52 protein-coding genes, 1 pseudogene and 1 riboswitch (1 of these 54 running past the window's edge) are annotated in these 56,975 nt (G+C 71.6%); of the genes and pseudogenes, 15 read left to right on the top strand and 38 right to left on the bottom strand.

Annotation, left to right across the window (positions count from 1 at the left end; all coding sequences use genetic code 11):
• Both AB0D29_RS29855 and AB0D29_RS29850 read right to left on the bottom strand, forming a co-directional pair.
• Positions 1–984: the 5' portion of a spermidine/putrescine ABC transporter substrate-binding protein gene (locus AB0D29_RS29855; RefSeq protein ID WP_362858467.1), read on the bottom strand. Its footprint begins 195 nt before the window's first position; only the first 984 of its 1,179 coding nucleotides appear in the window; its start codon is at positions 982–984; its stop codon lies beyond the left edge, outside the window.
• A 92-nt stretch (positions 985–1,076) separates the two neighbouring features.
• Complete coding sequence (locus tag AB0D29_RS29850) at positions 1,077–2,516, bottom strand: gamma-aminobutyraldehyde dehydrogenase (RefSeq protein ID WP_362858465.1); 1,440 nt, start codon at positions 2,514–2,516, stop codon at positions 1,077–1,079.
• A gap of 168 nt (positions 2,517–2,684) precedes the next feature.
• Here AB0D29_RS29850 and AB0D29_RS29845 point away from each other — a divergent pair, with 168 nt between their 5' ends.
• The 10 genes from AB0D29_RS29845 to AB0D29_RS29800 all read left to right on the top strand — a co-directional run bounded on the left by AB0D29_RS29845 (position 2,685) and on the right by AB0D29_RS29800 (position 12,510).
• Positions 2,685–3,188 (top strand): Lrp/AsnC family transcriptional regulator, encoded by a 504-nt coding sequence (locus AB0D29_RS29845; protein ID WP_007266859.1) that lies wholly within the window; start codon positions 2,685–2,687, stop codon positions 3,186–3,188.
• Complete coding sequence (locus AB0D29_RS29840; protein ID WP_362858464.1) at positions 3,173–4,552, top strand: aspartate aminotransferase family protein; 1,380 nt, start codon at positions 3,173–3,175, stop codon at positions 4,550–4,552. Before AB0D29_RS29845 ends, AB0D29_RS29840 begins: the two co-directional genes overlap by 16 nt.
• A 203-nt stretch (positions 4,553–4,755) precedes the next feature.
• A complete protein-coding gene (locus AB0D29_RS29835) occupies positions 4,756–5,514 on the top strand; it encodes an ATP-binding cassette domain-containing protein (protein WP_362858463.1) in 759 nt (252 codons plus the stop codon).
• The gene (locus AB0D29_RS29830) at positions 5,496–6,569 is read left to right on the top strand and encodes a hypothetical protein (RefSeq protein ID WP_362858461.1); all 1,074 of its coding nucleotides are present in this window, start codon (positions 5,496–5,498) and stop codon (positions 6,567–6,569) included. Before AB0D29_RS29835 ends, AB0D29_RS29830 begins: the two co-directional genes overlap by 19 nt.
• Before the next feature lie 26 nt (positions 6,570–6,595).
• Entirely contained in the window at positions 6,596–7,687 is a 1,092-nt protein-coding gene (locus AB0D29_RS29825) for an LOG family protein (RefSeq protein ID WP_362858460.1), read from the top strand.
• Between the two features lie 80 nt (positions 7,688–7,767).
• Positions 7,768–8,673: a hypothetical protein gene (locus AB0D29_RS29820; protein WP_362858459.1), complete on the top strand. Its 906-nt coding sequence runs from the start codon at positions 7,768–7,770 to the stop codon at positions 8,671–8,673.
• Between the two features lie 98 nt (positions 8,674–8,771).
• The gene (locus AB0D29_RS29815) at positions 8,772–9,404 is read left to right on the top strand and encodes a hypothetical protein (RefSeq protein ID WP_362858457.1); all 633 of its coding nucleotides are present in this window, start codon (positions 8,772–8,774) and stop codon (positions 9,402–9,404) included.
• Between the two features lie 128 nt (positions 9,405–9,532).
• Positions 9,533–9,796, top strand: coding sequence for a ferredoxin (locus AB0D29_RS29810; RefSeq protein ID WP_362804349.1), 264 nt, complete (start codon positions 9,533–9,535; stop codon positions 9,794–9,796).
• A complete protein-coding gene (locus AB0D29_RS29805) occupies positions 9,793–11,199 on the top strand; it encodes an FAD-dependent oxidoreductase (protein ID WP_362858455.1) in 1,407 nt (468 codons plus the stop codon). Before AB0D29_RS29810 ends, AB0D29_RS29805 begins: the two co-directional genes overlap by 4 nt.
• Before the next feature lie 60 nt (positions 11,200–11,259).
• Complete coding sequence (locus AB0D29_RS29800) at positions 11,260–12,510, top strand: cytochrome P450 (RefSeq protein WP_362858454.1); 1,251 nt, start codon at positions 11,260–11,262, stop codon at positions 12,508–12,510.
• Between the two features lie 11 nt (positions 12,511–12,521).
• On the opposite strand, the gene AB0D29_RS29795 is transcribed toward AB0D29_RS29800, so the two are convergent.
• The 9 genes from AB0D29_RS29795 to rpsB form a co-directional block, all read right to left on the bottom strand.
• Positions 12,522–13,550, bottom strand: a complete 1,029-nt coding sequence (locus AB0D29_RS29795) for an ABC transporter ATP-binding protein (RefSeq protein ID WP_362858453.1) — start codon at positions 13,548–13,550, stop codon at positions 12,522–12,524.
• On the bottom strand, positions 13,550–15,166 hold the full coding sequence (locus AB0D29_RS29790) for an iron ABC transporter permease (RefSeq protein WP_362858511.1): 1,617 nt from the start codon (positions 15,164–15,166) through the stop codon (positions 13,550–13,552). The genes AB0D29_RS29795 and AB0D29_RS29790 overlap by 1 nt, the downstream gene beginning before the upstream one ends.
• A 95-nt stretch (positions 15,167–15,261) precedes the next feature.
• Positions 15,262–16,344, bottom strand: coding sequence for a thiamine ABC transporter substrate-binding protein (locus AB0D29_RS29785; RefSeq protein ID WP_362858452.1), 1,083 nt, complete (start codon positions 16,342–16,344; stop codon positions 15,262–15,264).
• 85 nt (positions 16,345–16,429) lie between these two features.
• A riboswitch (TPP riboswitch) is annotated at positions 16,430–16,539 on the bottom strand.
• A gap of 58 nt (positions 16,540–16,597) precedes the next feature.
• Positions 16,598–17,710: a 23S rRNA (adenine(2503)-C(2))-methyltransferase RlmN gene (rlmN, locus tag AB0D29_RS29780; protein WP_073911009.1), complete on the bottom strand. Its 1,113-nt coding sequence runs from the start codon at positions 17,708–17,710 to the stop codon at positions 16,598–16,600.
• A gap of 93 nt (positions 17,711–17,803) precedes the next feature.
• Positions 17,804–18,880: a phosphatidate cytidylyltransferase gene (locus AB0D29_RS29775; RefSeq protein WP_362858450.1), complete on the bottom strand. Its 1,077-nt coding sequence runs from the start codon at positions 18,878–18,880 to the stop codon at positions 17,804–17,806.
• Positions 18,880–19,437: a ribosome recycling factor gene (gene frr, locus AB0D29_RS29770; RefSeq protein ID WP_362858448.1), complete on the bottom strand. Its 558-nt coding sequence runs from the start codon at positions 19,435–19,437 to the stop codon at positions 18,880–18,882. Before frr ends, AB0D29_RS29775 begins: the two co-directional genes overlap by 1 nt.
• Positions 19,438–19,522: 85 nt before the next feature.
• The gene (gene pyrH, locus AB0D29_RS29765; protein ID WP_030016384.1) at positions 19,523–20,302 is read right to left on the bottom strand and encodes a UMP kinase; all 780 of its coding nucleotides are present in this window, start codon (positions 20,300–20,302) and stop codon (positions 19,523–19,525) included.
• Between the two features lie 162 nt (positions 20,303–20,464).
• Complete coding sequence (gene tsf / locus AB0D29_RS29760; RefSeq protein WP_030708563.1) at positions 20,465–21,301, bottom strand: translation elongation factor Ts; 837 nt, start codon at positions 21,299–21,301, stop codon at positions 20,465–20,467.
• 135 nt (positions 21,302–21,436) lie between these two features.
• Positions 21,437–22,324, bottom strand: a complete 888-nt coding sequence (gene rpsB / locus AB0D29_RS29755; protein WP_362858445.1) for a 30S ribosomal protein S2 — start codon at positions 22,322–22,324, stop codon at positions 21,437–21,439.
• Between the two features lie 250 nt (positions 22,325–22,574).
• Here rpsB and AB0D29_RS29750 point away from each other — a divergent pair, with 250 nt between their 5' ends.
• Positions 22,575–23,120, top strand: coding sequence for a M23 family metallopeptidase (locus AB0D29_RS29750; RefSeq protein ID WP_362858444.1), 546 nt, complete (start codon positions 22,575–22,577; stop codon positions 23,118–23,120).
• 31 nt (positions 23,121–23,151) lie between these two features.
• Here the strand turns inward: AB0D29_RS29750 and AB0D29_RS29745 are convergent, their stop codons facing one another.
• From AB0D29_RS29745 to proS, 18 genes and pseudogenes are all read right to left on the bottom strand, one after another.
• A complete protein-coding gene (locus AB0D29_RS29745; protein WP_362858510.1) occupies positions 23,152–23,709 on the bottom strand; it encodes a helix-turn-helix domain-containing protein in 558 nt (185 codons plus the stop codon).
• Between the two features lie 52 nt (positions 23,710–23,761).
• Positions 23,762–24,598 carry an RNA polymerase sigma factor WhiG gene (gene whiG / locus AB0D29_RS29740; RefSeq protein ID WP_362858442.1) on the bottom strand — a complete coding sequence of 279 codons (837 nt, stop codon included), beginning with the start codon at positions 24,596–24,598 and terminating at the stop codon, positions 23,762–23,764.
• A gap of 209 nt (positions 24,599–24,807) precedes the next feature.
• Positions 24,808–25,995: a DNA-processing protein DprA gene (gene dprA, locus AB0D29_RS29735; protein ID WP_362858440.1), complete on the bottom strand. Its 1,188-nt coding sequence runs from the start codon at positions 25,993–25,995 to the stop codon at positions 24,808–24,810.
• Entirely contained in the window at positions 25,992–27,626 is a 1,635-nt protein-coding gene (locus tag AB0D29_RS29730; RefSeq protein ID WP_362858438.1) for an ATP-binding protein, read from the bottom strand. The genes dprA and AB0D29_RS29730 overlap by 4 nt, the downstream gene beginning before the upstream one ends.
• Positions 27,626–27,997 (bottom strand): YraN family protein, encoded by a 372-nt coding sequence (locus tag AB0D29_RS29725; protein ID WP_319730868.1) that lies wholly within the window; start codon positions 27,995–27,997, stop codon positions 27,626–27,628. Before AB0D29_RS29725 ends, AB0D29_RS29730 begins: the two co-directional genes overlap by 1 nt.
• Before the next feature lie 109 nt (positions 27,998–28,106).
• On the bottom strand, positions 28,107–28,415 hold the full coding sequence (locus tag AB0D29_RS29720) for a DUF2469 domain-containing protein (RefSeq protein WP_005311352.1): 309 nt from the start codon (positions 28,413–28,415) through the stop codon (positions 28,107–28,109).
• A 55-nt stretch (positions 28,416–28,470) separates the two neighbouring features.
• On the bottom strand, positions 28,471–28,974 hold the full coding sequence (locus AB0D29_RS29715; RefSeq protein ID WP_362858437.1) for an NUDIX hydrolase: 504 nt from the start codon (positions 28,972–28,974) through the stop codon (positions 28,471–28,473).
• Entirely contained in the window at positions 28,964–29,746 is a 783-nt protein-coding gene (gene lepB / locus AB0D29_RS29710; protein ID WP_362858436.1) for a signal peptidase I, read from the bottom strand. The genes AB0D29_RS29715 and lepB (AB0D29_RS29710) overlap by 11 nt, the downstream gene beginning before the upstream one ends.
• Positions 29,747–29,789: 43 nt before the next feature.
• Positions 29,790–30,686, bottom strand: coding sequence for a signal peptidase I (gene lepB / locus AB0D29_RS29705; RefSeq protein ID WP_362858435.1), 897 nt, complete (start codon positions 30,684–30,686; stop codon positions 29,790–29,792).
• A pseudogene (gene lepB / locus AB0D29_RS29700) lies at positions 30,637–31,656 on the bottom strand (signal peptidase I); the annotation flags it as partial. The gene lepB (AB0D29_RS29705) and the pseudogene lepB (AB0D29_RS29700), both read right to left, overlap by 50 nt.
• Positions 31,649–32,386: a signal peptidase I gene (gene lepB / locus AB0D29_RS29695; RefSeq protein WP_362858433.1), complete on the bottom strand. Its 738-nt coding sequence runs from the start codon at positions 32,384–32,386 to the stop codon at positions 31,649–31,651. The gene lepB (AB0D29_RS29695) and the pseudogene lepB (AB0D29_RS29700), both read right to left, overlap by 8 nt.
• Positions 32,387–32,430: 44 nt before the next feature.
• Positions 32,431–32,781 (bottom strand): 50S ribosomal protein L19, encoded by a 351-nt coding sequence (rplS, locus tag AB0D29_RS29690; protein WP_030823745.1) that lies wholly within the window; start codon positions 32,779–32,781, stop codon positions 32,431–32,433.
• Positions 32,782–32,913: 132 nt separating this feature from the next.
• On the bottom strand, positions 32,914–33,735 hold the full coding sequence (trmD, locus tag AB0D29_RS29685) for a tRNA (guanosine(37)-N1)-methyltransferase TrmD (RefSeq protein ID WP_362858431.1): 822 nt from the start codon (positions 33,733–33,735) through the stop codon (positions 32,914–32,916).
• Entirely contained in the window at positions 33,735–34,313 is a 579-nt protein-coding gene (gene rimM, locus AB0D29_RS29680) for a ribosome maturation factor RimM (protein WP_362858430.1), read from the bottom strand. Before rimM ends, trmD begins: the two co-directional genes overlap by 1 nt.
• A gap of 81 nt (positions 34,314–34,394) precedes the next feature.
• The gene (locus tag AB0D29_RS29675; RefSeq protein WP_030011889.1) at positions 34,395–34,634 is read right to left on the bottom strand and encodes an RNA-binding protein; all 240 of its coding nucleotides are present in this window, start codon (positions 34,632–34,634) and stop codon (positions 34,395–34,397) included.
• A 2-nt stretch (positions 34,635–34,636) separates the two neighbouring features.
• Entirely contained in the window at positions 34,637–35,077 is a 441-nt protein-coding gene (gene rpsP, locus AB0D29_RS29670; protein WP_030386406.1) for a 30S ribosomal protein S16, read from the bottom strand.
• A gap of 381 nt (positions 35,078–35,458) precedes the next feature.
• Positions 35,459–36,055 carry a hypothetical protein gene (locus AB0D29_RS29665; RefSeq protein ID WP_030708534.1) on the bottom strand — a complete coding sequence of 199 codons (597 nt, stop codon included), beginning with the start codon at positions 36,053–36,055 and terminating at the stop codon, positions 35,459–35,461.
• Between the two features lie 210 nt (positions 36,056–36,265).
• A complete protein-coding gene (proS, locus tag AB0D29_RS29660) occupies positions 36,266–37,678 on the bottom strand; it encodes a proline--tRNA ligase (RefSeq protein ID WP_362858429.1) in 1,413 nt (470 codons plus the stop codon).
• 131 nt (positions 37,679–37,809) lie between these two features.
• Here proS and AB0D29_RS29655 point away from each other — a divergent pair, with 131 nt between their 5' ends.
• A complete protein-coding gene (locus AB0D29_RS29655; protein ID WP_362858428.1) occupies positions 37,810–38,487 on the top strand; it encodes a methyltransferase type 11 in 678 nt (225 codons plus the stop codon).
• Between the two features lie 22 nt (positions 38,488–38,509).
• Here AB0D29_RS29655 and ftsH read toward each other — a convergent pair whose 3' ends face one another.
• From ftsH to AB0D29_RS29625, 6 genes are all read right to left on the bottom strand, one after another.
• The gene (gene ftsH, locus AB0D29_RS29650) at positions 38,510–40,447 is read right to left on the bottom strand and encodes an ATP-dependent zinc metalloprotease FtsH (RefSeq protein WP_362858427.1); all 1,938 of its coding nucleotides are present in this window, start codon (positions 40,445–40,447) and stop codon (positions 38,510–38,512) included.
• Between the two features lie 128 nt (positions 40,448–40,575).
• The gene (gene ffh / locus AB0D29_RS29645) at positions 40,576–42,150 is read right to left on the bottom strand and encodes a signal recognition particle protein (RefSeq protein WP_362858426.1); all 1,575 of its coding nucleotides are present in this window, start codon (positions 42,148–42,150) and stop codon (positions 40,576–40,578) included.
• A gap of 168 nt (positions 42,151–42,318) precedes the next feature.
• The gene (locus AB0D29_RS29640; protein ID WP_362858424.1) at positions 42,319–44,748 is read right to left on the bottom strand and encodes a [protein-PII] uridylyltransferase; all 2,430 of its coding nucleotides are present in this window, start codon (positions 44,746–44,748) and stop codon (positions 42,319–42,321) included.
• 17 nt (positions 44,749–44,765) lie between these two features.
• On the bottom strand, positions 44,766–45,104 hold the full coding sequence (locus AB0D29_RS29635) for a P-II family nitrogen regulator (RefSeq protein ID WP_030708521.1): 339 nt from the start codon (positions 45,102–45,104) through the stop codon (positions 44,766–44,768).
• Complete coding sequence (locus AB0D29_RS29630; protein WP_362858422.1) at positions 45,101–46,444, bottom strand: ammonium transporter; 1,344 nt, start codon at positions 46,442–46,444, stop codon at positions 45,101–45,103. The genes AB0D29_RS29635 and AB0D29_RS29630 overlap by 4 nt, the downstream gene beginning before the upstream one ends.
• 292 nt (positions 46,445–46,736) lie before the next feature.
• On the bottom strand, positions 46,737–48,170 hold the full coding sequence (locus AB0D29_RS29625) for a hypothetical protein (protein ID WP_362858509.1): 1,434 nt from the start codon (positions 48,168–48,170) through the stop codon (positions 46,737–46,739).
• A gap of 489 nt (positions 48,171–48,659) precedes the next feature.
• On the opposite strand from AB0D29_RS29625, the gene AB0D29_RS29620 reads away from it, so the two are divergent.
• Complete coding sequence (locus AB0D29_RS29620) at positions 48,660–49,328, top strand: bifunctional DNA primase/polymerase (protein WP_362858421.1); 669 nt, start codon at positions 48,660–48,662, stop codon at positions 49,326–49,328.
• Positions 49,329–49,416: 88 nt separating this feature from the next.
• Here the strand turns inward: AB0D29_RS29620 and ftsY are convergent, their stop codons facing one another.
• Positions 49,417–50,631 (bottom strand): signal recognition particle-docking protein FtsY, encoded by a 1,215-nt coding sequence (ftsY, locus tag AB0D29_RS29615; protein WP_362858419.1) that lies wholly within the window; start codon positions 50,629–50,631, stop codon positions 49,417–49,419.
• A gap of 142 nt (positions 50,632–50,773) precedes the next feature.
• Between ftsY and AB0D29_RS29610 the strand changes: the two genes are divergently transcribed.
• Together AB0D29_RS29610 and AB0D29_RS29605 are read left to right on the top strand one after the other, a co-directional pair.
• The gene (locus AB0D29_RS29610; RefSeq protein WP_362858418.1) at positions 50,774–52,240 is read left to right on the top strand and encodes a cytosine permease; all 1,467 of its coding nucleotides are present in this window, start codon (positions 50,774–50,776) and stop codon (positions 52,238–52,240) included.
• A gap of 63 nt (positions 52,241–52,303) precedes the next feature.
• On the top strand, positions 52,304–53,290 hold the full coding sequence (locus AB0D29_RS29605) for an LLM class flavin-dependent oxidoreductase (RefSeq protein WP_362858417.1): 987 nt from the start codon (positions 52,304–52,306) through the stop codon (positions 53,288–53,290).
• A gap of 40 nt (positions 53,291–53,330) precedes the next feature.
• Here AB0D29_RS29605 and AB0D29_RS29600 read toward each other — a convergent pair whose 3' ends face one another.
• Both AB0D29_RS29600 and AB0D29_RS29595 read right to left on the bottom strand, forming a co-directional pair.
• Positions 53,331–54,761 carry a sugar porter family MFS transporter gene (locus AB0D29_RS29600; protein ID WP_362858416.1) on the bottom strand — a complete coding sequence of 477 codons (1,431 nt, stop codon included), beginning with the start codon at positions 54,759–54,761 and terminating at the stop codon, positions 53,331–53,333.
• A gap of 218 nt (positions 54,762–54,979) precedes the next feature.
• A partial coding sequence (locus tag AB0D29_RS29595; RefSeq protein WP_362858415.1) for an AAA family ATPase occupies positions 54,980–56,975 on the bottom strand: 1,996 nt, incomplete at its 5' end.

Here is a 56,975-nt window from a genome sequence, read left to right as displayed (position 1 = left end):
GACGGAGGCGGCCAGTGACGCGGCCACCGCCGGGTCGTAGTAGTAGTCGATCAGGGCCTCGGCATTGGCCTTGTGGCGGGCCAGGTTGGGGACGAGCAGGCTCTCCGCCCAGAGTTCGGCCCCCTCCTCGGGGACCACGAACTCGATGTCCGGGTTGTCGGCCTGGAGCTGGATGGCATCACCGGAGTAGGCCTGGCAGGCGAGGACATCGCCCTTGCTCAGATCGGAGGTGTAGTCGTTGCCGGTGAAGCGGCGGATGTGCTTCTTCTTCACCATGCTCTCGACCTGGTCGCACATCCGGTGGAAGTCGGACTCGGTCCAGCGGGTGACGTCCACGCCGTTGCCCTGCATCAGCAGGGAGAAGGACTCGTCGAGGCCGGAGAAGAGGGTGACGCGGCCCGCCAGGTCCGGGTGCCAGAGGTCCTTGACCGACTTGATCTCCCGGCCCAGGGCCTTGCGGTTGTACGCGATGCCGGTGATCCCCGACTGCCAGGGCACGGTGTGCAGCCGGCCCTCGTCGAAGGCGGGGGAACGCAGTTGCGGGTCGAGGTGCCGGGAGACGTTGGGCTGCGCCGAGCGGTCCAGCTTCTGGGCCCAGCCCAGGTGGACGAAGCGGGCGGCCATCCAGTCGCTGACCACGACCAGGTCGTGGCCGGTCTCCTGGTGGTTCATCAGGGCCGGGCTGACCTTGCCGAAGAACTCGTCGTTGTCGTTGATCTCCTCGGTGTACCGGACCTCGATGCCGGTCTGCTCCGAGAAGGCCTCCAGCGTCGGCCGGCGCTCCTCGTCCTCCTCGTCGGTGTCGATGTAGAGCGGCCAGTTGGAGAAGGCGACGCTCCGGTCCCGCTCGGACCGGTCCGGTCCCGTACGCCGTTCCTCGGATACGTAGGCGGCCGGCACACCACAGCCGACGAGGGCGGCCGACAGGCCCGCGGCACCGAGGCCGTACAGCGCCGCACGGCGGGAGAAGGCGAGTTCAGGCATGGGCACAGCCTCGGGGAACGCGGAAGGGCGGGCAATAGACATGTTGTCTACTGCCCGCCCCATCAACGCTGTGCTGTGATCGATGCGGCCGATCAGCCGTCGAGCGAGGTCATCACGTGCTTGATGCGCGTGTAGTCCTCGAAGCCGTAGGCGGAGAGGTCCTTGCCGTAGCCGGACTTCTTGAAGCCGCCGTGCGGCATCTCGGCGACGAGCGGGATGTGGGTGTTGATCCACACGCAGCCGAAGTCGAGGTTCTTGGACATCCGCATCGCGCGGCCGTGGTTCTTGGTCCACACCGAGGAGGCGAGGGCGAACTCGACGCCGTTCGCGTACTCCAGGGCCTGGGCCTCGTCCGTGAAGGACTGGACGGTGATGACGGGGCCGAAGACCTCGTTCTGGATGATCTCGTCGTCCTGCTTGAGGCCGGAGACCACGGTCGGGGCGTAGAAGAAGCCCTTGTCGCCGACCCGGTGGCCACCCGCCTCGACCTTGGCGTGGGCGGGGAGGCGCTCGATGAAGCCCGCGACCTGCTTGAGCTGGTTCGGGTTGTTCAGCGGGCCGTACAGCACGTCCTCGTCGTCCGGCTGGCCGGTCTTCGTGTCCGTGGCGGCCTTGGCGAGCGCGGCCACGAACTCGTCGTGGATCGACTCGTGCACGAGCACGCGGGTGGCGGCGGTGCAGTCCTGGCCGGCGTTGAAGTAGCCGGCGACCGCGATGTCCTCGACGGCCTTCGGGATGTCGGCGTCCTCGAAGACCACGACCGGGGCCTTGCCGCCGAGCTCCAGGTGGACGCGCTTGACGTCCTTGGAGGCGCTCTCGGCGACCTGCATGCCGGCGCGCACCGAGCCGGTGATGGAGGCCATCGCCGGGGTGGAGTGCTCGACCATGGCCTTGCCGGTCTCGCGGTCGCCGCAGACGACGTTGAAGACGCCCTTGGGCAGGACCGAGTCGATGATCTCCGCCATCAGGACGGTGGAGGCCGGGGTGGTGTCCGAGGGCTTGAGCACGACGGTGTTGCCCGCGGCGATGGCCGGGGCGAACTTCCACACGGCCATCATCATCGGGTAGTTCCACGGCGCGACCTGGGCGCAGACGCCGACCGGCTCACGGCGGACGATCGAGGTCATCCCCTCCATGTACTCGCCGGCCGAGCGGCCCTCCAGCAGACGGGCGGCGCCGGCGAAGAAGCGGATCTGGTCCACCATCGGCGGCAGCTCCTCGCTGGCCGTGAGGCCCAGCGGCTTGCCGGTGTTCTCCGACTCCGCGGCGACGAGCTCGTCCGCGCGCGCCTCGAAGGCGTCCGCGATCTTCAGCAGCGCCTTCTGACGCTCGGCGGGGGTGGTGTCGCGCCAGCCCGGGAAGGCCGCCGCGGCGGCGGCCATGGCGGCGTCGACGTCGGCCTGGCCCGAGAGCGGGGCCGTGGCGTACGCCTCGCCGGTGGCCGGGTTGACCACCTCGGTGGTCCGCCCGTCGGCGGCGTCCTTGAACTCCCCGCCGATGTAGTTGCGCAGACGACGCAGTTCGGTGGTCACTACAGCCACACTCCTGATCACATGTCCAACGATTGAGACAAAAGCCAAGCCTAGCCCCTAGGCGGAGGCTTTCGACAGACCCAGAGGCCACCAACTACGAAATCAGTGAGATCCGAGTGTCCAAACAACGGATTTCATCGATTCCGTCTTGCGGAACAGACGACCCTCGTGCACAGTGAGGTCGTGGTCAGTCGAAGCGCAGATTCCAGGAACAGACAACCGTCCCCTTCGGTCGATGCTGTGTCCCTGGCGATCATCGAGCAACTGCAGGAGGACGGCCGCCGTCCCTACGCATCGATCGGCAAGGCCGTCGGCCTCTCCGAAGCTGCCGTGCGCCAGCGCGTGCAGAAGCTGCTCGACCAGGGCGTCATGCAGATCGTCGCCGTCACCGACCCGCTCACCGTGGGTCTGCGACGCCAGGCCATGGTCGGCATCAACGTCGAGGGCGACCTCGACCCGGTGGCCGATGCGCTGACCGCCATGGCCGAGTGCGAGTACGTGGTGATGACCGCCGGGTCGTTCGACCTGATGGTGGAGATCGTCTGCGAGGACGACGACCACCTGCTCGAAACGATCAACAAGAAGATCCGCACGCTCCCCGGCGTGCGATCAACCGAAAGCTTCGTTTACCTGAAGCTGAAGAAGCAGACCTACATGTGGGGAACCCGATAACCGTGAGCCAGGACCTCTCCAAGACCGCGTACGACCACCTGTGGATGCACTTCACCCGCATGTCGTCCTACGAGAACTCCCCCGTCCCCACCATCGTCCGGGGCGAGGGCACCTACATCTGGGACGACAAGGGCAAGCGCTACCTCGACGGCCTCGCCGGCCTGTTCGTGGTCAACGCCGGTCACGGCCGCAAGGAACTGGCCGAGGTCGCGTACAAGCAGGCCCAGGAACTCGCGTTCTTCCCCATCTGGTCGTACGCGCACCCCAAGGCCGTCGAGCTCGCCGAGCGCCTCGCCCACTACGCCCCCGGCGACCTGAACAAGGTCTTCTTCACCACCGGTGGCGGCGAGGCCGTCGAGACCGCCTGGAAGCTCGCCAAGCAGTACTTCAAGCTGCAGGGCAAGCACACCAAGTACAAGGTCATCTCGCGTGCGGTCGCCTACCACGGCACCCCGCAGGGCGCCCTGTCCATCACCGGCCTGCCGGCCCTGAAGGCCCCCTTCGAGCCGCTGGTCCCCGGCGCGCACAAGGTGCCGAACACCAACATCTACCGCGCCCCGATCTTCGGCGACGACCCGGAGGCCTACGGCCGCTGGTGCGCCGACCAAATCGAGCAGGAGATCCTCTTCGAGGGCGCCGACACCGTCGCCGCCGTCTTCCTGGAGCCGGTGCAGAACGCCGGCGGCTGCTTCCCGCCGCCGCCCGGGTACTTCCAGCGGGTCCGCGAGATCTGCGACGAGTACGACGTCCTGCTCGTCTCCGACGAGACGATCTGCGCGTTCGGCCGTCTGGGCACGATGTTCGCCTGTGACAAGTTCGACTACGTGCCGGACATGATCACCTGTGCCAAGGGCATGACCTCGGGCTACTCCCCGATCGGCGCCTGCATCATCTCCGACCGCCTCGCGGAGCCGTTCTACAAGGGCGACAACACCTTCCTGCACGGCTACACCTTCGGCGGCCACCCGGTCTCCTCGGCGGTCGCGCTGGCCAACCTCGACATCTTCGACAAGGAAGGCCTCAACCAGCACGTGCTGGACAACGAGGGCGCCTTCTTCTCGACGCTGAAGAAGCTGCACGACCTGCCGATCGTCGGCGACGTCCGCGGCAACGGCTACTTCTACGGCATCGAGCTCGTCAAGGACAAGGAGACCAAGGAGTCCTTCACGGACGAGGAGACGGAGCGCGTGCTCTACGGCTTCCTCTCCAAGGCGCTCTTCGAGAACGGCCTCTACTGCCGGGCCGACGACCGCGGTGACCCGGTCATCCAGCTCGCGCCGCCGCTGATCGCGGACCAGGGCACCTTCGACGAGATCGAGGGCATCCTGCGCTCGGTGCTCACCGAGGCGTGGACGAAGCTGTAAACAGGCCCGCCCGGCCGGCCCGGATGTGAATCGTCCGAGGCCGCAATAGTCCGATCACATGGCCCGGATCCCCCGTTCGAGTGAGAACGCGGGGGTTCGGGCCGTGTGCTGTCACCATCCAAGACGTTCATCTCTTTACATCTCAGTGCGGCGCCAGTGACCGAACCGGCTCCGCTTCGTTCCCCCGGACGGAGGTGTACGCCATGGTGGCTCCACCGGACAATGCCCCGCCTGACAACGACGTCCTCTGGGCGCGGTCCCTTCAGTACTCCCACGACGCGGACCCCGCCCTCGTCGGGGTCTCCGTGGGAGTCCGCCAGGGCGAGATCCTGGCCCTGACCGGTCCCCGCGGCAGCGGCAAGACCACCCTGCTCCGCTGCCTGTCCGGGCAGCTGCGGCCCGAGCAGGGCGAGGTCTGGTTCAACAGCGTCCCCGTGCACACCATGGGCGCGCTGGCCCGCGAACGGCTGCGCCGCGACCGCTTCGGCTGGATCGGCCCCGAGCCGCAGCTGCTGCCCGAGCTGAAGGTCTGGGAGAACGCCGCCCTGCCTCTGCTCCTCGCCGGCACCTCCCACCGCGCCGCCAAGCACGCCGCCTGCGAATGGCTGGACCGCCTCGACATCGGCGGTTTCGCCCGCAAGCGCCCCGCTTCCCTCACCCGGGCCGAGTGCCAGCGGGTCGCCCTGGCCCGCGCCCTGGTCAACGAGCCCGCGGTGATCTTCGCCGACGAGCCCACGGCCCCGCTGCACCGCGCCGAGCGGGCCCTGCTGCTCCGGACCCTCACCACCGCGGCCCGCTCCCACGAGGTCACCGTGCTGCTGGCCACCCACGACGAGGCCACCGCGGCCGTCGCGGACCGCCGGCTGGCCCTGATCGACGGCCGTCTCGCGGGGGCCGCGGCCGTCTCCTCCCCCGCCGACGACACCCCGGAGGGCCAGGCCGCGTGCTCGCTCTCCGCCTAGCCCGCGGTTCCCGGCCGCTCGTCCAGCTGCGGCGGCTCCTCGTCGCCGCCGCCTCGGCCGGGACCGGGTTCCTGCTGCTCTCCGTACTCGCCGGGGCCGTGGCCCGGCCCGCCGGATCGTTCCCTCGCCTGCTGTGGGCCCTGATCCCTGTGGCCGTCACCGTCCACTTCGCCGTGGCCGTGGCCCGCGCCGACCCGGCGAACCGCCCCCGCGCGGGCCTCGACGCGGTCGGGCCGGGACCCGTACGGCTCGTCCTCGTCTCCGCGATCTCCACCGCCGTCGCCTGCACCCTGGGCAGCGCCCTGGCCCTGGCCGCCTTCCTGCACCTGCGCGGGGACCTGGCCGGACTGCCGTTCGACGGAGCCGGGGCCACGCTGCTCCACGCCGACCAGCCGCTGCCCGTGGCGGCCGCCCTCACCCTGCTGGCGCTGGTCCCGCTGGCCGCCGCGGCCGCCACCGCCCTCGCCCTGCGCCCGCACCGGCCGCTCGCCCCGCAGACCGGCCTGCCCTGGGGGATCGCGCTGACCGCCTGCGGGTTCGCCGCCGAGGCCTACGCGGGCCGGAGCGGCCCCGGGATGCTCGCCGGCTGGTCACTGACCGCGATCGGCCTCGCCCTCGCCGGGCCCGGGTTCGCCTACGCCTCCGGGAGCCTGGTCCAGGCCGTGCGCCCGGGTGCGCTGCGGCTGCTGGCCGGGCGGGTCCTCCAGGAGGAGGCCCCCCGGATCGGCCCGCCGCTCGGCGTGCTGTGCTCGGTCGGCGCCGGCGCCCTCACCGCCGTGGCCCTGCGCGGGCAGGGCGGGCCGCTCGTCCCGCTGGGCCCGCTGACCGGGCCGGCCGCCGCGCTGGTGACCCTGTGCGCGGCCGCGACCCTTCTCACATCCGCGGTGGAGGCGCGCCGCAGCCGGGGCGCCGCGCGGGAGGCCCTGCTCGACCTGGGCGCACCCGCCAAGGCCCTGCGTACGGCGGCGAGTCTGCGGGCCGGCGCGCTCGTGGCGGTGTGCGTTCCGCTCAGCTGGGGTGTGGCGCAGCTGACGTCGCTGGCACTGACCCGCTGACGCGAGCAGCCCTTAGGGTGGGCCGAATGGTCAACGCAGACATCGAGATCGAGACGCTCGCCGAATTCGACCAGGTCGTGGCACGCGGCTCGCTCAGCGGCTACCGGATCCAGTCGGTCAACCTGCTGGAGCGGACCTTCGCGCTGCTCTCCGCCGACACCTCGGCAGCCGTGTTCCTGGGCTGCGCGATGGAGCCCGATGCGTCGGTGAAGGTCCGCGCCGACGGCGCGCTGGTCTTCCCGCCCGTCCCGGACCTGCCGTTCAACCCGTACCGGGGGCTGCTCTACACGCCCGAGGAGCTCTTCGCCGGACTGCCCGACGGGTACGAGGCCACCCCGGACGCCCTGGCCTACGCCTGGTTCCAGGAGACCAAGACCGACGGCGACGTCTTCTCCTCCATGCTCCGTTCCATCCACGACGACGCCGTCTCCGACGCCCTCGACGAGCACCTCGCCGGCGCCCGGGTCGTCGGCGTGATGGGCGGCCACGCCATGTCCCGCGGCGGTGCGGACTACCGCGGCGCGGCGGAGCTGGGCCGCGCCCTGACCCGGTCCGGGCTGACCGTGGCCACCGGTGGCGGCCCCGGCGCGATGGAGGCCGCCAACCTCGGCGCCTACCTGGCCCCGGCCCCCGACGAGGCGCTCGCGGAGGCCCTGGAGATGCTGGCGAAGGCCCCGTCCTTCACGCCGTCGGTGTCCGACTGGGCGCGCGCGGCCTTCGCCGTACGGGAGCGCTGGCCCGCCGGCGGCGACTCGGTGGGCATCCCGACCTGGTTCTACGGGCACGAGCCGCCGAACGCCTTCGCGGGGCACGTCGCGAAGTACTTCGCGAACGCCACCCGCGAGGACGGGCTGCTGGCCCGCTCCACCGCGGGCGTGGTCTTCCTGCCCGGCGCGGCGGGCACGGTCCAGGAGGTCTTCGACAACGCCACGCCGAACTACTACGAGTCCCGGGGCGAGCCCGCGCCGATGGTCCTGGTCGGCCACGACCACTGGACCGAGCACCTCCCGGTCTGGCCGCTGCTGCGGGCGCTCGCCCGCGGCCGTGCCATGGAGTCCCGGATCGCGCTGGTCGACTCGGTGGACGAGGTCCCCGGCGTCCTCGCGTCAATGAGCTGAGCTCCGGAAGCAACTTCGCGGCCCGTTCGCACGTCTGGCAGAGGTACCGCAAAACCTGCCAGACGTGAACGGAGCCCTTGGTGCTCATAGGCCTGCTGACCGCTGTTGCGGCATCCATCTGCTACGGCACGGGATCCGTGCTGCAAGCCGTCGGATCGCGCCGCGCCGCCCGGATGTCGCCCACCGCCGCCGGGGTGACCGCCCATGGCGGACCCAATCTGTCGTCCACCGCGAAAGCGGCGATGACCTGGGAGTTCATCGTCGGCACGATCCTGGACTTCGTGGGCTTCGGGCTCGGCGCCCTGGCCGCCCGCCTCCTTCCCCTGTTCCTCTCGCAGACGGTGATCAGCGCCAACCTGGTGATCACGGCCGTGCTGAGCGTGAAGATGCTGGGCATCCGGCTGAGCCGGAAGGAGTGGACCTCGATCGGCGTCGTCTGTACGGCGCTGGTGCTGCTCGCCACGGCGGCGGGCCACGAGGGCGGCCACCACGCACCCATGTCCACGCACTGGTGGCTGCTGGGGATCACCCTGTTCCTGATGGTCGGCGGCACCGTCGCGGTACGCCTCCTCGGCGGCGGGGCCGCGATCCTCGCGGGCCTGCTCTCGGGCCTCGGCTTCGGCGCGCTCGGCGTCGGCGTCCGGATCCTGGACGGCGTGGACCCGTTCGACCTCGGCACCTTCCTCGCCGACCCGGCCCTCTACGCCATTCTGGTGGCGGGCATCGGCGGCATGTACCTGCACACGGTCGCCCTTCAGATCGGCTCGGTGAACGGCGCCACGGCGGCCCTCGTCGTCGGCGAGACGGTGCTCCCGGGTGCGATCGGCGTGCTCTGGCTCGGTGACGCCTCCCGTCCGGGCCTGGCCTGGCTGGCGGTCCTCGGATTCGTCCTGGCCGTCGCCGGCGCGGTGGCCGTCGCCTGGTACGGCAAGCACGAGGGCGCCGAGGAGGAGGCCCCCGCGCCGGTGCCGGAGGCCGTCGGCTGACCCGGGCCCGCCGGACGGGCATCACCCGGTCGGCCGCCCCCGGTGGTGGCGCGGCGGCGGCTGCCGCTTGCTGGACCGGGGGAGAGAGCGAGGGGCTGATGGAGCCCACGACCGATCGGCTGAAGACACCGCGCGCCGCCGGGATGGCCGGAGTCGGCTTCGCCCTGCTGCTCGGGGTGGCGATCGTCCTGATGCGGATCGCCGTCCCCGGCAACGCAGCCGAGGCGGCCGTCGACCCGGACAAGCGCTGGGCGGTCCAGGTGGCCCTGGAGATCGTGCCCTTCGCGGGCATCTTCTTCCTCTGGTTCATGGGCGCCCTGCGCGCGCACACGGGTGATGCCGAGGACCGGTTCGTCGCCACCGTGTTCCTCGGCAGCGGATTCGTCTTCGTGGCCACGCTGTTCGCCTCCGCCGCGGCCGCGGGCACCGTGCTGAACGAGGGCACGCCCTCCGACTTCGGCCGCCAGTACGCCTATGCGCTCCTCGCGACCTACGCCATGCGGATGGCGGCCGTCTTCGTCCTCGCGACCTCGACCATCGGGCGGCTGCTCGGGGTCTTCCCCCGCTCGCTGGCCCTGCTGGGCACCGTCGTCGGCCTGGTCCTGATCGTGGTGGGTTCCGGCGTGCCCTGGTCCGAGATGCTGTTCCCGGCCTGGGCCCTGGTCGTCAGCGTGCACATCCTGCGCGCCCGGCGCGGCACGGCCCGCACGGGCCGGTCCGGACCGCCCTGAACCGCTGACCTGGGGATGCCTACTCCGGCAGGCGGCCTGCGGGCCCCACGTGCATGCTGGGGTGAAGGGGAGGATCCGGGGATTTCGGGGGTGACGGGGTACCCAGCCGAGGGAAAGGCAGAACCGTCATGAGGCTTGTCGTCGACCTCAACCGATGCCAGGGATACGCCCAGTGCGCGTTCCTCGCTCCCGACGTGTTCGCCATGCACGGCGACGAGTCGCTGCTCTACAACCCGGAGGCGGCCGCCGAGCAGCGCGAGAACGTCGAACGCGCCGTGGCCGCCTGTCCGGTCGGTGCGATCCTCCTGGAACTGACCGACGAGGACATGGCGAACGTGCCCGCCCCCGATGCCGTGGCCGGAGCCGGCTCCCGTTCCGGAGGCGCGCGGTGAGCGGTGGAGGAACACGCGACGGAGCCCTGGAGCGGCTCAAGCGCGAGGGCCGCATCGTCGTCGTCGGCGCTTCGCTGGCCGGGCTGCGGGCGGCCGAGACCATGCGCGAGAAGGGCTTCGCCGGTTCGCTCACGATGATCGGCGACGAACCGTACGAGCCCTACGACCGGCCCCCGCTGTCCAAGCAGGTCCTGCTGGGCAACGCGGTGGCCGACCACACGGCGCTCCCCCGCCGCCGCGCGATCGACGCCGAATGGCGCCTCGGGGTCCCCGCCACGGGACTGGACATGGCCGCCCGCCGGGTCCGGCTCGGCAACGGCGACGAGGTCGAGTACGACCGGCTGCTGATCGCCACCGGAGTCCGGGCGCGGCCCTGGCCCAACGCGGAGGAGGGCGCCCTCAAGGGAGTCTTCGTCCTGCGCACCCGCGACGACGGCGAAGCACTGCAACAGGCCCTCGCCGCCGGCCCCCGCCGGGTGCTCGTCATCGGAGCCGGCTTCACCGGGTCCGAGATCGCCTCCGCCTGCCGGGAACGCGGCCTGGACGTCACCGTCGCCGAACGGGGCGCGGCTCCGCTCGTCGGCGCGCTCGGCGGAGTGATCGGCGAGATCGCGGCCGGGATGCACCGCGAGAACGGGGTGGACCTGCGCACCGGGGTCATGGTGACCGGGCTGGAGGGCGACCCCGCCGGACGGGTCCGCGCCGCCCACTTCTCCGACGGGTCCACCGTCGAGGCCGATGTGGTGGTCGTCGGGCTCGGCGCGCAGCGCAACACCGAGTGGCTCGCCGGGTCGGGACTGGGCGCCGGCCCCCGCGGCATCGCCTGCGACGCGGGCTGCCGGGCCTTCGACATCCGCGGCATAGTCACCGATGACATCTACGTGGCGGGTGACGTGGCACGTTCCCCGCACGCCCTGTTCGGCTACCAGTTCCTCTCCCTGGAGCACTGGGGCAATGCCGTCGCGCAGGCCGACACCGCCGCGCACAACATGCTCAGCGAGAGCGCGGACCGTCGCCCCCACCTGTGGGTCCCGGCGTTCTGGTCCTCGCAGTTCGGGGTGAACATCAAGTCGGTCGGGGTACCGCCGATGGGGACCGAGCTCCTCGTCACGCAGGGCTCGCTCGCGGAGCGCCGGTTCGCGGCCGTGTACGGGTACCAGGGCCGGGTGATCGCCGCCGTGACCTTCGACAACTGCCGGTGGCTGCCGTTCTACGAGCACCAGATCGAGACCACCGCGCCGTTCCCCCCGGAGTACTCCACGGTGGACCGCAGGCCGGAGGGGCACAAGCCGGTACCGGCGGACTTCCCGGACCCCTCGGTGCCGACGCACGGGCCGACCATCACCCTCAGCGGGTACTCGCCGGCCGACCGGAAGATGACCTTCGTTCCCGGGCGCCCCTGACCGCGTCCGAGACCGCACCGCGCCCTCCCCCGAGGATCACGAGGATCACGAGGACCCGTCATGACACAAGCCCTCCTGCGGGAGATCATCGACTACGCGAACCGCGCGAATCCGTATCCGCTGTACGAGGAGCTCCGCAAGACCCCGGTGTCCCACGACGGGGACGGCCCGTACGTGGTCAGCACGTACTACGAGATCCAGAGCCTCCTGCACGACCCGCGGATCAGCTCCGATGCCAAGAACCTGAAGTCGACCGGGGACGACCCGCTGGGCGAGGCCGGGGACGAGGGGGCGGGGACGGCCCTGCCGCCGTCGTTCCTCAAGCTCGACCCGCCGGACCACGACCGCCTGCGGCGGATGACGAACCGGCCGTTCGGACCGCCCCACGCCCCCCACCGGGTGCACGACATGCGCGACGAACTCGGCGGCCTCGTCACCGGGCTCATCGACTCGATCTCCGAGACGGGCAACCTGGACCGGGTCGACCTGGTGGACCAGTTCGCGTACCCCTTCCCCGTCACGGTCATCTGCCGGCTGCTCGGCGTGCCCCACGAGGACGAGCCCAAGTTCCACGTCTGGGCGGAGACCCTCGCCGCGAGCCTGGACCCCGACCCGGACGCCGACCCCACCCAGCACGGCAAGGGAACCATGGACGCCCGGATGGAACTGGGCATGTACCTGGCCGGGTTGATCGAGGAGCGCCGCAAGAAGCCGGGCACCGACATGCTGTCCCAGCTGGCGACCGACGACGGCCCGGACGGGTCGATGACCACCATGGAGGCGCTCAGCACCTCCGCGCTGCTGCTGATCGCGGGCCACGAGACCACGGTCAACCTGATCACCAACGGGATGCTGACCCTGCTGCGCCACCCGGACGTCCTCAAGAGGCTCCGAGAGGACCCCCGTCTGTCCGTCCCCATCGTCGAGGAGCTGCTGCGGTACGAGCCGCCCGTGCAGCTGCTCCCGCAGCGCAGCACCCTCTCCGACATCGAGGTCGCCGGCGTCACGATCCCCAAGGGCGCCTCCCTGTGGCTGGTCCTGGCCTCCGGGAACCGTGACCCGAAGCGGTTCGAGAACCCGGACCGCTTCGATCCCGACCGCAAGGACATCCAGCACCTCGGACTCGGCAGCGGCATCCACAGCTGCTTCGGGGCGCCGCTGGCCCGGCAGGAGGCGCAGCTCGCGCTGAGCGAGCTGGCCCGCCGGCTGGAGAACCCGCGGCTGCTGGAGGACCCGCCGCCGTACCGTCAGAACGCGGTCCTGCGCGGGCCGCGCCACCTGCCGATCGCCTGCGACGGCATCCGTCCCTAGGCCCGCTCCGATCAGGCCGGGTCCGCCGGGAGTACGACGACCTCGGACGGGGTGAAGGTCACCGCGACCCGGTCCCCCACGGCCGGCGCCCCGTCCAGCCCGCACTCCGCCTCCAGGTCCGGCCCCGCCTCGGGCCGCAGCCGCAGCGCGACGTGCGTGCCGCGGAAGGTGCGGGACACCACCTCGCACCGCAGGCCGGCCGCGCAGAGCGCCACCCCCGCCGGACGGATCAGCAGCCGCTGCTCTCCCTCGGGGGATGCCTCCGGGACCGGGACCTTGCCCCACGGGGTCCCGGCCGCCGTGCCCGAGATCACGGCCGGGACCACGTTCTCGAAGCCGAGGAACCGCGCCACGAACTCCGACGCGGGCCGCTGCCACACCTCCAGCGGGGTTCCGGCCTGCGCGATCCGGCCGTCCCTCATCACGATCACCCGGTCGGCCAGCGCGAAGGCCTCCCCCTGGTCGTGGGTGACGGCGAGCACCGTGGTGCCCAGCCTGGAGAACAGCTCCTGGAGTTCCACCACGAGCCGCTCCCGCAGCCCGCGGTCCAGCTGTCCCAGCGGTTCGTCGAGCATCAGCAGCCGCGGCGACGGCGCCAGTGCCCGGGCCAGCGCCACCCGCTGCTGCTCGCCGCCCGACAGGGAGGCCACCGCCCGGCCCTGGGCCCCGGGGAGCCCGACCAGTTCCAGCAGTTCCGCCACCTGGGACGCGTAAGCGGCGCGCGCGCCACCGCGCATCCGCAGGCCGAAGGAGACGTTCGCGCCGACGTCGCGGTGCGGGAAGAGCTGGTGGTCCTGGAACATCAGGCCCACGCCCCGCCGGTGCACGGGCACGCCGGACTGGTCGTCCCCGCCCAGCAGCACCCGGCCCGCGGACACCTGCTGGAGTCCGGCGACGACCCGCAGCAGCGTGGACTTGCCGCTGCCGCTCGGCCCCAGCACACACACGATCTCGTGCTCGGCGACCTCCAGGTCCACGGAGTCGACGACCGCGCGCTCACCGAAGCGGACCGACACCCCTTCCAGCTGAAGCAGTGTCATCAGAACTCCCCGGAGGTCTTGTCGGGTCGCAGTCGCTCCAGCACCAGCAGGGACACCGCGCACACCAGCATCAGGATCGTGCTCAGGGCCATCGCCTGCCCGTAGTTCATCTCGCCGGCCCGCCCCAGCAGCCGCGCCACGGCCACCGGCAGCGTCGGCTGGTCCGCCCGCGCGATGAACACGGTCGCGCCGAACTCGCCCAGCGAGACGGCGAAGGCGAATCCGGCCGCGATCAGCAGCGCCCGCCGCACCAGCGGCAGGTCCACCTCCCGCCAGGCCCGCAGCGGTGACGCTCCGAGCACCGCGGCCGCCTCCCGCAGCCGCCCGTCCACCGCGCGCAGCACCGGCAGCATGGTCCGTACGACGAAGGGCACGCCCACCAGCGCCTGCGCCAGCGGCACCAGGATCCACGAGGTCCGCAGGTCCAGCGGCGGCTCGTCCAGGGTGATCAGGAAGCCGAAGCCCACCGTCACGGCGGACACCCCGAGGGGCAGCATCAGCAGCGCGTCGAAGCCCCGTACGAAGCGGCCCGCGCGCCGGGTCAGCGCGGCGGCCGCGAGTCCCCCGATGAACAGGGCGATCGCGGTGGCGGCGAGGGCGTACCGCAGGGAGTTCCAGATCGCCTCCAGCGGCGGCACCAGGAAGGTTCCGCCGCCGGCGCCCGCGTCCTGGAGCGCGCGGTAGAAGCCGAGGCCGTATCCGCCGGGGGCGTCGAAGGACCGCTCGACCAGCACGCCCAGCGGGAGCACGATCAGCAGCGCCACGGTCAGCAGCACCGCGCCCAGCAGCGTGCGCTGCGCCCAGCCGCGCGGCCGGTGCGTGGTCCGGCCCGGGTCCACCAGCCGCAGTGCGGTCTCGCGCCGGCGCACGGTCCGGGCGTGCACGGCGAGGATGCCGCCGATGGCGGCGAACTGCACCATCGTCAGCACGGCGGCCGTCGACAGGTCCAGGAGCTGCGCGGTCTGCCGGTAGACCTCCACCTCCAGGGTGGAGTACGCGGGGCCGCCCAGGATCAGTACGACGCCGAAGGAGCTGAAGGTGAACAGGAAGACCATCAGCGAGGCGGCGGCCACCGACGGGGCCAGCGCGGGCAGCGTCACGCGCCGCCAGGCGGCGAACCGGCCGGCGCCCAGCACCCGGGCGGCCTCCTCCTGGCGCGGATCCAGCTGGGCCCACAGCCCGCCGACCGTGCGGACGACGACCGCGTAGTTGAAGAAGACGTGTGCGAGGAGGATCGCCCAGACGGTGGTGTCGAGCCGGACCCCCATCGTCTCGTCCATCAGCCCGCCGCGCCCCAGCAGTGCGAGGAAGGCGGTGCCGACGACCACGGTCGGCAGCACGAAGGGAACGGTCACCACGGCCCGCAGCAGCTGCTTGCCGGGGAATTCGAAGCGCGCGAAGACGTACGCGCCGGGGAGTGCGATCAGCAGCGTGAGGACGGTGGAGGCGAGCGCCTGCCAGGTGGTGAACCACAGCACGCCGGCGATGTCGGGCCGGGTCAGGACCTCGCCGATCCGGCCGAACTGCCAGCCCTCGTCGGTCTTGAGGCCGCGTCCGACGATCGCGACGACCGGGTAGGCGAAGAACAGCCCGAAGAAGGCCAGGGGCACGGCCATCAGGGCGAGCCGGACGGCGGTCGCCCGGCCGCCCTCACGGGGGCCGGGGCCCGGCGCGGCGCCCCCCGACGCCGCGCCCGACCCCTTGGTACCGCTTACTTCACGACGAGCGAGGTCCATGCCTTGACCCACTGCTCACGGTTCTTGGCGATGGTCTCGGGAGCCACGTTCTCGGGCTTCTCGACCACCACTCCGTGCTTCGTGAACAGCTCCGGCAGGGCAGCGTCCTTCGTCACCGGGTTCACGAACATCTGGAGCGGCATGTCCTCCTGGAACTTCTTGCTGACCAGGAAGTCCAGCAGGGCCTTGCCGCCCGCCTCGTTCTTCGCGCCCTTCAGCAGGCCGGCGAACTCGACCTGGCGGAAGCAGGTGCCGGTGGCGACGCCCGTCGGGGCCTCGGCCGGCTGCGGCTCGCCGTACAGCACCTCGACCGGCGGGCTGGAGGCGTAGGAGACGACCAGCGGGCGGTCGCCCTTGGCCTTCTTGCCGCCCGCGGAGCCGGAGAACCGCTCGTTGTAGGCCTGCTCCCAGCCGTCGACGACCTCGACGCCGTTGGCCTTGAGCTTGCTCCAGTAGTCCTTCCAGCCCTCCTCGCCGTACTTGCCGACGGAGGCGAGCAGGAAGCCGAGGCCGGGCGAGGAGGTCGCGGCGTTCTCGGTGACCAGCAGGTTCTTGTACTCGGGCTTGACCAGGTCGTCCAGCGTCTGCGGCGGGGCGATCTTCTTGTCGGCGAAGTAGGCCTTGTCGTAGTTGACGCAGATGTCGCCGGAGTCGATCGGGGTGACCCGGTGCTCCTTGTCGAGCACGTACTCGGGCTTGACCGCGTCCAGGCCCTTGGCCTCGTACGGCGTGAAGATGCCGTTGTCGAGGGCGCGCGAGAGCAGGGTGTTGTCCACGCCGAAGAACACGTCGCCGCGCGGGGAGCCCTTGGTCAGGATCTCCTGGTTCAGGGCGGCGCCGGCATCGCCGGACTTCAGCACCTTGACGGTGTAGCCGCTCTGCTGCTCGAACTCCTTGAGGACCGTGTCGGTCACGTTGAAGGAGTCGTGGGAGACGAGGGTGACGGTCTTGTCGGTCGTGCCCGCGGACTTGTCGTCGGAGTCGCCGCATGCGCTGAGCGTGGTGACGCCCAGCGCGGCCGCGAGCGCGGCGCCCGCGATCTTCTTGGTGGTGCTCACTGGTGAATTCCTCCTGGGATGTCCAGGAGAAGACGCGGCCCTGCCCGGCGCTCTGTGGGAGCGGACGCCGGGCAGGGCGCAACAGCTTGAGTGGTGACCGAACTTCCTACCCCGAATGACCGGGGCGAGGTTCAGAGGGTCTGCGGATGACGGATACCGCACTCTCAGCGCTGTGGCGCTCCCCTGTCGGAATATGAAATTGGTTCGGCCACAGGGTACCCCGTGGCCGAATATGACCTCCGCTGACCGGAACCTAGCGCTCCGAGGCCGCGAGCTGGCCGCACGCGCCGTCGATCTCCTGGCCGCGGGTGTCGCGTACGGTCACGGGCACGCCGTGGCGGGCGATGGCCTCCACGAAGGCCTTCTCGTCCTCGGGCCGCGAGGCGGTCCACTTCGAGCCGGGCGTGGGGTTCAGCGGGATCAGGTTGACGTGGACGCGCTTGCCCTTGAGCAGCTTGCCCAGCAGGTCACCACGCCAGGCCTGGTCGTTGATGTCGCGGATCAGGGCGTACTCGATGGAGATCCGGCGGCCGGACTTCTCCGCGTACTCCCAGGCCGCGCCGAGCACCTCGCGGACGTTCCAGCGGGTGTTCACGGGGACCAGCGTGTCGCGCAGCTCGTCGTCGGGCGCGTGCAGCGAGACGGCGAGACGGCACTTGAAGCCCTCGTCGGCGAACCTCAGCATGGCCGGGACCAGGCCTACGGTGGACACGGTGATGCCCCGCTGCGACAGGCCCAGGCCGTCGGGCTCGGGGTCGGTGAGCCGGCGGATGGCGCCGACCACGCGGTTGTAGTTGGCGAGCGGCTCGCCCATGCCCATGAAGACGATGTTCGACAGCCGCGCCGGGCCGCCGGGGACCTCGCCGTCGCGCAGCGCGCGCATGCCGTCGACGATCTGGTGCACGATCTCGGCGGTGGAGAGGTTGCGGTCGAGACCCGCCTGGCCGGTGGCGCAGAACGGGCAGTTCATGCCGCAGCCGGCCTGCGAGGAGATGCACATGGTGACCCGGTCGGGGTAGCGCATCAGCACGGACTCGACGAGCGTGCCGTCGTGCAGCTTCCACAGGGTCTTGCGGGTGGTGTCGTCGTCGCACGAGATGTGCCGGATGACGTTCATCAGGTCCGGCAGCAGCTCCTGCTGGAGCTTCTCCCGCGAGCCGGCCGGGATGTCGGTCCACTCGGCCGGGTCGTGCGCGTAGCGCGCGAAGTAGTGCTGGGAGAGCTGCTTGGCCCGGAACGGCTTCTCGCCGATCGCGGCGACCGCCTCACGGCGCTCGGCCGGGGTCATGTCGGCGAGGTGCCGGGGCGGCTTCTTGGCCCCGCGAGGGGCGACGAAGGTGAGCTCTCCCGGAACGGGGCGGGCCATGGCAGGTACTCCTTGTAAGACGAAAGGCGCGCCGCAGAAGCAGCGCGCCTTTCTAGAGTAACCGCCCGGCGTCTCACACCGCCTTTTCGCAGGTCAGCCGGTGCCCACGAAGGCCGCCAAGAGCAGCCACACCACCGGGGCGGTCGGCAGCAGCGAATCGAGCCGGTCCATGATGCCGCCGTGGCCCGGCAGCAGGGTGCCCATGTCCTTGATGCCCAGGTCCCGCTTGATCATGGACTCGCCCAGGTCGCCCAGGGTGGCGCTGACCGCGACCGCGAGGCCGAGCAGGAGGCCCTGCCACCAGGCGCCGCCCACGATCAGGAACTCCATGCACAGCGCGCCGGCCGCCATCGCGAAGGCCACCGCGCCGAAGAGTCCCTCGCGGGTCTTTCCGGGGCTGATGCGCGGCGCGAGCTTGGTCTTCCCGAAGCGCCAGCCGACCGCGTAGGCCCCGGTGTCGCTGACCACGGTCAGGAGCAGGAAGGTGATCACGCGCTGGGGGCCGTCGTCGGCGGTGAGCAGCATCGCGACGAAGGTGGCCAGGAAGGGCACGTAGAACGCCGCGAAGGCGCCCGCCGTGACGTCCTTGAGGTAGTCCTCGGGCGGTTCGGTCATCCGCCACACCAGGACCGCCAGCACGGTCAGGGCCATCGCGACCCAGGCGCCCTCGGCCCCCCGGACGTATCCGGCGATGACCATGGCCGCGCCGCCGACCGCGAGCGGGACGAGCGGGGCCTTGATGCCCTTCTTCTCCTGCAGCCGGGAGGTCAGCTCCCACAGGCCCACGACGACCGCGACGACGATGACGCCGACGAAGACCGCCTTGACGATCAGCAGCGAGGCGAAGATCACCGCGCCGAGACCGACGCCGACCCCTATGGCGGCACGCAGGTCCCGGCCCGCACGCTTCTTCGGCGGCGGGGGCGAGGCGTCCTGCGGCTGCGGGGCATGCGGAGGCGGGGGGCTGGGCATGGGCTCCTGCGGCGGCGTATCGGCGCGGAAGAGGGGGCCACCGTCCAGGGCGGCCCCCCGATCGCGTGCTTCCCGGTCGTCGAAGTCACGGCCGGCGGCATCGGGCACGATGGGCATGGGCCGAGTGTGCGGGCCCACCTGCGCATCGTATGCGGGACCCGCCGGAACCGGCTCCGGCTGCCAGGAAGTGTCGTTCATCAGACTTCGAGGAGCTCGGCTTCCTTGTGCTTGAGGAGCTCGTCCACCTGCGCGACGTACTTCGCGGTGGTGTCGTCGAGCTCCTTCTCCGCGCGACGGACCTCGTCCTCGCCGGCTTCCTTGTCCTTGACGAGCTTGTCGAGGGCGTCCTTGGCCTTGCGGCGCACGGCGCGGATGGAGACCTTGGAGTCCTCGGCCTTGGTGCGGGCGACCTTGATGTACTCCTTGCGGCGCTCACCGGTGAGCTCGGGGAAGGTCACCCGGATGATCCGGCCGTCGTTGCTCGGGTTGACACCGAGGTCGGAGTCGCGGATCGCCTGCTCGATGTTGCGCAGCGCGGACGCGTCGAACGGGGTCACGATGGCCATGCGCGGCTCGGGCACCGCGAAGGAGGCCAGCTGGTTGATGGGCGTGATGGCACCGTAGTAGTCCGCCACGATCTTGTTGAACATCGCCGGGTGCGCACGGCCGGTGCGAATCGCGGCGAAGTCTTCCTTGGCGACGACGACGGCCTTTTCCATCTTCTCCTCGGCCTCGAGGAGGATCTCTTCGGTCACCACGTGCTCCTGCATGTCTTGAATGGATGGTTCGGGCGGGCGGGGCCGGCGGGGCCGGTCCGGGCTCGGTCCGACGGCGGACCGCTCAGGCCCGGGTTTCCTGGTCGCTGACGAGCGTGCCGATCTTCTCACCCTTGACGGCGCGGGCGATATTGCCCTCGGCGAGCAGCTCGAACACGAGGATCGGCAGCTTGTTGTCGCGGCAGAGCGTGATCGCGGTGGCGTCGGCGACCTTGAGGTCGCGGGAGAGGACCTCGCTGTACTCCAGCGCGTCGAACTTCACCGCGTCCGGGTTCTTCTTCGGGTCGGAGTCGTAGACCCCGTCGACACCGTTCTTGCCCATGAGCAGGGCCTCGGCGTCGATCTCCAGGGCGCGCTGGGCGGCCGTGGTGTCGGTGGAGAAGTACGGCATGCCCATGCCCGCGCCGAAGATGACGACGCGGCCCTTCTCCAGGTGGCGCACGGCACGCAGCGGGATGTACGGCTCCGCGACCTGGCCCATGGTGATGGCGGTCTGCACGCGGGAGTCGATGCCCTCCTTCTCCAGGAAGTCCTGGAGCGCGAGGCAGTTCATGACGGTGCCCAGCATGCCCATGTAGTCGGACCGGGCCCGGTCCATGCCGCGCTGTTGGAGTTCGGCGCCGCGGAAGAAGTTGCCGCCGCCGATCACGACGGCGATCTCCGCGCCGTCGCGGACCACCGCGGCGATCTCACGCGCGATGGCGTGGACGACGTCGGGGTCGACGCCCAGTCCTCCGCCACCGGAGAAGGCCTCGCCCGACAGCTTCAGCATGAAGCGGCGGCCCTTCTTGTCCTGGTCGCTCTTGTCGTCGGATGCGGTGTGGGGGTCCACGCCCTGATTCATGGAGATCTCCTCGTGCACATACGAAGAAGGCCATTGCCGGTGGGTCCTTGCGGTTCCCTCTACGGCAATGGCCTCCTCGTCAGATCTGCGGTCGCCTCGCGCAAGCGCGGACGACTGCCTCAGACCCTACCGGGGTCCGGTGTCCGTCGCGTACGGACGGACTCAGATGCCGACCTTGATGCGGGTGAAGCGCTTCAGGGTGACACCGGCCTCGTCCAGAACCTTCTGGACGGACTTCTTGTTGTCCAGGGCGTACGCCTGGCCGAGCAGCGTGGCGTCCTTGAAGAAGCCGTTGACGCGACCCTCGACGATCTTCGCGATGGCAGCCTCGGGCTTGCCCTCCGCGCGGGTGACCTCTTCGGCGATGCGACGCTCGGACTCGACCTTCTCGGCCGGGACGTCCTCGGCGGACAGCCACTGCGGGGCGAACGCGGCGATGTGCTGCGCGACGCCGCGGGCGACCTCGGCGTTCTCCTTGTCGAGCTCGACCAGGACGCCGATCTGGAACGGCAGGTCGGGCATCGTGCGGTGCATGTACGCGGTCACGTAGCCGCCGTTGAACTGCGCGAAGCGGTCCAGGACGATCTTCTCGCCGAGGTTGGCGTTGGCCTCGTCGACGAAAGCGGTGACGGTCTTGCCGGGCTCGATCTCGGACGCGAGGAGCGCCTCGATGTCGGCCGGGGAGGTGGCGGCCACGTGGGCGGCCAGCTGGTTGGCGACGGCCAGGAACTTCTCGCCCTTGGCGACGAAGTCGGTCTCGCACTTCAGCTCGACGATGACACCGGAGGTGTTGTCGTCGGCGATGAGGGAGACGACCGCACCGTTCTCGGCAGAACGGCCTTCGCGCTTGGCGACGCCCTTCTGACCCTTGATGCGGAGCGCTTCCTGGGCCTTGTCGACGTCACCGTCGGCGTCCACGAGCGCGTTCTTGCAGTCCAGCATGCCGGCGCCGGTGAGCTCGCGGAGCTTCTTGACGTCAGCGGCGGTGTAGTTCGCCATGAGTCTGTGATTCTCTCTCGAAGTCGTAGATCTACGGGTGAACGGCGGAGGTGCCGCGCTCGTGGCGCGGCTCCCCCGCCGTCATCGTCCGTGCTGTGAGTGCCCGGCGCGTTAACGCCGGGCGCTCTCAGTGGGTCAGGCCTGCTCGGCGTCGGCGGCCGGGGCCTCAGCCTCGGCGGCCGGGGCCTCGGTGACCTCGGCGGCAGCGTCGGCGGCCGGGGCGGCCTCCGCGTCGTCGGCCTTCTTGTCACCCTCGAGCAGGTCGCGCTCCCACTCGGCGAGCGGCTCGGCGGCGGCCTTCTCGCCCGGCTTCGAGTCGCCGGTCGCAGCGCCGGAGCGGGCGATGAGGCCCTCGGCGACGGCGTCGGCGATCACGCGGGTGAGCAGGGTGACGGAACGGATCGCGTCGTCGTTACCCGGGATCTTGTAGTCGACCTCGTCGGGGTCGCAGTTGGTGTCGAGGATCGCGACGACCGGGATGTGCAGCTTGCGCGCCTCACCGACCGCGATGTGCTCCTTCTTGGTGTCGACGATCCAGACGGCGCTGGGGACCTTCGACATCTCGCGGATACCACCGAGGGTCTTCTCCAGCTTGGTCTTCTCGCGGGAGAGGACCAGGAGCTCCTTCTTGGTGAGACCCGAGGCCGCGACGTCCTCGAAGTCGATCGCCTCAAGCTCCTTCAGACGCTGAAGGCGCTTGTAGACGGTGGAGAAGTTGGTGAGCATGCCACCCAGCCACCGCTGGTTGACGTACGGCATACCAACGCGCGTCGCCTGCTCGGCGATGGCCTCCTGGGCCTGCTTCTTGGTACCGACGAACATGATGGAGCCACCGTGCGCGACGGTCTCCTTCACGAACTCGTAGGCGCGGTCGATGTACGACAGCGACTGCAGCAGGTCGATGATGTAGATGCCGTTGCGCTCCGTGAAGATGAAGCGCTTCATCTTCGGGTTCCAACGACGGGTCTGGTGACCGAAGTGGACGCCGCTTTCCAGCAGCTCCCGCATCGTGACGACGGCCATGGCCATCTCCTTGGTTTCTCGGTTTGGTTCCTGACGTCCCACCGCGCCCTGCCCCCTTGAGGGGACCGAGAGACGCTGCCACCTGGCCTTTTCGGGCTGGTGCTGGGGCGTGCGAAGTCGACCCGGTGACCCGGATCGCCACAAGAAGTGTACGGGACCCGGCGGTATGCCGGGTGACGCCGTTGTCCACAGCGTCCGGACCGTCCACAGGCCCGCTCCCGGCCGCGTACGGGCGCGGGACGCTACGGCCATGACGACCTTGCTGCTCAGCCTGCTCCTGGCCCTGGCCCAGGCGGTCCTTCCGGGGCCGGCCCCCGGGCCCGTTCCCGGCGTCCGCCCGCTGCCCTCACCCCTGAGGGTGGCCCGCTGGTGGGACCCGCCGCCGACCCCGTACGCGGCCGGGCACCGCGGCGTGGACCTGTCCGCCCCGGTGGGCGCGGAGCTGCGTGCGGTGGGGCCCGGCCGGGTCCACCACGCCGGGCTGGTCGCGGGCCGCGGGGTGCTCTCCCTGACCCTCCCGAACGGTCTGCGCACGACCTACGAACCGGTCCGCCCGCTGGTCACGGAGGGCGAGGAGGTCACGGCGGGCCAGGTGGTGGCGGTCCTGACGGAGGGCTCCCACTGCCCGCAGCCCTGCCTCCACTGGGGCCTCCTGTCAGGCGAGACCTACCTCAACCCGCTCACCCTCGTCCCCCACCCGACCCCGCGCCTCCTGCCGAACCCGGCCCCCGCCGGCACGCCCAGCCCCACCGGCACCTCTAGTCCCACCGGCACCCCTAGCCCCGCCGGCGATTGAGGCGCGGGGTCCGGGGCGGAGCCCCGCTCTCTCAGCCGCGCACGCCCCGCAGGGCCATGGCCACGGCCGCCTCCGTCACCACGGCCGGATCCTCGGCAGCCCCGAGCTCGATCCGCCGGACGGCGGCGTCCACCACGCCCTGGAGGAGCATCGCGGCGAGCCGGGGCTCCTGCTGCCCGAGGGCGGCCAGCGCCTCGACGATCATCGCGATCAGTCCCCCGTGCGCCGCACGGATCTTCTCCCGCGCCCCGGCGTCCAGCTCGCTCGCCGAGATGGCCACCACGGCCCGGTGCCGCCGGTCCCCCACCAGTCCCAACTGGCTCCGCACGTAGGCCTCGATCTTCGCCTCCGGCGACTGCGCCTGCTCCATCGCCGCCTCGATCTCCGCGGCCCACACGGGGAAGTCCACCGCGCACAGCTCTTCGACGACGGCCGCGCGGGAGCGGAAGTATTCGTACACGGAGGACCGGGCGAGCCCGGTCCGCTCCGCCAGGGCGGGGAAGGTCAGAGCCTCCGTCCCGCCTTCGGACAGCAGGGAACGCGCGGCGTCCAAGAGGGCGCCGCGCTGCATCGACCGGTGCTCGGCCACGGAGGCCGCTCGAATCCTGGGCACGCATCCACTCTACGGAGGTGGCGCAAGCTCACCGTCCTACATCCGCCAACTTCGCGCGCAGCTGCAGGACGGACTTGGTGTGGATCTGACTGACCCGGCTCTCGGTGACGCCCAGCACGTTCCCGATCTCGGCGAGCGTCAGGCCCTCGTAGTAGTAGAGGGTCACCACGGTCTTCTCCCGCTCGGGCAGTGTGTTGATGGCCCGCGCCAGCAGGCGCCGCAGTTCGCGGTCCTCCGCGACCTCCACCGGGTTGTCGGCGGCGGTGTCCTCCAGGGTGTCCATCAGCGAGAGGCGGTCGCCGCCCTCACCGCCGACGTGCAGCAGCTCCTCCAGCGCGACCACGTTCGCGAGGGACAACTGGCTGAAGACGGTGTGGAGGTCCTCCACCCCGATGCCCATCTCCCCGGCGACCTCGCTCTCCGTCGGGGTGCGCCGCAGCTGGGCCTCCAGCGTGGCGTAGGCCCGTTCCACGGCGCGCGCCTTCTGCCGGACCGAGCGGGGGATCCAGTCCAGTGCCCGCAGTTCGTCGATCATGGCGCCGCGGATCCGGGTGATCGCGTACGTCTCGAACTTGATCGACCTTTCGATGTCGAACTTCTCGATGGCGTCGATCAGTCCGAAGACCCCGGACGAGACGAAGTCGGCCTGCTCCACATTGGGCGGCAGACCCACGCTGACGCGGCCGGCGACGTACTTCACCAGGGGCGAGTAGTGCAGGATCAATTGCTCCCGCAGCCGCTCGTCACCCGATTCCTTGTACGAGCGCCACAGCACCTCCAGGGACGAGGGCGCGGTGGACCGCACGCTGCCTCGGGCAGCGGGGGGCACCGCAGCGCGGTCAGACCCTGAGGTGTGCTGGGGCATGCTTCGCCTTTGCCGGAGCCGGATTCCTTGGGAGCGTAGCGTGACGGAAGTGTCGCGGTGCGCGAAGAGTACGGGATGGCGCGGGGGCGCAGGCGCGCCCCGGCTCGCACGCGCCGCCCGGGACCGGCGCCGCGCGCACGGTCCCGGCGGCTGCCATCGGGAAGACCGCGTCTCTCATCGGTTTCACTCTTTCACCGGAACTCCCCAGGTCAACGACCGCCTCGCCGGGTGGACCGGGTTTGTATGTCCCCTCCAGCCGTTTGTCTGCTCAACTGCCAGCCGTCGCCCTGCCGTTCGACGAACCCCAGAGAGTGAAGTTCGTACAGTCTGCCGATGACTTCATCGGTGCTGGTGCCGGAGGCAAGTGCCAGCTCGGACACGTCCGCGGGGCGTCCGGCCGGGAGCGCTTCGAGCACCCGGGCGGTGTCCGGGTCCAGCAGGTCCCGGGCGAGCACCGGGCCGCGCCGCTCGGGAGCCAGTTCGCCCATGGCGCCCACCAGTTCGACGACTTCCGCCGCGTCGGTGACGAGCGCGGCCTCGCCCCGCAGCAGTTCGTGCACCCCGGCCGAGAGTCCGCTGGTGGCGGGCCCCGGGATGCCCATCGTGATCCGCCCGAGCTGCTGGGCCCGCCGGGCGGTGACCAGGGAGCCGCTGCGGTGGGCGGCCTCCACGACGACCGTGCCCCGGGTGAGGGCCGCGATGACCCGGTTGCGCAGGACGAACCGGCTGGGCGTGGGGTGGCTGCCGGGCGGCAGCTCCCCGAGGATCAGCCCCTGACCGGCGATCCTGTCGAGCAGCCCGGTGTGTCCGCGGGGGTAGGCGACGTCCACCCCGCAGGCCAGCACCGCCGCGGTCGCACCGCCCGGGGCGAGGGCCCCGCGGTGGGCGGCGCCGTCGATGCCGAACGCGGCCCCGGAGACCACGACCCAGCCCCGCTCGGCGAGCCCGGCGGCCAGGGTCTGGGCCATGTGCGCGCCGTACGGGGTGCAGGCCCGGGCCCCGACCACGGCGACCGAACGCAGCGCCCACGTCCGCAGGTTCGGCCGGCCCCGCAGCCACAGCCCGACGGGGCGGGCGTCGCCGAGGTCGTCGAGCTGGGTCGGCCACTCCGCCGAGCCCGGGAACACGAACCGGCATCCCGTGGCGGCGGCCCGTTCGAGGTCGCGCCGCGGATCGGCCAGCGCCGCCCGTCTGCGGTATCCGGAGAGCCGCTCCGGTCCCACTCCGGCCGGGGCTTCCGATCCCGCCTCGGGGCCGGTGAGCAGCCCCATCAGGGCGACCGCGCCGTGCTCGCGCAGCCAGCGCCCGCCGTGCTCGTCCCCTGGCTCCAGCACGCGTGTCAGCGCCGCCCGCGCCAGCAGTTCCGCTTCCCCTTCCCCTTCCCCTGCGCCGGTCATGTCCCGCCTCCCGTCACCGGGATCGCCCCGCGGGTGATCCCGGTCCGCAGCTCCAGCGCCACGGCCACGTCCAGCGCGTCGGGCCGGTCCCGCCCCCGCAGGTCGGCCACGGTCCAGGCGACCCGCAGGACCCGGTCCAGCCCGCGCGCGGTGAGCAGCCCCCGTTCCAGATCGCGCTCGGCCTGCGCCAGTGCACCGGGGCCCGCCTGCCACCGGGTCCGCAGTTCCTGCCCGGGCACTTCGGAGTTGAGCCGCCAGGGGGTGTCGGCGAGCCGGGCCGCGGCGCGCTCCCGCGCCTCCCGAACCCGCTCGGCGACCACGGCGGTGGTCTCTCCCCGCCCGCCCTGCCCCAGCAGATCGGAGCGGGTCACGGGCTCGACCTCCACCCTCAGGTCCACCCGGTCGAGCAGCGGCCCGGACAGCCGCGCCTGGTAGCGCCGGATCACCGAGGGCGGGCATTCGCACCCGGCTCCCAGCAGGGTGTGGCGCCCGCACGGGCAGGGGTTCGCGGCGAGCACCATCAGGAACCGGGCCGGCAGCCTCACCACCCCGGCCGCGCGGGCGATGACCACGTGTCCCGATTCGAGGGGCTGGCGCAGCGCGTCCAGGGCCCGGCTGTGGAACTCCGCGGCCTCGTCCAGGAAGAGCACACCGCGGTGGGCCAGGGAGACCGCGCCGGGCCTGGGGACTCCGCTCCCGCCGCCCACCAGGGACTGCATGGTCGCCGAATGGTGGGGTGCGCAGTACGGCGGCCGGGCGACCAGCGGTTCGCCGGGCGGGAGGATGCCCGCGACCGAGTGGACGGCCGTGACCTCGACCGAGTCCTGCCGGGTGAGCGGCGGCAGGATCCAGGGCAGCCGCTCGGCCAGCATCGTCTTGCCCGCGCCCGGGGGTCCGCTGAGGAACAGGTGGTGCCCTCCGGCGGCCGCCACCTCCAGGGCGCGGCGCGCCGTGTGCTGCCCGGCCACGTCGGCGAGGTCGGGGAAGTCCGCAGTGTCCCCCCGGCCGGAGCGGCCGGCGGCGAGCCCCGTGCCCAGCCCCGCCCCGGGGACGAGCAGGCCGGCCAGTATCGGATCGGGGCGCCCGGGCGGTTCGGGCGGATCCTCCTCGGGGACCACCCCGTCGGTCAGGACCGCGATCAGCTGGCGCAGGCTGCGCACGCCGAGCACCGAGACGTCCGGCACGAGGGCGGCCTCGGCGGCGCACTGCTGCGGCACCACCACCTGCCGGTATCCGGCCTCCGCCGCGGCGAGGACCGCGGGCAGGATGCCGCGGACGGGTCGCACCCGGCCGTCCAGTCCCAGCTCACCGATGAGGACGAGGTCGGCGATGGCGCCCGGGTCGACCACCTCGGCGGCCCCGAGCACCGCCGCGGCGACGGCCAGGTCGAATCCGGCGCCGGACTTCGGCACGGAGGCGGGGCTGAGCCCGACCGTGAGCTTCTTCTGCGGCCAGGCCGCACCGGAGTTGACCACGGCCGCCCGCACCCGGTCCCGGCTCTCGACGAGGGTCTTGTCCGGCAGGCCCACCAGGGTGAAGGCCGCGACCCCGGGCTCCAGATCGGCCTGGACCTCGACCACCACCCCGTCGACGCCGACCAGGGCCACCGAGCAGGCGCGCGCGAACCCCATCAGGCCACCCCCCTGACGTGTTCCACCAGGGGAGCGCCGCGCCGCGGCAGCAGGACTCCGACGAGGTCGATGCGCACGCCGCCCGGGGGTGGTCCGCCGTGGTCGGCGAGCCACCGCCCGGCGAGCCCCCGTAAGCGCTCGGCCTTGGCGGGCCGCACGGCGGCCATGGGATGCTCGAAGTCACCCGCCCGGCGGGTCTTGACCTCGCACACGACGAGGGCGTCCCCGTCCCGCGCGACGATGTCGATCTCCCCGCCGCGGCACCGCCAGTTCCGCGCGATCACGGTCATCCCGGCCTCGGTCAGCCGCCGCGCCGCGAGCTCCTCGCCGTACCGCCCCAATGCCTGCTGTGCCACGCCCTTCGCGTTCATCCGGCACCACCTCCGGCACCGACGGTCCCGCGTCCCCGCCCACCTTGTGGATCTTGGTGGACAAGCCGGCCGTTGTGGACAACTCCCTCACCCTCCCGGGTGAGGAAGCTCAGCTGCCGGGCAGTTCGAGGTCGCTCTTGTTGAGCTCCTCGATGTTCACGTCCTTGAAGGTCAGCACCCGGACCTGCTTCACGAAGCGGGCCGGCCGGTACATGTCCCAGACCCACGCGTCGGCCATCGAGACCTCGAAGAAGACCTCGCCCTGGACCGAGTGCACCTGCATCTCGTAGTCGTTGGTGAGGTAGAAACGGCGTTCGGTCTCGATCACATACTTGAACAGCCCGACGACGTCGCGGTACTCCCGATAGAGCTTCAGCTCCATCTCGGTCTCGTACTTTTCGAGGTCCTCGGCACTCATGGCATGTTCCCCTTCAGCCGTGCGTCCCCCTATTGTGCGCCAGGCCCATGCGCCCCTAAACGATTTCCGGGGCCAGGACCACCGGCGCACCCGGAGGACCGTCGTCGAGCAGCGTACGGAGCAGCTCGGCGAGTCTGGTCGGGTACACCGTCTCATGGGCCGAGAGAAGTTCCTCGGAGGTCCACCACCTGGCTCCGGTGACGCTGCGCCGCTCCAGCTCGGTGAGCCCGCCCATCTCGGTCGCGGTCTGGCTGGTACGTGCCAGGAAGTACCACTCGTCCTGCTCCCAGCGGCGCCCGTCGAAGGGGAAGGAGCAGTAGCGGTGCCACAGCACCGGCCCCAGCTCCACCTCTGTGATCCCCGTCTCCTCCGCCAGTTCGCGCAGTGCGGCGTCTTCCCGGCTCTCGGTGCCCTCCAGCCCGCCGCCCGGGGTGAACCACCAGTCGTCCGAGGGGTCCGCCGGCTCGAAGCCGTGCAGCAGCAGGATCCGGTCCTCCGGGTCCAGCAGGATCACCCGCGACACCTTCCGGTGGCCCGTTCCGGGCCGGTCAGCGGACACCGGCCCGCTCCTGCCGTCGCGTGCGCCCCAGGACCCGCGCCAGGGGCCCGTACGCGGCCCCCAGCAGGACCAGGGCGGCGCCGGCCACCACCGCCACCAGCTGGAGCCTCAGCGGCCCGGGCCGCGAGATGCCGCCGGGCAGGGCGGCGTACGTCGCCGGCCGCTCCAGCATCTTCGCGGAGGGCCAGGCCAGGGCGTCGACGCGGGCGCTGACGGCCGACCGCGGCACGGTCCCCTGCCCGGCCTCCTGCAGGTGGGCCCGGGAGTCCAGCGACGCGGCCCGCCGGTCGCCCAGCAGGAAGAGGTTGCCCTCGGGGACCGTCACCTCGAAGGGGGTCCCGGGCGGCGGGGCCTGCCCCGGCGGCGTGGCGAGACCCGTGTCCGGCCGGGTGGTGTCGGCGTACGGCTCGTCCAGCGGCGTGCCGTTCACGGTGAGTTCGCCGCCCGCGCCGCAGCACTTCACGGTGTCGCCGCCGATGCCGACGACCCGCTTGACCATGGGCGAATCGCTCCACATGGAATCAGTGAAGATGACCACGTCCCCGCGGCGCACCTCGCCGCCGTCGATGCGCTGTGCGAGCACCCGGTCCCCGGGCCGCACCGTCGGCATCATCGAGTCGGTCGGCACCGTGTAGGGCTGGTAGAGGAACGCCCCCCACACGAAGCCGCCGAGGAAGAGCGCAAAGCCGATGGCCACGGCGAGTCCCGACAGCACGTTGCCGAGACCGCCGCGGCCATCCTTGCCACTGCGTATTGCTTGTGTTCCGCCCATTGCAGCGCCCCCACACTCCGGGATCGTCGACCTGGGCGGCACCCTACCGGGCGGTACGACCGGTGGTCAGCTTCTGCCTGCGCCACATGACGAGCGGAACCGCCCCGACGAGCCCCAGCGCGGCCGGGCCCAGCCCGACCGGCGCCAGCCCGGCGGCCCCGAGACCGAGCGCGGTCGCGGCGGCCTGGTTGCCGATGCCCGGCTGGTCGAAGGTGTCCGGGATCGGCAGGGTCGACCAGCGGGTGAGCGGCCACGCGATCACGACGGCGCGCCCGACGACCTTGTCGACCGGAACGAACCCCTGGGTGGAGTCCTGCATGTGGTAGCGGGAGTCCTGGGAGTTCTGCCGGTGGTCGCCCATCACCCAGATCTTGCCCTTGGGCACGGTGATCGGACCGAAGGGGGCGTCGTCACAAGGGGTGTTGCCGGGGAAGATGTACGGCTCGTCGAGCTCCTTGCCGTTGACGACGACCGGTCCCCCCTTCTTGCACTCGACCGTGTCACCGCCGATGGCGATGGTCCGCTTGATCAGGTCCTTCTCCTCGGCGGACGGCATCAGGCCGATCCAGCTGAGGGCCTTCTGCACGATGTTCGGCTCCGGGGTCGGCTCCCCCGAGAGCCAGTTCGCCGGGTCGTGGAAGACCACGACCTCACCGCGCTCCGGCTCGGATCCGAACCACGGGGTCAGCTTGTCCACCAACACCCGGTCCCCGCGCTGCAGCGTGTCCTGCATCGAGTCGGACGGGATCGAGAACGCCTGGACCAGGAAGGTCTTGATCAGCAGGGCCAGCAGCAGGGCGATGCCGATGAGGAGCGGAAGCTCCTTCCAGAACGAGCGGTGCGCACGCGCCGCGGTACCGTCCTCGTCGGCCTCGCGCTCGGCTGCATCGTCCGGCCGCTCCTCGCCCTCGTCGCGTCCGGATCGTGCGCCTACCGCCACATCCCCCACATCCACTCCTCACTCGCGATCGCCGCCCGCGCCGAAACAGGCACGGGCCCTCCCCTCCCTTAACGAGCGGGAGTTCCCTAAGGCGCGGGAGACCGAAGACACACTATGCGAACGGCACGCCCCGACGGCGCTTACGCCGTCCGCGTCCTTCGCTCCGTGCCTGATCGGGCACCATGCGGAAGGTCGCGGGCTGTTCCAGTCGCTTCCAGTGCCCGAACGGCCAGGCGATCACAACGGCTTCACCGACGACCCCCTTCTCGTCGATGGTGCCCTCGAACGCCTCGTCGAGGTGGAAACGCGAGTCCGCCGAATTCGCCCGGTGGTCGCCCATGACGAAGAGCCGGCCGGGCGGCACCTCGACCTCGAAGGTGATCTCCGAGGGGGCGTTGCCCGGGTTCACGTACGGCTCGTCGAGCGGGGAGCCGTTGACGGTGACCCGGCCCCGGCTGTCGCAGCACTTGACGGTGTCCCCGCCCACGCCGATGACGCGCTTGATGAGGTCCTGCTCGTCGGCCGAGGGCAGCAGGCCGATGAAGGTCAGGGTCTGCTTGATCTGTTTGACGCCCACCGGGTCCGGGGCGGGCCGGGCCGCCTCGCCCTTGAGCCAGCCGCCGGGGTCCTTGAACACGACGACGTCGCCGCGCTCGACCTTGGAGCCGAACCACGGGGTCAGCTTGTCGACCAGCACCCGGTCGCCGATCCGGATGGTCTGCTCCATCGAGCCCGACGGGATGAAGAAGGCCTGCACCAGGAAGGTCTTGAGGAGCAGGGCTATGCACAGCGCCACCACGACCAGCAGCGGCAGTTCGCCCGCCCGGCGCGTGCGGCGGCGCCTGCGCACCTTGCGGGCCGTCCGGCGCCGTTCGGCCCGGCCGCCCTCCACCACCGGTACGGGTGTCGGTTCCGGCTCCGGTTCGGGCTCGCGCTCCCGGCCGCCCCGCGGCCGTCCCCGGTTACCCATGACCGCCGCCGACCGCGCCCCAGCGCGAAACCGGCCAGCCGATCCAGTCGGCCCGCCCGATCACCATCTCCACCGGCACCATCCCCCCGCCCGGTTCCCCGAGGTGGTCCCGCGAGTCCCGGGACTGGGACCGATGATCGCCCATCACCCACAGGCTCCCCAGGGGTACGACGATCCGGAACGGCACCTTCGAGGGCGCGTCACCGGGATACAGGTACGGCTCGTCCAGCGGCACGCCGTTGACCTCGACCCGCCCGGCGGCGTCGCAGCACACCACGTCGTCACCGCCGACGCCCACGACCCGCTTCACGAAGTCGGTGTCGGACGGCTCCGCGAGCCCGAGCGCCGAGGCCGCGCCGTGCAGCAGCACGCCGACCGGATTGCCTTCCGGGCGTTCCCGTACGAAGGAGCCCGTGCCGTCGAAGACCACCAGGTCCCCGCGGCTCGGCCGGTCGCCGAATCGGTACGCCAGCTTGTTGACCAGCACCCGGTCCCCGACCTGGAGCGTCGGCTCCATGGAGCGGCTCGGGATCAGGAAGGGCTGGACCACGAAGTTGCTGAAGAGCAGCAGGAAGACGGTGCAGAGCACACCGAGCACTCCGGCCCGCCGCCAGGTCAGCGGCCCCCGGGACAGCCTCCGCCCGGGCGTGGAGAACGCAAAACGCGGCCGCTCCTCCCCCTCGCCGGGGGAACAGTGGCCGCGCTGCGTGTGAGGTGCTTCGGTGTCCATCGGGGGCGAGCCTATCCGGCCGCCCCGGAACACCGGAGGCGACCTTACTTGTCGCGCTTCTCCTTGATCTTCGCGGCCTTGCCGCGGAGCTCACGGAGGTAGTACAGCTTGGCACGGCGAACGTCACCGCGGGTGACGAGCTCGATCTTCTCGAAGATCGGGGAGTGGACCGGGAAGGTACGCTCCACGCCGACGCTGAAGGAGACCTTGCGGACGGTGAAGGTCTCGGAGACCCCGGCGCCCTGGCGACGGATGACGACGCCCTTGAACTGCTGGATACGGGAGCGGTTGCCCTCGATCACGCGGACGTGCACGTTGATCGTGTCACCCGGGCGGAAGGCCGGGACGTCCGAGCGGAGCGCGGCGGCGTTGACGCCATCGAGCAGGTGAGACATGTTCTTCGTCTGCTTTCTTCGCACGACGCCACAGGCCGCCGGGCGGGTTTCCGTAGAGAATTCGGGAGCTGTCCCACCCTGCGGGCGACGGTCCCCCTGTGGCAGGGGCGCTCGCGGGCGTACAGCAGCCGCCTATTCTTCCACGGTCTGCGGCCTGCGCCAAAATCGGCCGTCCGGGGACGGCGTCCAGCCCAGGATGGAGAGGATTTCCCGGTCCTTCTTGTCGAAGGCGGAGGCCTCGCAGCGCTCGATCAGGTCGGGGCGGTTGCGCGCGGTCCGGCGGAAGGCCTCGTCCCGGCGCCAGCGGGCGATCTTCCCGTGGTGGCCGCTGAGCAGCACCTCGGGAATGTCGCGGCCGCGCCACACCGGGGGCTTGGTGAAGACGGGCCCCTCCAGCAGGTTGGCCATCTCGCCCGGCGCGAAGGAGTCGTCGCGGTGCGATTCGGCGTTGCCGAGGACTCCGGGCAGCAGCCGGGCCACGGCCTCGGTGACGACCAGGACGGCGGCCTCGCCGCCCGCCAGGACGTAGTCGCCGATGGAGACCTCGTACACCGGCATGCGGGTGGCGTACTCGTCCATGACCCGGCGGTCGATGCCCTCGTACCGGGCCGGGGTGAAGATCAGCCAGGGCCGCTCGGAGAGCTCGACGGCCAGTTCCTGGGTGAAGGGCCGGCCGCTGGGCGTGGGGACGACCATGACGGGCCCGCGCGCGCCCGCCTCGTAGCCGTCGGCCAGCGCCGCGTCCAGGGCCTCGCCCCAGGGCTCGGTCTTCATGACCATGCCGGGACCGCCGCCGTACGGGGTGTCGTCGACCGTGTTGTGCCGGTCGTACGTCCAGTCCCGCAGGTCGTGGACGTGCACATCGAGCTGCCCGCGGGCACGGGCCTTGCCGACGAGGGAGACGTTCAGCGGCTCCAGGTACTCGGGGAAGATCGTGACGACGTCGAGTCGCATCAGGCGTCGTCCCCGGAGTCCGCGTCAGGGGCCGGGTCCTCGTCGCGGGTCGAGTCGATGATCGCCTCGCGCTCGTCGATCAGCCCGGGCGGCGGGGTGATGACGCAGCGCTGCTCCTCCAGGTCGATCTCGGCGACGATCTCCTCGACGAAGGGGATCATCACCTCGGAGCCGTCCGGCCGCTCGACGATGAAGAGGTCCTGCGAGGGCAGGTGGGAGATCTCGGTGATCCGGCCGATCTCGGTGCCGTCCTCCAGTACCACGTCCAGGTCCATCAGCTGGTGGTCGTAGTACTCGTCCTCCTCCTCCGGCAGCTCCGCCGGGTCCACCTCGGCGATCAGCAGGATGTTGCGCAGCGCCTCGGCCCCGGTGCGGTCCTTGACGCCGGCGAAGCGGAGCATCAGCCGGCCGCTGTGCACCCGGCCCGTCTCGATGGTCAGCGGTCCCGCCGCGGCGGGCTCCGTCTTGAGCACGGCGCCGGGGCTGAGCCGCAGCTCCGGCTCGTCCGTGCGCACCTCGACGGTGACCTCACCCTTGATGCCGTGGGCGCGGCCGATCCGCGCGACAACCAGCTCCACTGTCTCTCTCTCCTGGTCAGACGACGACGGGCCGGGGCGGGCACGAATGCCCTCCCCGGCCCGTGCCGGTGATTCAACTGCTCAGCGGACCTGGTCCACGTCGACGAGGTCGACGCGGATCCCACGGCCGCCGATGGCGCCCACGACGGTACGCAGAGCACGCGCGGTGCGGCCGTTGCGGCCGATCACCTTGCCGAGGTCGTCGGGGTGGACCCGGACCTCGAGCACCTGCCCGCGGCGCAGGTTGCGCGAGGCGACCTGCACTTCGTCGGGGTTGTCCACAATGCCCTTTACGAGGTGCTCAAGAGCCTCCTCGAGCATGATCAGGCCTCGGTCGACTCGGCGGCGGCCTCAGCCTCGTCCGCCTTCTTGTCGGCCTTCTTCGCCTTCTGCGTGATGGCCTCGCCCTTGCCCTCGCCGATGCCCTCGAGGGCCTTGGCGAACTCGTCGAAGGAGCGACGCTTGCTCTCCTTCGTCTCCGGCTGCAGGAGCGGCGCGGGGGCGGGGAGACCCTTGTGGGCCTGCCAGTCACCGGTCAGCTTCAGGATGGCGAGCACAGCCTCGGTGGGCTGGGCGCCGACGGACAGCCAGTACTGCGCACGCTCGGCGTTGACCTCGATGCGCGACGGGTTGTAGGTCGGGTGGTAGATACCGATCTCCTCGATCGCGCGACCATCCCGGCGGGTGCGGGCGTCGGCGACGACGATGCGGTAGTGCGGCTGGCGAATCTTGCCGAGGCGCTTGAGCTTGATCTTGACTGCCACTGGAGTGGTGTCTCCTGAACTTGACGTGGTTGGGCACATGAGATGCCACGTGGGGTTGCGGTACTCGGGTGCCCGATGGACGCGTCAGCCGGAGGAGAGAGGGGTCCTATGCGACTGTCGAGTACAGCTAGCCATTGTGCCATACGCCCGCGGCGCGCTCAGCCGGGCGGTCCGGTCCGGCTCCGGCGGGCGGCCCGCTCCCGTCCCCGTGGACACGGCGTGCCGCGGGGACGGCGGGGCGGGGCGCGGGGCACGGCCCGCCGGTGGTGCGGCGGTGCGGGCTGCCCGCGTGCACGCCGTCGGCGGTCGCCCCGGTGGGGGCGAGGGCCCGGCGGCCGGTTCGCCGTGGGGCGGTGGCCCCGTCGGCGACGGTGACGGCGGTCAGGAAGCCGCCGCGATGGCGACTTCGGGGATGCGGAAGGGCTTCATGCACCCGCCGCACACGATCGGCGCCTGGGCCAGTACGGAGGGGACCACCCGCACGTTGCGCCCGCAGTCGCAGACCGCCTTGACGCGCACGCCGCCTCCGGAGGACCCGTGCCGGGCGGCCGGTCCGCGGAAGCTGCGCTTGGTGTCGGCGGCCGTGGCGGCGGTGTGCGCCTTGAGGGCGCGCTGCAGCCGTTCGATGGTGGGGCGGTAGCGCCGCTTCGCCTCCGGATTGAGCGTGACGAGCGAGAAGCCGCTGCTGGCGTGCGGTTCCTCGGAATGGTCCAGCCCCAGCTCCTCGGCGATCGCGAGGAATCTGCGGTTGTGGTAGCGGCCGGCGCGCGAGGTGTCTCGGACTCCGCGGGCGGCGGCGATGCCGTGGACTGCCTCGTGCAGCAGTCGCTCGAAGGAGAGCTCGGCGCCGCAGGCGGACGAGGACTCTCCGATCAGGGACTCGGGCGCGGCAAGGTCAGGCAGCTCGGGGTGGTGCCGCTGAATATCGGCCCACGCCTGCGCCAGCTCTGCGGCGAGAACAGGTGGTGTCGTGCTCACGTCGTGACAACGAGCCGGGGTGCCCGGGTGTTCCGATTCCGGGCCATTCCAAATTTTTTGCACGTACCAGTCAGTTCAGTCTCATGCGTCCTGAGGAGGACGGGTGCGCCGATCCCAGGAGGAGTCGGTACTTAACGAGGACCACCGACGAATCCGCCCCGGCGCGCGGCACGAGCCGCACGCCGGGGCGCAGGAGCCTTCGGGGCCCGACTAGTACGAGCGCGCGACGATCGCGAGGGTACCGGGAGCGTCGTCCGCCTCGGGAACCGACCCGTCCTCGGCGATCAGGCAGCGCACGGAGACGGCCTGCTCGGCCAGCTTCGCCTCGCCCTCCGGACCGAGGTCCGCCCACGGGATCCGCGCCCAGCCACCGGCGATGGCGGCCTCGGCGGCCTCCTCGATGGTCGCGACGTCGGAGGTGCGGGACTCGCGGCGCTCGCGGGACTCGCGCAGCAGCTGCGCCTGGTCCTCGTCGAGCACCTTGGGCAGCAGGTCGGCGAGCGCGTCGATCTGCACCGGGGTCTTCCCGCCCGGGATCCGGCGGGCCAGCATCGCGGTGCCGGCCTCCAGGTCGCGGGGGCCGATCTCGATGCGCACCGGTACGCCCTTGAGCTCCCAGTCCACGGCGCGGCGGCCGAAGGGGGTGTCCACGCGGTCGTCGACCTGGACGCGGAGTCCGGCGGCCTTCAACTGGGCGCCGAGCTCGCGGACCTTGGCGACGGCCTCGTCGCCCTTGATCGCCATGACGACGACCTGGACGTGCGCCAGGCGCGGCGGGACCCGGAGGCCGTTGTCGTCGCCGTGGGACATGATCAGGCCGCCGACCATGCGGGTCGAGACGCCCCACGAGGTCTGCCAGACGAGCTCCTGCTTGCCTTCCTTCGACAGGTACTGCGTGTTGAAGGCCTTGGCGAAGTTGGTGCCGAGCTCGTGGCTCGTGCCCAGCTGGAGGGCCTTGCCGTCGCCCATCATGCCCTCGAGGGTGAGGGTGTTGATGGCGCCGGCGAAGCGCTCCTTGGCGGTCTTGCGGCCGAGCACGACGTCGATGCCGAGCACGTTCGTCATGAAGTCGCCGTAGACGTCCGTGTGGATCCGGGCGGCGTAGTCGCGGGCGTCCTCGTAGGTGGCGTGGGCGGTGTGGCCCTCCTGCCAGAGGAACTCGCTCGTACGGAGGAACACGCGCGGGCGCATCTCCCAGCGGACCACGTTGGCCCACTGGTTGATCAGCAGGGGCAGGTCGCGGTAGCTCTGGACCCACTTGGAGAAGTAGTCGTTGATGATCGTCTCGGACGTGGGCCGGACGACGACCGGCTCTTCGAGCTCCTTGCCGCCGCCGTGCGTGACGACCGCGAGCTCGGGGGCGAAGCCCTCGACGTGCTCGGCTTCCTTCGTCAGGTACGACTGCGGGATGAAGAGCGGGAAGTACGCGTTCTGGGCGCCCGCGTCCTTGATGCGCGCGTCCATCTCCTGCTGCATCCGCTCCCACAGGCCGTAGCCGTACGGTCGGATGACCATGGTGCCGCGGACCGGACCGTTGTCGGCCAGCTCGGCCTTGTTGATCAGATCCTGGTACCAGCGGGGGAAATCCTCCGCCTGCGGGGTGAGAACGGGTGCCTTTGCCATGCCGCGAATCGTACGGCGCCGGGCACGCGATGCGTGAATCGGGTGGCGCGCTCCTCTGGACGCGGGGGCGAATGGGGAGTTCTCTGGCAACGGGGGCAAGGGGGCGACACGGAATCAGGAGCGCTCTTTCGATGACACCGACGCCGACGGCGACGCTCGTCGCCCGGGACTGGGCGGAGATCCAGGAACGGATGCTGGTACCGCTGTACGAAGCGGTCTACGACCGACTGGAGGTAGGGCCGGGTGACCGGCTGCTGGGCCTCGACTGCGGGGCCGGCCTGCCCCTGCTGCTCGCGGCCGGGCGGGGAGCCGTGGCCACGGGCGTGGAGGCGGATCCGGCCCGGCGGGCACTGGCCCGTGAGCGGCTGCTGGAGGTACTGGCGGCCCCGCCGTCGGCGCCGCGCCCGTACGACGCCCTGCTGGCCTTCTCGCCGTCTCCGGCGGAGCTGGCCGCGGCCCTGCCCGCGGTGCGCCGCGGCGGGGCGGTGGTGCTGGCCGACTGGGGCCCGGCGGAGCGCTGCACGGTGCCCGCGGTCCTGGGCGGCGGGCCCTCGCCCCGCGACCTGGACGCGCTGGTGGAGCGGGCCGGGCTCAGACCGGACGGCTCGGGGCGGGTGTTCTGCCCGTTCGGGTACGCGGACGTGGACAGCGCGGTGCGCGGGCTGGTGTCGACCGGGCTCTACGACGGTGCGGCCGACCCCGCGCTCGCGGAGAAGGAGCTGGCCGAGGCGCTTCACCCGTTCGAGCGGTCCGACGGCGCCGTGTGGCTGCCGAACATCTTCCGGTATGTGATCGCCCGGGTGGGCTGACGTCCATGCGGCCGACCGGCCGTCAGTCGGTGTCGTGTGCCTTCGTCAGGCGGGTGATCCCGGCGGCGGCGTAGGCGGCCGCCTCGTCCAGGGTCTCGTTGGCGAGCAGGGCCTCGGCCAGGGCGTCGAGCTGCGGGCGGTGTTCGCGCAGGAGGCGGCAGGCGTCCATGTAGCACTCGTCGACGATCCGCCGCATCTCGTGGTCGACCGCGTCGAGGGTGGCGGGGGCGGCGGACAGGCCGTACGGACCGCCTCCGTCGGAGGGGATGGCGGTGAGCTTGCCGACGCGGTCGCTCATGCCCCAGCGGCCGACCATGCCGCGCACGATGTTGGTGACCTGTTCGAGGTCGTTCTCGGCGCCGGTGGTGATGACGTCGTACACGACGTGTTCGGCGGCCATGCCGCCGAGCGCCCCGATGATGCGGCCGCGCAGGTACTCCTCGGTGTACGCGTACCGGTCGGCGTCCGGGGTCGAGAGGGTGACGCCGAGGGCGCGGCCGCGGGGCACGATCGTGATCTTGCGGACCGGGTCGGCGCCCGGCTGGAGCATGCCCAGGAGGGCGTGGCCGCTCTCGTGGTAGGCGGTGCGGCGGCGCTCCTCCAGCGGCATGACCAGGGACCGCTCGGCGCCGAGCTGGACCTTCTCCAGGGCGTCGGAGAGGTCGGACTGGGTGACCTGGTCCTGTCGGCGCTTGACCGCGAGCAGCGCGGCCTCGTTGGCGAGGTTGGCCAGTTCGGCGCCGGTCATTCCGGGGGTGGTACGGGCCACCTGCGCGAGGTCGACGCCCGGGCCGAGCGGGATGTCGCGGGTGTGGATGCGCAGGATGGCCTCGCGGCCTGCCCGGTCGGGCGGGGAGACGACCACCGTGCGGTCGAAGCGGCCGGGCCGGGTCAGGGCGGGGTCGAGGACGTCGGCCCGGTTGGTGGCGGCGAGGACGACCACCCCCTCCGAGCCGGAGAAGCCGTCCATCTCGGTGAGGATCTGGTTCAGGGTCTGTTCGCGTTCGTCGTGGCCGCCCATGGCCGCGCCGCCGCCGCGCACCCGGCCGATGGTGTCGATCTCGTCGATGAAGATGATCGCGGGGGCCACTTTGCGCGCCTCGGTGAAGAGCTCGCGGACCCGGGAGGCGCCGACGCCGACGATCATCTCGATGAACTCGGAGGCGGAGGCGGAGAAGAACGGCACCCCGGCCTCGCCCGCGACCGCCCGCGCGAGCAGGGTCTTGCCGGTGCCGGGCGGGCCGGACAGCAGGACGCCGCCGGGCATCCGGGCGCCCAGCTTCCGGTAGGCCTGCGGGTTCTTGAGGAAGTCGACGACGTCGTTGAGCTCGCCCTCGACCTCGTCGATGCCGGCCACGTCCTGGAAGGTGGTGCGCTTGTCGCCCGTCTCCAGCTCCACCGGCTTGGGCGGGGCCTTGCGCCCGAGGGCGCCCATGCCCCCCATCCCCGAGCCCATCCGGCGGGCGATGACCACCCACAGCAGGACCAGCAGGAGCATCGGGGCGAGGGAGAGCAGCAGATTGGCGAGGAAGCTGCGCTGCACGACGACCGGGGAGGCCGTCACGGTCACGTTCTGCTTGGTGAGGTCGGCCCACAGGTCGTCCTCGGCGAAGGCCGGGCGCTGGGTGACGAATTTGGTGTAGTCGCCCTTGTCCCCGTCGGGCAGCGGCTGCTTGGCCTTCAGCTCGCCCTGGATCGCGTCGCCCTTGGAGTAGATCTTCGAGACGTTGCCGGCGGCCACCTGCTTGCTGAACTCGGTGTACGAGATGGTCGGCTCGTCCCCCTCGTTGAAGAAGGACAGCACCAGGTTGGTCACCAGGTAGACGATCAGGGCGGCGAGGATCAGTCCCCTCCAGCCGCCCGGCATCCTCTTCTTCGGGGGAGGCGTGGGCGGGGCGCCTTCCGAGCGCCAGGGCGTGTCGGCCCTGTCGCGGGGAGGTACGGGGGTGGGGCTGGGCACGGGGCGCCTCCTTCTGCCATCCTCCCGGCCGACGATAAGCGACAAATCGACCCCTTGCCCCGCAGACGGCAGAGGGCCCCGGCCGTGGGATCACGACCGGGGCCCTCCGCTGCGCGCCTGCGCGGGTGCTACTTCATGAACTTCTTGAACTCGTCCGGAAGGTCGAAGTCCTGGCCCGGCTGGCCGCCGCCGGCGGGAAGGCCGAAGGGGTTGCCGCCGGGCGCGGGCTCGATCTCCTGCGGGCCCTGCTCGCGGCGGGCCGCTGCCGCTGCCTCTTCTTCCTTGCGCTTCATCGGGTTGCCGCTCTTGCGCTTGCCCTTGGCCTGCTTGACCTGCTTCTTCTGCCGGCCGGGGCCGCCGCCCATCCCGGGGATGCCGGGCATGCCCGGCATGCCGCCGCCCTGGGCCATGCGGGACATCATCTTGCGGGCGTCGAAGAAGCGCTCGACGAGCGACTTGACGGCGCTGACCTCGGTGCCGGAACCCTTGGCGATACGGGCACGGCGCGAGCCGTTGATGATCGTCGGGTCCTGGCGCTCGGCCGGGGTCATCGACTTGATGATCGCGGCGGTGCGGTCCACGTCGCGCTCGTCGATGTTGTTGATCTGGTCCTTGATCTGACCCATGCCGGGCAGCATGCCGAGCAGCTTGGAGATGGAGCCCATCTTGCGGACCTGCTCCATCTGGGCCAGGAAGTCGTCGAGCGTGAACTCCTTGGGACCCTTGGCGAGCTTGGCCGCCATCTTCTCGGCCTCGGCCTGCGAGAAGGTCTTCTCGGCCTGCTCGATGAGGGTGAGCATGTCACCCATGTCGAGGATCCGGCCCGCCATGCGGTCCGGGTGGAAGGCGTCGAACTCGTCGAGCTTCTCGCCGTTCGAGGCGAACATGATCTGCTTGCCGGTGACGTGCGCGATGGAGAGCGCGGCACCACCGCGGGCGTCGCCGTCGAGCTTCGAGAGCACGACGCCGTCGAAGCCGACGCCGTCGCGGAAGGCCTCGGCGGTGTTGACCGCGTCCTGGCCGATCATGGCGTCGACGACGAAGAGGATCTCGTCGGGGCTGACGGCGTCGCGGATGTCCGCGGCCTGCTGCATCAGCTCCTGGTCGATGCCGAGGCGGCCGGCGGTGTCGACGATGACGATGTCGTGCTGCTTGGTCCGCGCGTACTCGACGGAGTCCTTGGCGACCTGGACCGGGTCACCGACGCCGTTGCCCGGCTGGGGGCCGTAGAAGGCCACGCCGGCGCGGTCGGCGACGACGGAGAGCTGGTTGACGGCGTTGGGGCGCTGGAGGTCGCAGGCGACGAGGAGCGGGGTGTGGCCCTGCCCCTTGAGCCAGAGGCCGAGCTTTCCGGCGAGGGTGGTCTTACCGGCACCCTGGAGACCGGCCAGCATGATCACGGTGGGCGCGGTCTTGGCGAAGCGCAGCCGCCGGGTCTCGCCGCCGAGGATCGTGACGAGCTCGTCGTTGACGATCTTCAGGACCTGCTGGCCGGGGTTCAGCGCCTTGCTGACCTCCTCGCCGCGGGCCCTTTCCTTGACGTTCGCGATGAAGGAGCGGACGACCGGGAGGGCGACGTCGGCCTCGAGGAGGGCGATACGGATTTCCCGGGCCGCGGAGTCGATGTCAGCCTCGGACAGCCGGCCTTTGCCGCGCAGGCCCTTGAAGGTATTCGCCAAGCGGTCGGAGAGCGTATCGAACACGGTGGTCGCGATTCCTCGGGTCGGGGGCGTTGTGGTCGTCCCCCAGGGTATCGGGCCGCGCCACCTGCATGGCCCTGCGGGCGGCTTTCCCCTCCCCGCCCCTTCCCGGAACCGGGCTCCGCCGGGCACCGCTGCCGGGGCGCAGCCCCCGGCAGCGGTGCCGCGTGGCTACGACAGGGCCGCCTGCACCGCCCCCGCCAGGGTGGCCGCCTCCGCGGGCTCCAGGGGTTTGCCCTCGGCGGTGGTGACGTACAGCGTGTCCACCGCGTTCGCGCCCAGCGTGGAGACGTGCGCGCTGCGGACGCGGACGCCCCGGGACTCCAGGGCCCGCCCGATCCGGTGCAGCAGGCCCACCGCGTCCGGCGCCCGCACCTCCAGGACCGTGGCCAGCGAGGAGACGTCCGGGACGACCGTGACCCGGGGCGGCGGCGGGACGACCCCGCGCCGACGCGGGTACGCCGCCTCGCGGTCGGCCAGCTTCGCGGGGACGTCCAGCGAGCCGTCCAGGGCCCGGACCAGGTCGCTGCGCAGCCGCGCGGCCTCGGGCAGCGCGCCGTACTCCGCCGCCACCCGCCACCGCAGCACCAGGACCTCGCCCAGCCGGTCCGGGAGCTCCATGGAGCGCAGGTCCGCCGCCCGTACGGTGAGCCGGTGCAGGGCCAGCACCCCGGCCACCGCCGGGAGGACCCCCGGCTGGTCGGGTACGGCCACGACCAGTTCCCCGCCGACCGCGTCCTCCTCCTCCTGCCGGACGTGGAGCGCGAGCACCGGTTCCCGGGTGCGCAGGGCCTCGACCGCCAGGCGTTCCTGTTCCGTGGTCGGGATCTCCGCCTCCCGCACTTCCGGGGCCGTGCCGCGCAGCACGGCGGCGACCCGCGCGACGAGGTCCGCCACCAGCGAGCCCCGCCATGCGCTCCATGCGGCGGGCCCGGTGGCCAGGGCGTCCGCCTCCGTCAGGGCGTGCAGTATCTCCAGCGTGCCCACCGACCCGACGGCCTCGGCGACCGAGCTGACCGTGGCCGGGTCGTCCAGGTCGCGCCGGGTCGCGGTGTCGATCAGCAGCAGGTGGTGCCGTACGAGCGCCCCCAGCACGGCGGCGTCCTGCGCGTCGAAGCCCACGCGGGCGGCGACGTCGCGGGCGATGGTCTCGCCGGCCACCGAGTGGTCGCCCGGCCAGCCCTTGCCGATGTCGTGCAGGAGGGCCGCCATCAGCAGCAGGTCGGGGCGGCCGACCCGGCGGGTGAGGGCCGCGGCCCGCACCGCCGTCTCGATGAGGTGGCGGTCCACCGTCCAGGTGTGGACGGGGTTGCGCTGCGGGCGGCACCGCACCCGCTCCCAGTCCGGCAGCAGCCGCGTGATCAGGCCCTCCGCCTCCAGCGCCTCCCACACGGCCACCGTGGGCTCCCCCGCTCCGAGCAGGGTGACGAGCTGTTCCCGCGCCTCGGCCGGCCAGGGCACCGGAAGCGGTTTGGCCTGCGCCGCGAGCCTGCGTACGGCGTGCAGCGATACGGGCAGACCCGCCTGCGCGGCGGCCGCGGCGAACCGCAGGGGCAGGACGGGATCGCGGTCGGGGCGCGCCGCCAGGGCCAGTACGGCCTCCCCGTCGGACTCCACCACGCCCTCGGCCAGCGGTGCCCGCGCGGCGGCCGCGGCGGCCCGGGCGCCCAGCAGCCCGCGCAGCCGGGGCCGGGCGGCGCGGGCCCGCAGCACCCGCCCGACCTCCCGCCAGGTCACGTCACCGGCGTACGCGACGACCCGCGCGGCCTCGTACACCTCGCGCAGCAGCGCGTCCGCGTCGAGCAGCCCGAGCTGCGCCGCGACCTGGTCCTGTTCCTGGAGCGAGAGCCGGTCGGTGGCCCGGCCGGTCACCAGGTGGAGGGCGTCCCGCGCGTCGAGGAGCCGCCGCCGGGCCTCGGCGAGGCCGTCGCGCGGGGCGTCGGCCAGCCAGGAGGCCGCGACCGCCCGCAGCGCGGTGACGTCGCGGAGGCCGCCGCGGGCCTCCTTGAGGTCGGGTTCGAGCAGGAAGCGGAGCTCTCCGGCGCGCTCGGCCCGCTCGCGGCACAGGGCGTGCAGTTGCGGGAGCCGTTTGGCGGCCTGGTTGCGCCAGTCGGCCAGGACGGAGGTGCGCAGTCCGGCGAGGAGTCCGGCGTCACCGGCGACGGTCCGTGCGTCCAGCAGGCCGAGCTGCACCTTGAGGTCCTCGGCGGCGGTCTTGCGGGCCTCGCCGGGGGTCCGTACCGAGTGGTCGAGGGCCAGGCCGAGGTCCCACACCGGGTACCAGACGCGGTCGGCCAGCGCGCTCAGCGCCCGCGGCTCCGCCTTGCCGTCGTGCAGCAGCACCAGGTCGAGGTCGCTGCGCGGGGAGAGTTCGGCCCGCCCGTAGCCGCCGACGGCGACCAGGGTGGCGCCGCGGACGCCTGTCTCCCGCACGGCGGTCGTGAACAGGGCGTTCAGCCAGTCGTCGGTCAGCCCGGCCAGGGCGGAACGCCGCGAAGGCCCGGACCGCGACTCCTCCTGGAGGAGTCGCAGCCGGGCCGCGGCGTATCCGCTGGGTCCCGAGTCGGCCGTGTTGTCCGTGGTCTCTTCGACGCTCGTCACCCAGGAGCTCCCGTCACCTAGAGCGCGTCAGCGCCGCGCTCGCCGGTGCGGACCCGTACGACCGAGTCCACGGGGACGCTCCACACCTTGCCGTCACCGATCTTGCCGGTGGCCGCCGCGCTCACGATGACGCGGATCAGTTCCTCGGCGTCGGAGTCGTCGACCAGCACCTCGATGCGGATCTTGGGGACGAGGTCGACCTGGTACTCGGCACCGCGGTAGACCTCGGTGTGGCCGCGCTGGCGGCCGTAGCCGCTGGCCTCGGTGACCGTGAGGCCCTGCACTCCGAAGGTCTGGAGGGCTTCCTTGATCTCGTCCAGCTTGTGCGGCTTGACGATCGCGGTGATCAGCTTCATGCGTCAACCTTCTTGCTCGCGGCGGCGGGGGCGGGTGCGGCGGTGCTGCGCGAGGCCGCGCCGCCACCGGCTCCGCTGAAGTCGTAGGCGGTCTCGGCGTGTTCGACCTGGTCGATGCCGGCGACCTCGACGTCCTCGCTGACCCGCATCCCGATCGTCTTGTCGAGGAGGAAGGCGAGCAGCGCGGACGCCACCAGAGAGTAGGCGAGGACGGAGAAGACTCCGACGGCCTGCTTGCCGAGCTGTTCGAGGCCGCCGCCGTAGAAGAGGCCGGCCACGTCGGACTGGACCCCGCCGGTGGCGAAGAGGCCGACCAGGAGGGAGCCGACGACACCGCCGACGAGGTGGACGCCGACCACGTCGAGGGAGTCGTCGTAGCCGAACTTGTACTTGAGGCCGACCGCCATGGCGCAGAGCACACCGGCGATGGCGCCGACCGCGATGGCCCCGAGCGGGCTGACCGCACCGCCGGAGGGGGTGATGGCGACGAGGCCGGCGACCGCGCCGGAGGCGGCACCGAGGGTGGTGAAGGAGCCGTGGCGCAGCTTCTCGTAGCCGAGCCAGGCGAGCATGGCGGCGGCGGTGGCGACCTGGGTGTTGACGAACATGACCGCGCCGACGCCGTCGTCGTTGCCGAGCCAGGAGCCCGCGTTGAAGCCGAACCAGCCGAACCACAGCAGACCGGCGCCGAGCATCACGAGCGGCAGGCTGTGCGGGCGCATCGGGTCCTTCTTGAAGCCGACGCGCTTGCCGATGACCAGGATCACGCCGAGGGCGGCGGCGCCGGCGTTGATGTGGACGGCCGTGCCGCCCGCGAAGTCGATGACGCCGAGCTCGAAGAGCCAGCCGCCCGCGCCCCAGACCCAGTGGGCGACGGGGAAGTAGACGACGGTGACCCACAGGACGGTGAACAGGGCCCAGGCGCTGAACTTCACGCGGTCGGCGAGGGCGCCGCTGATCAGGGCCGGGGTGATGACGGCGAACATCAGCTGGAAGACGGCGAAGACGTAGACCGGGATGGTGTAGCCGTCCCACAGCTCGGTGATCCCGATGCCGCTGAGGCCCACGTAGTCGGAGTTCCAGCCGATGAGGGAGCCGGAGTCGGTGCCGAAGGCGAGGCTGAAGCCGTAGAGGACCCAGAGGATCGTGACGATCCCCAGGCTGATGAAGCTCATCATCAGCATGTTGAGGCTGCTCTTGACGCGGACCATGCCTCCGTAGAAGAAGGCGAGTCCCGGGGTCATCAGCATGACCAGGGCGGAGCAGATGAGCATGAACCCGGTGTTCGCGGCAGACAGCGTCGGGGCGTCTGCCGCGAGGGTCGTGATGGCTGATGCCATCGGCGTCTCCTCGTCGTCGGTACGTTCGCGTGCGGGCGATCGTGAAAACCTGAGCGGCGGCATTGGGAACTGGCCGGTTATTGGCCATGAGATTCGCGCAGGCCGGTTTCCGGCGGCGCCGCTGGGTGTTTCGCGCCGATGACGAAGAGGTCGGGCGTGTTACGCGTCCATGAACTGTGCGGGTGGTGCAACCGGCCGCGGCGGTGACCCGGACGTCCTGGCTGGGGGAGCCTGATCGGGCTTCACGGGGTGACTGCCGCGGCCGGGGCCTGAGGGGCGGCCGCGCGGGCCGTCAGACGGCCTCCGCGGCTTCGGGGAGCCGTGAGGCGAGGTGGTCGGTGAGCCGGACCACCTCGGCGACGTCGCCGTACTCACGGGCGGCGCTGTCGACGGTCTTGCGCAGGCGCGTGTTCACCCGTTCGGACCGTACCTTTCCCGCCACGTCGAGGGCCATGTCGACGAGGGCCGCCGCCTGCTCCGGCTCGCGCTGGAGCAGGTGGACGGTGGCCAGGCCGATGAGGTTGAGGGCGTAGGAGCGCTGGTGCTCCTCGTCCTTCTCGAAGAGCTCGACGGCCCGCTCCATGACCGGCTCCGCGAGGGAGGCGTACATGGGGCTGCGCCCGGCCACGTAGGCCAGGTCCCGGTACGAGTGGGAGTTCTCGCCGTTCAGCTCGGCCTCGGAGAAGAAGCGGATCCAGTCGGGCTCGGGCTCGCCGCCGAAGGCGACGTCGGAGAAGGTGTCCTCGGCCATCCGCACGGCCCGCTTGCAGCGGCTGGGCTGGCCCATGTTGGCGTACGCGCGGGCCTCCATCGCATACAGCATGGCCTGGGTGCGCGGGCCGGCGCAGTCGCGGCTGCCGTACTGCGCGAGGTGGATGAGTTCGAGGGCGTCCTCGGGGCGGCCCAGGTGGATCATCTGGCGGCTCATGCCGGAGAGGATGTACGAGCCGAGCGGCTTGTCGCCGGCCTCCTTCGCGGCGTGCAGGGCGAGGACGAAGTACTTCTGCGCGGTGGGGTGCAGGCCGATGTCGTAGCTCATCCAGCCGGCCAGCTCGGCCAGCTCGGCGGCGACCTTGAAGAGCCGCTTCATGACCGGGGCGGGGTGGTTCTCCTGGAGCAGGTCGGTGACCTCGTGGAGCTGGCCCACGACGGCCTTGCGGCGCAGCCCGCCCCCGCACTGGGCGTCCCACTGGCGGAACATGACGGTGGTGGCGTCGAGGAGGTCGAGTTCCGGTTCGGAGAGCCGGGGCGGGCGGTGGCCGCCGAGGGCCCCCGTCGCCCCCGCGGTGCGCGGTCCCGGGTCGGCGGCCGGGACCGGCACCAGCCAGCGCTGCATGGGCTCGATGAGGGCGGGGCCGGCGGAGAGCGCGAGCGAGGTCCCGAGGAAGCCGCGGCGGGCCAGCATCAGGTCGCTGCGGGAGAACTCGCCGAGCAGCTCGACGGTCTGCGGGCCGGCCCAGGGCAGGTCGACCCCGGAGACGGAGGGGGTCTGGTGGGCGGTGCGCAGGCCGAGCTGCTCGATGGCCACGACGGAGCCGAAGCGCTCGGAGAACAGCTCGGACAGGATGCGCGGGACGGGCTCGCGGGGCTGTTCGCCGTCCAGCCAGCGGCGCACCCGGGAGGTGTCCGTGCTGATGTGGTGGGCGCCCATCTGGCGGGCCCGGCGGTTGACCTGCCGGGCGAGTTCGCCCTTGGACCAGCCGCTGCGGACGAACCACGAGGTCAGCTGGTCGTTGCGCGCGGCAGCGTCCTCGATCGTTCCGCTTGCGCCATTGCCGCTCACTGGAACGCCCCCATCCGCTCAGCCTCTTCCACACGAAACCCTGGCCGGGGCGCAGGGCGCCGCCACGGACCTTCACAGGTCCTTCACACATTGCCTCCGGCATACCCACGGACGGGCCTGCCTTTGGGGTTCGTGTACCGAAAGTAATCCTACGATCACCCCTGCGGCGAGGTCGATTCCAGAAACGCCACCATTCGCCACCCCTTCGAATGAACTCGCCACCGGCCAGGCGCGATTCACTTGACACGGAGGTGAAACGGATCGGATGGACTGGAGTGCGCTCGGGGCGCGCGCGGCGAGGAGTGCGCCGGGCCACCCGCGGAGGGCACCCCGTGGCGGACCGCGGTCCGCCGGTTCCGCCGGTTCCGACGACGCCGTCACCACCGGCGTCGTAACCACCGGCGCGTCCGACCCGTTGGAGGGGGCATGGGCATGGGCTTCACGATCGGCGGCAGCCGCGGCACCAGGGAGTTCCGTTCCGGCACCCGGCGCCGCGGCCGGACCTCGGAGTGCACGGCGGTGGCGGAGTACACCGGGCTGTGGGGCTGGGACGTGGTCCCCGGCGCCCGCGCCGCGGCGCCCGCCCGCGACTGTTCCTGCGGGGACGCGGAGTGCGTCTCCCCCGGGGCGCATCCGCTCCCCTTCGCACCCACGGTCAAGGCCGGGGCCACGCTGGACGAGGTCACCGAGGCCTGGGGCGACTACCCGGGCGCCGCGGTGCTGCTCCCCGTGGGCCGCAGCTTCGACGTCATCGAGGTCTGCGAGGAGGCCGGGCGGCGGGCGCTGGTGCGGCTGGAGCGGATGGGGCTGCCGCTCGGCCCGGTCATCGTGACCGCGGACGCCCGGGCGCAGTTCTTCGTGGCCCCGGGCGCGGCTGCCGAACTGCCCCAGCTGCTGTACCGGATGGGCTGGGACGACGCCGACCTCGACCTGCGGGCCCTGGGCCACGGGGCCTACGTGACGGCCCCGCCCTCGGACCGGGCCGGGCTCGGCCAGGTCGGCTGGCTGCGGCCGCCCGCGCTGGACTGCGCCGGGGGCCCGCCGCAGGCCCGGCTGCTGCTGGGCACCCTCGCCTACATCTGCCACCGCTCGCGCCGGTAGGCGCACCGGCGCCCGCACCCCCCACGCAACGGTGCCCCCGCGTTCCGGTGCGGAACTCGGGGGCACCCGTGGTGCGCGCAGACCGCGCTCAGTCGCCGATGAGCGCGTCGACGAACGCCTCCGGCTCGAAGGGGGCCAGGTCGTCCGCACCCTCGCCGAGTCCGACGAGCTTGACCGGGACGCCCAGTTCGCGCTGGACGGCGACGACGATGCCGCCCTTGGCCGTGCCGTCGAGCTTGGTCAGCACGATGCCGGTGATGTCCACGACCTCGGCGAAGACGCGGGCCTGGGTCAGGCCGTTCTGCCCGGTGGTGGCGTCGAGAACCAGCAGGATCTCGTCCAGCGGGCCGTGCTTCTCGACGACGCGCTTGACCTTGCCGAGCTCGTCCATGAGGCCGGTCTTGGTGTGCAGGCGGCCGGCGGTGTCGATGAGCACCACGTCGGCGCCCTCGGCGATGCCCTCCTTGACCGCGTCGTAGGCGATCGAGGCCGGGTCGCCGCCCTCGGGGCCGCGCACGGTACGGGCGCCGACGCGGTCGCCCCAGGTCTGCAGCTGGTCGGCGGCGGCGGCGCGGAAGGTGTCGGCCGCGCCGAGCACCACGCTGCGGCCGTCGGCGACGAGCACCCGGGCCAGCTTGCCGGTGGTGGTGGTCTTGCCGGTGCCGTTGACGCCGACGACCATGATCACGCCGGGCGTGTCCTCGCCGCTCTCCGTCTTCACGGCGCGGTCGAAGTCGGTGCCGACCAGGGTCAGCAGCTCCTCCTTGAGCAGGGCGCGCAGGTCCGCGGGGGTGCGGGTGCCGAGCACCTTGACCCTGTCGCGGAGCCGGCCGACGAGCTCCTGGGTGGGCACGACGCCGACGTCGGCGATGAGGAGGGTCTCCTCGATCTCCTCCCAGGTGTCCTCGTCGAGGTGTTCCCGCGAGAGCAGCGTGAGCAGCCCCTTGCCGAGGGAGTTCTGCGACCGGGCGAGGCGGGCGCGCAGCCGGACCAGGCGGCCGGCGGTGGGCTCGGGCACCTCGATCGCGGGTGCGGCCGGGGCCTCGGGCTCGGCGGCCGGCGCCTCGACCGGGGCCTCGACCTCCGCCTGCGGGAGTCCGACCTCCTCGATCGTGCGGCGCGGCTCTTCCGCCGTCTCTACGGCGTCCTCCCCCACCTGCGGTTCGGCAGGCGGGGCAGTGATGGTCGGCGAGCTGGGCGGTGCCGGGGGCAGCTGCTTCTTCTTGCGGCTGCTGACCACGAGCCCGCTGATCGCGCCGACCGCGACCAGGGCGATGACTACAGCAAGGATGAGGATGTCCATAACCTCACCAGTATCGGCCACGGGCGGCCCGGAGCTCGGACCCCGGGCGTCACACCGGGACGTAAGGCTCTGTTTGTGCTCTTAGCGGCACATCTACGATGATGGGCGACTTCCCCTCGTCCCTCCCCCACGGAGCAGCCGCATGCCTGCCGAGCCCGCCGACGGCGGAACCGAAACCGCGATCGAGACCCGCGGGCTGGAGCCCGTCCCGGACAGCGAGCGCGGGGGCCGGGTCCGCGACCTCGTCCCCACGTGGGTCGCCGCCAACATCAGCGTGCTGCTGCTGACCATGGGCGCGGGTCTGGTGATCTTCAACAAGCTGAACATCTGGCAGGTGCTCGTCGTCGCGGTCGCCGCGCCGGTCGTCTCGTACGGGCTCGTCGGGCTGATATCCATCGCCGGCAAGCGCGGCGGAGCTCCGGGCATGGCCCTGTCCCGGGCCGTGTTCGGGCAGCGCGGCAACCTCTTCCCGGGCTCCCTGATCTGGGTGGCCCGGTGGGGCTGGGAGACGATCAACGCGGTGAGCGGCGCCTATGCCGTGCTGACCGTGCTCGACCTGCTCTTCGGGATCAAGAGCAACACCCCGCTCATCGTCGTCACCCTGCTGTTCTTCGTGGGCTGCACCTTCGTGGTCTCGGGCCTCGGCATCAAGGCGCTGCGCGCCTGCTCCACGTGGTCGACGTACCTCTTCGGGGCCTTCAGCGTGCTCGTCCTCGGGTACCTGCTGTTCACGACCGACTGGTCCGCCGTCCTCGGCAAGCCGGCCGGCTCCACCGCGATGATGATCGCGGGCATCGGCACCATCGCGGCCGGCGGCATCAGCTGGGTGCCCTCGGGCCCCGACTTCACTCGGTACCTGCCGCGCACCGCCTCCTCCAAGGGGCTGGTGGGCGCGACGATCGGCGGCGCCGGTGTCGTCGTCCTCCCGATGGTCCTGATGGGCGCGGTCATGGCCGTCGGCACCCCGGACCTGGCCACCGCCCAGGACCCCGTGTCCTTCATCGGGGAGCTGCTCCCGACCTGGATCGCGGTCCCGTACCTGCTCGTCGCGCTCGTCGGGATGCTGCTGATCAACTCGATGTCCATGTACTCGGCCGGCTTCACCGTGCAGACCCTCGGCATCAAGGTCCCGCGGGCGTGGGCGGTCAGCGTCAACGCGGCCATCAGCCTGGTCTTCGGCTTCCTGCTGATGGTGGTCGCGACGAGCTTCTTCGGCTCCTTCATCTCCTTCCTGACGCTGCTGGCCGTCGCCTTCTCCGCATGGATCGGCGTCTTCGGCGTGGACATGCTGCGCCGGCGGACCTACGACGGGGCCGCGCTGCTGGACACCACGCGGACCAGCGCCTACTGGTACAAGGGCGGTTTCGCCTGGCAGGCCATGACCGCGTGGGCCCTGGCCCTGGTGGTCGGGCTGCTGTTCACCTCGGTGGACTGGTTCAGCGGGCCGCTCGCGACCACCTGGATCGGGCGCAACGGCCTCGGCTGGGTGGCCGGCATCGTGACTTCGGGCGTGCTGTACGCCGTCCTGCCGCGCACGGCTCCCGCGGAGCCGGAGCCCGGCGCGGCCCCGGCGGAGGAGCCCGCGCTCGCCGGATCCCTGTCCAACTGACGCCACGTCAGCTAACGTCCCCCTTCGCCCGCCCACCCACATCCGGCGAAGGGGGACTCCTCCATGCCCATCACCGTGGCCCGGTTCAATCTCGTCGACCCGAACGGCACCCCCGAGTCCCTCTCCGCCCGCTACAAGGCGGCCCTGGAGATGGCCCGGTACGCGGACGACCGCGGGATCGACACCATCCAGACCGAGGAGCACCACGGCACCGACAACAACTGGCTGCCCTCCCCCTTCGCCTTCGCGGGCGCCGTCTTCGGCGCCACCCGCCGGATCGCCGTCACCGTCTCGGCGATCATCGGGCCGCTGTACGACCCGCTGAAGGTGGCCGAGGACATCGCCGTCCTCGACCTGCTGAGCGGCGGGCGCCTCGTGACGGTCGCGGGCATCGGCTACCGGCCCGAGGAGTACGAGCAGCACGGCGTGGAGTGGGGCCGGCGCGGCAGGCTCCAGGACGAGCTGCTGGAGACCCTGCTGAAGGCGTGGACCGGCGAGCCGTTCGAGTACTGCGGCCGTACCGTACGGGTCACCCCGCGGCCCTTCACGCAGCCGCACCCGCTGCTGTTGGTCGGCGGCAGCTCCGAGGCGGCGGCCCGCCGCGCGGCCCGGCTGGGGCTGCCGTTCTTCCCCAGCGCACACCTGCCGGAGCTGGAGGCGTACTACCAGGCGAAGCTCGCGGAGTACGGCACGGAGGGCTTCTGCATGATGCCGGCGGCCGAGACCCCGCTGCTGCACATCGCGGAGGACCCGGACCGGGTCTGGGCGGAGCACGGCGAGCGCTTCCTCCACGAGGCCGGGATGTACGCCTCCTGGCAGTCCAAGGACATCCGCAGCGCCGTACGGTCGGGCGCGCGCTCGGTGGCGGAGCTGCGCGCGGAGGGCGTGTACCGGATCCTCACCCCGGACGAGGCCGTCGCGTACGCCCGGGGCGCGGGCGAGGCGGGGAACCTGGTCCTGCACCCACTGTGCGGCGGGATGCCGCTGGACGAGGGCTGGCGCAGCCTGCACCTGCTGTGCGAACGGGTACTGCCCCGGCTCAAGGACTGAGCCGGGGCAGTATCGAGGAGAGGGGTGGTGGCGGGGATGGTTACCCCATCTCCTCCAGCGCCTTGCCCTTGGTCTCCGGCACCCACTTGAGGATGAACGGGATCGAGAGCAGGGCGAAGAACGTGTAGATCATGTACGCGCCGGACAGGTTCCAGTCCGAGAGCGTCGGGAACGTGACGGTGATGACCCAGTTGGCGATCCACTGGGCCGCGGCGGCGACACCGAGCGCCGCGGCCCGGATGCGGTTGGGGAACATCTCGCCGAGCAGCACCCAGACCACCACGCCCCAGGACAGGGCGAAGAAGAGCACGAAGGAGTGCGCGGCGATCAGCGCGACCGTGCCCTGGGTGTCGGGCATGGTGATGTTGTCGCCCGTGCCCTCCTTGAAGGAGAAGGCCCACGCGGCGATCCCGAGGGAGATCGCCATGCCCGCGGAACCGATGAGGGCGAGCGGCTTGCGGCCCAGCCTGTCGACGAGGACCATCGCGATCACCGTGCCGATGATGTTGATGATCGACGTGGTGAAGGAGTAGAAGAACGAGCTGGACGGGTCGATGCCGACGGACTGCCACAGCGAGGAGCTGTAGTAGAAGATCACGTTGATGCCGACGAGCTGCTGGAAGACGGAGAGTCCGATGCCGATCCAGACGATCGGCAGGAAGCCGAAGCGGCCGCCGAGCAGGTCCTTGAAGGTGGACTTGTGCTCGGAGCGCATGGCGCGGTCGATCTCGGCGGCGCGCGCGTCGATGTCGATCTTCGAACCCTCGACCTCGCGCAGCACCTCCTTGGCCTGCTCGGTGCGGCCGACGGAGATCAGGTAGCGGGGGGACTCCGGGATGACGAAGGACATCAGCCCGTAGATCACGGCCGGGATGACCATGATGCCGAGCATCCACTGCCAGGCCTCCAGGCCGGCGATCTCGCCGCGCTGGTCGCCGTCGGCCATGTTGAGGATGGCCCAGTTGACGAGCTGGGAGACGGCGATGCCGATGACGATGGCGGCCTGCTGGAAGGAGGCGAGACGGCCGCGGTAGGCGGCCGGGGACACCTCGGCGATGTAGGCGGGGCCGATGACGGAGGCCATGCCGATGCCGAAGCCGCCGATGACGCGCCACATCGCCAGGTCCCACAGGGCGAACGGCAGGGCCGAGCCGATGGCGCTCGCGGTGAAGAGGATCGCGGCGATCTGCATGCAACGGATTCGGCCGATCCGGTCAGCGATGCGGCCGGCGGTGGCGGCGCCGAACGCGCAGCCGATCAGGGCGGCGGCGATCACCTGGGCGAGCGCCGCGGACCCGACGTCGAACCGTTCGCGGATGGCGACGACGGCGCCGTTGATGACGGAGCTGTCGTAGCCGAAGAGGAAACCGCCCATCGCCGCGGCCGCGGCGATGAAGATGACGTGCCCGAGGTGGTCGGGGCGTGCCTCCCGGCCACTGCCGGACGCGGGTGCGTTCGCTGTGCTGGTCAAGGTGTGCTCCTGGGCCCGACGCCGACGGCGGGCGGTGTGGGGGTGTACGTCTTTACGCGTGTTCCTCCAGTGGCGCACAGCAAACTGCTCACCACCACCTGAACGTCGGACACGGCAACCAGAGCTTATGGCTTCACTTTCTGAAGTCAATAGCCGATGAAAAACCGCCAAGCCCGAGTGAAGAGAGCCACAGCGTTCACTTTCTGAAGTGAGCGCGGTCAGCGCAGACGCTGACTGATGACCTTGGAGACCCCGTCTCCCTGCATCGAGACGCCGTACAGGGCGTCCGCGACCTCCATCGTCCGCTTCTGGTGCGTGATCACGATCAGCTGCGAGCTCTCCTGGAGCTCCTCCATGATCCGGATCAGCCGCTGCAGGTTGGTGTCGTCGAGCGCGGCCTCCACCTCGTCCATCACGTAGAACGGGCTGGGGCGCGCCTTGAAGATGGACACCAGCAGGGCCACGGCCGTCAGCGACCGCTCGCCGCCGGAGAGCAGCGACAGCCGCTTGACCTTCTTGCCCGGTGGGCGGGCCTCGACGTCGACACCGGTGGCCAGCATGTTGTCGGGGTCGGTCAGGATCAGCCGGCCTTCGCCGCCGGGGAACAGCCGCGAGAACACCCCCTCGAACTCCCGGGCCGTGTCCCGGTAGGCCTCGGTGAACACCTGCTCGACGCGCTCGTCGACCTCCTTCACCACTTGAAGGAGATCGGCTCTCGTCTTGCGCAGATCCTCCAGCTGCTCGCTGAGGAACTGGTGGCGCTCCTCCAGCGCCGCGAACTCCTCCAGCGCGAGCGGATTGACCTTGCCGAGCTGCTGGTAGGCGCGTTCGGCCGCCTTGAGCCGCTTCTCCTGCTGGGCGCGGACGAAGGGGCCGGGCCGGTTGCGCGGGTGCTCCGGGTCCTCGGGCAGCTCCTCGCCCTCGGCGGGCGGGGACGGCGGCACCGGCTGATCGGGGCCGTACTCGGCGACGAGCCCGGCGGACTCCATGCCGAACTCCTCCAGCGCCCTGGCCTCCACCGCCTCGATGCGCAGCCGCTGCTCGGCGCCGAGCACCTCGCCGCGGTGGACGGAGTCGGTGAGCTTGTCGAGTTCCCCCTTCAATTCCCGTCCGCGGTTGCGCGCCTCGCCGAGCTCCCGCTCGCGCAGGCCCTTCGCCCGTTCGGCCGCGACGCGCTCCTCGTCGGCCCGCAGCAGCGAGACCTCCACGTGCGCGAGGAGCTGCCGGGAGCCGTCGGCCACCGCCCGGGCCACTTCCGCCTCGTGCCGCAGCCGCGCCCGGCGCCGCTCGGCGCGGGCCCGGGCCTCGCGTTCCGCCCGGGCCGCGCGGTCGAGGGAATCGGCCCGTCCGGCCAGCCCCTTGACCCGCTCCTCATGGGTCCGCAGCTGCAGCCGGGCCTCCATCTCGGTCTGCCGCGCGTTGGCCCCGTCGGCCGCGAGCCGGTCCCGGCGGGAGCTGTCCGGCTCCTCGTCCACCGGCAGTTCCTCGGCCGTCGCGAGCCGTTCCGCGCACTCCTCCACGTCGGCCAGCGCCTGCTCCAGCGCGTCCTGGGCCTTGGCCGCGGCGGCGGCGCTGCGCTCGGCTTCGCCGGCGGCCCCCTTCGCCTGCCCGGCGAGCCGCCCGAGCTGCTGCGCGACGCCGGCGCGGGCCTGCTCCGCGGCGCGGCGGCGCTCGGCGAGCTCCTCGACCAGGGCGGCCGCGTCCTGGCGCCGGGACCGGGCGGCCGTCTGGGCCTCGGCCAGTTCCGCACAGCGCTCGTCCAGCGCGGTCAGCTCCGCCGCCGCCTCGTCGACGGCGGCCTGCACCTCGATCAGGCTGGGCGCCCCGGCGGAGCCGCCGTGCGCGAGGTGCGCTCCGAGCACGTCTCCGTCGAGGGTCACGGCCACCGCGTCGGGCCGCGCCGCGACGAGGGCTTCGGCCGCGTCGAGCGTGCCGACGACGACGTGGTCGCGCAGCACCCAGGCGGCCGCCCGCCGCGCCTCGTCGTCCCCGTCGACCAGCCGCGCCGCGGGAATCCCCGCGCCCGCGTCGACCAGCCGAACCGCGGAAGCAACCTCGCCTGCCGGCCCGTCGCCGGGGCTCCGCCCCGCACCCCGCGCCTCGAACGCCGGCGGGGCTGGAGCGTTCAGCCCCGCCGGCGTTCGAGGCGCGGGTCCGGGCAGGCCTCGGACTACGGCCCGAGCTGCAGCTCGGACCTCGCAACGGACAAGGCCC

This window comes from Streptomyces sp. NPDC048424 (genome assembly GCF_040651555.1).
Taxonomy (GTDB): Bacteria; Actinomycetota; Actinomycetes; order Streptomycetales; family Streptomycetaceae; genus Streptomyces.
The sequence above is the reverse complement of the archived record's forward strand: the minus strand, read 5'-3'. Positions and strand labels throughout refer to the sequence as shown.

Bases quoted from the DNA above. Each gene is read 5' to 3' on its own strand.
- AB0D29_RS29835 (WP_362858463.1), top strand. From the start codon at position 4,756: ATGGTGGCTCCACCGGACAATGCCCCGCCTGACAACGACGTCCTCTGG.
- AB0D29_RS29825 (WP_362858460.1), top strand. From the start codon at position 6,596: ATGGTCAACGCAGACATCGAGATCGAGACGCTCGCCGAATTCGACCAG.
- AB0D29_RS29815 (WP_362858457.1), top strand. From the start codon at position 8,772: ATGGAGCCCACGACCGATCGGCTGAAGACACCGCGCGCCGCCGGGATG.
- AB0D29_RS29810 (WP_362804349.1), top strand. From the start codon at position 9,533: ATGAGGCTTGTCGTCGACCTCAACCGATGCCAGGGATACGCCCAGTGC.
- AB0D29_RS29800 (WP_362858454.1), top strand. From the start codon at position 11,260: ATGACACAAGCCCTCCTGCGGGAGATCATCGACTACGCGAACCGCGCG.
- AB0D29_RS29795 (WP_362858453.1), bottom strand. From the start codon at position 13,550: ATGACACTGCTTCAGCTGGAAGGGGTGTCGGTCCGCTTCGGTGAGCGC.
- AB0D29_RS29790 (WP_362858511.1), bottom strand. From the start codon at position 15,166: ATGGCCGTGCCCCTGGCCTTCTTCGGGCTGTTCTTCGCCTACCCGGTC.
- rlmN (WP_073911009.1), bottom strand. From the start codon at position 17,710: ATGGCCCGCCCCGTTCCGGGAGAGCTCACCTTCGTCGCCCCTCGCGGG.
- AB0D29_RS29775 (WP_362858450.1), bottom strand. From the start codon at position 18,880: ATGAACGACACTTCCTGGCAGCCGGAGCCGGTTCCGGCGGGTCCCGCA.
- pyrH (WP_030016384.1), bottom strand. From the start codon at position 20,302: ATGAATCAGGGCGTGGACCCCCACACCGCATCCGACGACAAGAGCGAC.
- tsf (WP_030708563.1), bottom strand. From the start codon at position 21,301: ATGGCGAACTACACCGCCGCTGACGTCAAGAAGCTCCGCGAGCTCACC.
- rpsB (WP_362858445.1), bottom strand. From the start codon at position 22,324: ATGGCCGTCGTCACGATGCGGGAGCTGCTGGAAAGCGGCGTCCACTTC.
- AB0D29_RS29750 (WP_362858444.1), top strand. From the start codon at position 22,575: ATGACGACCTTGCTGCTCAGCCTGCTCCTGGCCCTGGCCCAGGCGGTC.
- whiG (WP_362858442.1), bottom strand. From the start codon at position 24,598: ATGCCCCAGCACACCTCAGGGTCTGACCGCGCTGCGGTGCCCCCCGCT.
- dprA (WP_362858440.1), bottom strand. From the start codon at position 25,995: ATGACCGGCGCAGGGGAAGGGGAAGGGGAAGCGGAACTGCTGGCGCGG.
- AB0D29_RS29730 (WP_362858438.1), bottom strand. From the start codon at position 27,626: ATGGGGTTCGCGCGCGCCTGCTCGGTGGCCCTGGTCGGCGTCGACGGG.
- AB0D29_RS29725 (WP_319730868.1), bottom strand. From the start codon at position 27,997: ATGAACGCGAAGGGCGTGGCACAGCAGGCATTGGGGCGGTACGGCGAG.
- AB0D29_RS29720 (WP_005311352.1), bottom strand. From the start codon at position 28,415: ATGAGTGCCGAGGACCTCGAAAAGTACGAGACCGAGATGGAGCTGAAG.
- lepB (WP_362858436.1), bottom strand. From the start codon at position 29,746: ATGGGCGGAACACAAGCAATACGCAGTGGCAAGGATGGCCGCGGCGGT.
- lepB (WP_362858433.1), bottom strand. From the start codon at position 32,386: ATGGACACCGAAGCACCTCACACGCAGCGCGGCCACTGTTCCCCCGGC.
- rplS (WP_030823745.1), bottom strand. From the start codon at position 32,781: ATGTCTCACCTGCTCGATGGCGTCAACGCCGCCGCGCTCCGCTCGGAC.
- trmD (WP_362858431.1), bottom strand. From the start codon at position 33,735: ATGCGACTCGACGTCGTCACGATCTTCCCCGAGTACCTGGAGCCGCTG.
- AB0D29_RS29675 (WP_030011889.1), bottom strand. From the start codon at position 34,634: ATGCTCGAGGAGGCTCTTGAGCACCTCGTAAAGGGCATTGTGGACAAC.
- proS (WP_362858429.1), bottom strand. From the start codon at position 37,678: ATGGCAAAGGCACCCGTTCTCACCCCGCAGGCGGAGGATTTCCCCCGC.
- AB0D29_RS29655 (WP_362858428.1), top strand. From the start codon at position 37,810: ATGACACCGACGCCGACGGCGACGCTCGTCGCCCGGGACTGGGCGGAG.
- AB0D29_RS29635 (WP_030708521.1), bottom strand. From the start codon at position 45,104: ATGAAGCTGATCACCGCGATCGTCAAGCCGCACAAGCTGGACGAGATC.
- AB0D29_RS29630 (WP_362858422.1), bottom strand. From the start codon at position 46,444: ATGGCATCAGCCATCACGACCCTCGCGGCAGACGCCCCGACGCTGTCT.
- AB0D29_RS29620 (WP_362858421.1), top strand. From the start codon at position 48,660: ATGGGCTTCACGATCGGCGGCAGCCGCGGCACCAGGGAGTTCCGTTCC.
- ftsY (WP_362858419.1), bottom strand. From the start codon at position 50,631: ATGGACATCCTCATCCTTGCTGTAGTCATCGCCCTGGTCGCGGTCGGC.
- AB0D29_RS29610 (WP_362858418.1), top strand. From the start codon at position 50,774: ATGCCTGCCGAGCCCGCCGACGGCGGAACCGAAACCGCGATCGAGACC.
- AB0D29_RS29605 (WP_362858417.1), top strand. From the start codon at position 52,304: ATGCCCATCACCGTGGCCCGGTTCAATCTCGTCGACCCGAACGGCACC.